The following is a 57671-nucleotide window of genomic DNA, read 5'->3' on the forward strand; positions in this document are numbered from 1 at the left end:
CTATCTTACCATTTAAATAGCATTAATCATACTATTAACATTTGAATTGTTTCAATATTTTTTTATATTGACAAAATATCATGAGAAACAAAAAAAGAAGAACAAATGCTCTTCTTTTTTTATTTGTGATTTAATAAAGTTCATTTTTGAAGGGGATTTTTAAACTTTTGAAAAGACTATTTTCTTGAAAAGCTAAAAAACATAATAAATTTCATTCTTTAGATCAATTTACGCCAATCTTCATCAATTCTATTATTTGTTGCTGTCCAAGTAGAAGCAAGGTTAAAAATGGTGAATTCTTTATGTTTATCGTTTGTATCATAATATGAGAGTCTTACTTCATCAAAAGTTTCACCGTTGAAATCTTTCTGTAGCAAAATAAATTCTAAATCAAATCTTTTGATTTCACTACCACTTAGTAAGAAAGAATATGAACCATTATTCCCAAAATATTCTTTCCCCTCTTTAGTGTCATGATGAGTTACCTGTATCATATTACCCACATGTTTATTCTGAGAATAAAGTGACAGATTTACATTTCTTATAATCTGTTTAGTTGACTTTGTATTGTGCAATTCGATCCATAAAGGAACATCAAATACCATCCCATTTAATGATTTACTAAAGCCCCACGCCTCATTTGTTGACTTATTGTAAACGGATTTAATGTAAATATGAACCTTTCCCCTATTTGATAGTACATACATAAAAAAAGTTTGAGCAAAAAATCCAATTAGAGTGGAGACTAAGGATATTAAAGCACCAATTATGAGCAAAACAATTTCTTTATCTTTAAAAATTTCCATTAAAAAACTGCCTCACTTCTCCCATCAAAATACACTCTTTTTGCAATTTCATCATTAACTTTGTTTAACTCATCTTCACTTTTGTTAGAAGTGTCAATATCAAGATTATCTAGAGAACCAAATTCTCTCTCTAAATCTAATAATAACTGAATCAATTTTGTCTTAACGCTACTTAAAATTCGTAAGAAAGTTGTTTTACTAATAACTTGCTCTAATCTTATACATCTTATCATACCACCACTATTATTGCTTATAATTCCAGCGCAATCAATTAAATTAAAAGTAACCTCATTCTCACTCTTTATCGTATCTTCTATAATATTTATTCCCTCTTTTATCACCCTTGTTTTTAAAACTTCTTGTAATTCATTACTAAAATATGATTCTGATAGTGGCTGCCTCGTTACTAAATTATTTGCATTAAAACCAGTGTACCTAATCATATAAGTTACCTTTTTACGATAATCAGGTACGATACTGTCGCTAGTATATCCATTTAACTCATTTTCTATCCATTGTTGAAGTTTTGGATTATTCAACGTATATGAAATAACTAATAACCTTTGAAGAGCATTTTCAACTGTTATATTATCCTGAGCAATATCTTTAATTATCTGACTTCTTGTCATTTTCTAATTTCCTTCTCTAATTAGCCTTATTCAATTCAAGTATATCATACTATTAACTTAAATCATTATTTTAGTTCTATATTCAATATATTTACCCCCCTAATGTTTTTATCGTTATATTCTAAAACTACTTAAAATCGAAAATAGTGACCTCATACTTTTATTGATTCCACTCTCCCCTCACCCCACCAACTCACTGATATCATTAATCACTTTGGCATTCATGGTGTTAAGTTTTTGAATGTCTTCTTGGCTGTATGGGAAGGTGTTTAACAAAATACCATCCATGCCTGCTGCTTGTGCGATTGCCATATCACTGGTAAAGTCGTTGCCGACCATGACGCTTTCTTTTGGATCAAGCTGATTTTCTTCTAAAACAAGATTCATAAAATCGACTTGTGGTTTCTTCATTTTGTGGTCAGATGAGATATAAATCTTGTCTAAAAACTCTCTGCAGCCTGTCATTTCAATCTCTGCTTGGGTGAATGCTCGCTGGGCATTTGATAGTAAGATAACTTTGGCGCCTGCTTCTTTTAATGTTTTTAAAGTTGCTAATGTATGCTCATAGGCTTGCAATTTCTTACGTGACAGCATTCTAAAAGTCTGAGCAATCAGATTTCCCCAAGTTTCTAAATCTAGGATAATGCTATCCGTCGCATGTTTTTGCGGTGCTTCTAACATGAGTTCGATAAAGACATGAACCAAATCAACTTCGACATGTTCTAGTTTGAGTCGCTTACGCAACTGCTCTTCTTGGCGTTTAATCAAAGCATCATAGTGTGCCTTTAGAGCTGGTCCAGTATAATCAGCCCCATAAGCCCGATAAAGTTCTGCCATTTGCGCCCATAATTGGGGATTTTCCTCATCGGTTTCAATATCAACCAAGGTACCGTAAAAATCAAAAATATAGTTTTTATACTGCAAATTTGCCATTTATCCTCACCTAAAAATCTTATGATTACGTTTACAAGGGCTATTATAGAGGAAAATATGGCATTTGACCAGCCTTAATCACAAAAAAATAGCCAACCATTTTTGAAAAATGATTAGCTGACTTTTTTTATCATGAACGAAAAGCATCCAAAATGATTTTAAACTCATCGTTTGTAAGTGTCACACCTTTACCCATCTTGCTGTGGTCTGGGCTCCAAGAGCGAATATCAAATTTTGGCTCGGCACCATTAAAGCTGACACGGTTCAATTCTTTTGTCCATCCTTTATCGCTTTCTGATAGGGTAAGCAAGTGTTCAACAATTTCAAATTTAAATTCTGACATATTTATCTCCTCCTACTTAATATATTCGTAAAAAATTTCTAAACTTTTGATTATTTATTTTTTTTCTTAAAAGGTGTATAATCATTTTATCAATTTTTAGGATAAATGACTATGAAAAATATTATTAAGCAGTTTAAAAAGCAAGCGCAAGCTTATATTGACTTTCGAGCGCCACAGACAAGTGAGATTAATTTAAAAGCTAATAAAATCATTACCATCATCAAGGAAGCCCAAGACAAGCATCTTGCCCTTCATGCCATTTATGAGGATGATAGTTTTACAGGAGATTTGGTCAAATACGATGCTAAAAACGGTAAGCTCATTTTGAAGAACTTCCAAAAGAACATTTCAACCATTATTCCTATTGATGATATCAAACGTTTAAGCCTTGTGCCGCCGACAGTTAGAAAATCTCAGTTGCAAAATCTCAACAAAAAATGAACGACCTAAACACAAATGTTTATCAGTCGTTCATTTTTTTATTATTACTGCATTAATTATGCGCGAACAGTTTTGCTTGAACCGTCGTTTTTGTAGAGGTTAACAAGACCTTCTTTACAAGCACGAATCATGTCACCAGGCTGAACCGCTTGTGGGACAGTGATTGTTAGTAATTCCATTGGGTTTGGAGCGCGGTCGATTTTATTGCCATCAGCATCGTGCAAATCTTTGATAGTTGTTTCAAAGTGACGAAGACCTGGACCGTAAAATTCGACCTTATCTCCTTCGAGGATAACGTTACGTTGACGGATTGTTGCTGTCATTGTGCTTTCATCAAAGGCAACAACTTCTCCGACAAATTTATATTGTGGTATTTTACGACGAGCGCCAAAGAGTTGCTCGTTTTCTGTTGGTGTTTGGTAGTAGAAACCAGTTGCCAATTCACGTTGAGCTACTTTCCAAAGCTCATCAAGCAATTCGCCTTTGATGGCTTCAAATTTTTCTGGGCTTTCTAGGTAAGCATCAACAGCTGCGCGGTAGCAGTTTGTAACTGTTGACACGTAGTGAATTGATTTCATACGACCTTCAATCTTGAAGCTATCCACACCATTGTCAATCAAATCTGGCAAGTGTTCAATCATACACATGTCAACTGATGACATTGAAAATGGTTCTGGAATTTCACCTTCAAGACTTTTACGTTCCTGACCAAATGGCATATCGTAAAGGTCATATTTCCAACGGCAAGATTGTGAGCATCCACCGCGGTTAGCATCACGGTGACTCATGTGGTTTGAAAGGACACAACGTCCTGAATAACCGATACACATTGCCCCGTGAACGAAGGCTTCAATTTCAAGTGATGTGTGTTTGCGGATTTCTGCAATTTCAGCAACCCCAACTTCACGCGCCAAAACAACACGTGATACACCAACTTCTTCCCAGAAAGCGAAAGCTTCATAGTTAGTTGTAGAAGCTTGTGTAGACACATGGACTTCTAAACCTGGTGCTTCTGTTAAACAAATCATAATCATGGCTGGGTCTGATACGATAACTGCATCTAATCCCATATCACGAAGTTGACGGAACCACTCTCCTGCACCGACTTCGTTTCCTTCGTGAGTAACCATGTTAGCTGCGACGTGCACACGAGCACCGCGAGCATGGGCATAGTTAATCCCTTCTTGCAATTCTTCCATAGAGAAGTTACCAGCACGGCTACGAAGACCGTATTGTTGACCACCTACGAAGACTGCATCTGCTCCGTAATCGACAGCGACTTTTAATTTTTCAAGAGTTCCAGCAGGTGCTAAAACCTCTGGACGTTTAAAATTATTTTTTGACATTATAATCTTCCTATTTTCAAGATAGTAAAAATGATTTTTGATAAACGCTAAGCTTTATCCATTTAACTGTGTAATCCTGCTTATCATGCCCTGAAATAGTAACTCAATCATGATAAACAGATATTTGCGTGAGCCTTATTTGACTTCTTCTGGATCAAATTCGTAGAATCCAGTTCCAAGTGTACGACCTTTTGGATGCAATTTACGAATTTCTTCATCAAACAAGAAGGCTTGATCTGATGTAAATTCACCAGTTTCCATCAATTCTTTTGTTTTCACAAAGATTTTTGCGATTTCAACAAAATCATGACCTGGGCAATAAATACCATCTAATTTCCAATGAGTGTAGTTATGCTCTACCAATTCTGTTAATTTTGGCATCATATCAAGGTCGTCAGTATCAAAGATGTGTGTACCGTGTTTGTCTTCATAAATTGAATAGTGTGAGTCTTTGTTACTTGGTTCAGCAAGGAAAAGACCACGTTCACGTGTTTTTTCATCATCGATGTGTGTAAAATTATAATAATTTTGCAACAAAGGACGTTTTGAATGATGAATAACAGTTGCTCCGTAAACAAGTACTTCAGCTGGGTAGCGAAGATTTTCAGACATTTGGAACAACTCTGCTGATGGGATTTCACGCGCAAGAACTGTTTCACTTGCTCCGTGGTCACCCCAGAAGTTTACTTGACGACTTGATGTCACGAAAACTGAAGCATCGTAAATCATCTTGAAGTTGTAGCCTTCGTGTTTGTTGATGTGGAAAAGTCCAGCATCACAAGCTACCACGTAATCTGCTTTGATTTCTTTCAAGAAATCAAGGTATGGTCGAACGGCATTGATCATGTCTTGGTGGAGCAATGCATTACATGCAACACTCAATTCTTTACCAGCGGCATGAACCATATCAGCAATCTCACGAAGTTCATCATACGTGAAATTGTGCGGCAAACGCAAACCATAATTTTCTTCACCCACATAAATGCGGTCAACACCTGCATCTAAGAGCTCTTTGACCTGCTCGATAGATTCAGCTGTCGCAGTAATAATTATTTTTTCCATAACGTTTTAATTATACCACTCCTATAACAATTCGTCACTCAGATCTCCTCAGAATCCTTTTGTTATAGCTTTCTAAAGTATTTTTATATAGCTTCAGAATGAGCAAAACTTTATGAGAGGAGAGACTCAAAAAGAAATCCTCATTTTGAAACAAAAAAGAGGAACAACTATTTTAAACATATTTTTGACAAAGAGTCAAGAGCTTTTTTTAAAAAAAGGTGACAAATATATTAATTTATGGTATGATATCAGTTGAAATAGAGGAGAGGGATTATGCCAACACCGTTAAAGCAACATAAAGACCTTGAAGAACAAGAACAACATCTTCAGGTAGATGATACCCCTAAATTTTACGAATTTCAGGAAATTAATCACAGAAGCGCTAAGCTCAAGGAACTCATGTTCTTTGCCCGTATCGCTTTATTTGCTATTTCCACTGTTGTGGTATCTTTCTTTTTACTTGTCTTGAATCTGGCGCCAATCTGGGCTTTCTTGTTTGCCTCTCTTATCAGCCTAGCCATTACGTCAGCTGTTTCAAGCATTATTTGGTCATTAAGACATTGATAAACCAAACTCCCATTGCTGGGAGTTTTTTAATACGAAAAAAGCGGCCCTTTGGACCGCCTTTTTATTATGCTTTAGTATCTTCTTCTGATTTTTCAGCTTCAGCTTTTGGTTCTTCAGAAGGTGTTTCATCTTCTTTTGCTGTGTAGTCAATGATAATATCATCAACTTCAGCTTCCACATCTTCTTTGACATCACCTGCTTTATCAGCAACATCGTCAACGACATCAGATACTTTTGATGTTAATTCTGATACTTTTTCAGTCGCATAGTCAGCTGCTGCTTGACCTTTTTCTTTAACGACTTCAAGAAATTCATCAGTTGTTAATTCGCCTGATTCAAATTTTTCTTTGTAATCGTTAAAAGTGTCTACTGCTAAGTCAGTGTATTCTGTTGCCTTATCTTTAGCTTTTTGATGGTATTCAGAAGGATTTTCTTTGTAAGCTTGATATGCTTTACTTGCTTTTTTCTGTAATTCTTTACCTTTTTCAGTAGATAGGAAATAAGCTGCGGCTGCACCTGAGGCAACACCAATAATCACATTTCTCAATAATTTACTCATGCTCTTTCTCCTTTTTTAATAGTTTTGAGGCAACTTTACCGACAGCATAAGCTGCACTAGCTTTACCAACATTTGATGTTGCTTGAGTTGCTTTTTGAGAAAGACGACGCGCTTGCGCATTCAAATCAGAAACTGATTCTGAAAGGTCTGCTACTGCGACAAACAAAGGATCAATTGTTGACACTTTGCCATTGACATCTTCTACTAAAACATTAGCTTTAGCGAGGATTTCATTGGCTTGGTGAAGGGATACATTCACATCACTTGTCAACACTTTAATCGTTTCTTTTGACTCCTCAATAGTCTCATTAACAACATCAACTGTTTTATATAGTTTAACACCAATTGGTATAAAAACGCCAACCATAACTGCAAAAGCGATGGCAAAAATTAACAAAGCTACTTCTAACATCTTATCTCCTATCTCCTAAGCACTTATTCCTGATAATAAGGAATATCTTTTTGGTTTCTTCTCCACACGACCAAGACAATTCCAAGAAGAATTAGTACAGCTGACAACCACTGTGATACTCGCATGCCTAAGAACATCAAACTATCTGTTCGCATGCCTTCAATCACAAAGCGTCCGCAACCATACCAAATCAAATAAAAGAATGTCACTTCTCCTTGTTTTAGAAAACGTGAACGGTGTCTCACACTCATGATAATGATAAAACCAAGCAAGTTCCACATTGACTCGTATAAAAAGGTCGGAACGCGGTAACTACCGTCGATATACATTTGATTTTTAATGAAATCTGGCAAGTAGTTAAGACTCTTAACGGCTTTACCATAAGCTTCTTGATTGATAAAGTTTCCCCAGCGCCCAATTGCTTGCGCAATCATCACACCAGGAGCTGCAATATCCAAGAAATCAAGTGGATTAATGGCACGATAATATGAAAAGACAAAGAGAACAATGGCTCCCGTCAACAAGCCACCATAAATGGCTAGACCACCATGCCATACCGCAAAAATCTCAGTCCAAGGCTGACTAGCGTAATAGTCAAAATCAAATATCACATAATAAAGACGAGCCCCGATAATTGCTATTGGAAAAGCAATTAAAATAAAATCTAAAATATCATCTGGAATAATCTTACGTCGTGGTGCTTCTTTCATAGCTAAATAAACTGCTAGAAGCATACCTGAAACAATGAAAAGCGCATACCAACGAATGGCAAAGGGACCAAATTGAATCGCGATTGGATTAATCATTGGTTCCCCTCATTCTTTGTAATGAGTTGGGTCAAGCGTTCTTCAAAAGTCTTCGTCGCATCAAATCCCATTTGTTTGGCACGATAGTTCATGGCAGCTGCCTCAATAACAACTGACATGTTTCGACCAGTTTGAACTGGGATACGTAGACGTGGAATTTTGACTCCTGACAACTCAAGCTCTTCATTACCATTTCCAAGACGGTCAAAGACTTTTCCTGACTCATAATTTTCAAGGTAAATGGCTAATTGAACTTGTGATGAATCCTTAACAGCACTTGCACCGTATAGGCTCATAACGTCGATTATCCCAACTCCGCGAATTTCTAGCAAATGACGAAGAATCTCAGCTGGTTCACCCCAAAGGGTTTCTTCATCTTTAGCAAAAACATCCACACGGTCATCAGCTACCAAACGGTGACCACGTTTAACCAACTCAAGACCTGTTTCACTTTTACCAATACCAGAGTCTCCTTGAATCAAGACACCCATGCCGTAGATATCCATCAAGACACCATGAACACTTGTGCGCTCTGCCAAGCAAGAATCAAGATACCATGACATTTCACCAGATAAACGACTGGTTGGCACGTGACTTTGCAAAATCGCAATGCCTTTTTCCTTAGCAGCGCTAATCATTTCCTCTGGAATAGCCAAATTACGCGCCACGATAATGGCTGGTGTTTCTGGCTTAATCATTTCTCTTAGGACATGACGACGGTTGTGTGAGGTCATTTTTGTTAGATATGACCATTCTTTCATCCCTAAAAGCTGCAAACGCTCTGGTGAATAATAATCAAAATAGCCAGTCATTTCAAGCCCTGGACGTGAAATATCTGACGTTGTAATCTCTTTTGATAATAAGTCATCATCACCGTAGATAACATCAAGTTTTACCTTGTCGACTAACATTTTTACAGTAACTGACATGTCTCATACCATGAACTTTTTACAAAAAATGTAAAATGAATTGAAAACGATAAAAATAGGCTTTTCTTATAACAAGTCCATTTTCACTAAAGTAACAATTCTGTTCAATCCTTTTCCTCTTTTTTCATTATTATATCACAATCAGCCTAAAAAGTAAGCGCTCACGCAAGCTTTTGAAAATTAATTATTAGCTTTTCCAAGTACACGTAAAAAGGCTTGAGACTTTTCCCAAACCTTTTCTTGTTTCATAGACTAGGATAAGTTCCTGTTATACTTATCTAGACTTTTTTGACTGCAACATTAAAAACTCAATTTGTCAGTGTTTACCAGAACCAGCCGTCATTGTCGTCATCATCGTCGACAACTTCAGCATCCTTTCTTCTACGTGGCCCTGTACCATATTGGTCACGAGTGATATCTTCTTTGTAAGGAAGAAAAATTGCTAAGAGGATGTAAAGCAAAATGCCAAAGCCATAAAAGTACATTAGCAATGCTGCTAGGACACGTGTCAAAGGCAAGTCCCAGCCAAACTTATCAGCAATTCCGGCGCAAACACCACAAACCAGTTTATTCTTTCGCTGTTTATAAAGAGCTGATTTCATCTTTATCCCTTCCTTCATTTCTCACTATAATGATTATACCTAATTTCTTTACAAATAAAATCAGCCTTACGACTGATTTTATAATTAATTTGATACTTCTCTATGTTTTTTGCTTGTTGATTTCTAAGAGTTTGCCATGGCAGCGGCCGCAGCGGTATTTTTTGGTATTGACACGGCGTTTTCTACGATACTCTTGCCCGCACTTTTGACAACGATAGCAATGATAAGCCGTCTCACTTGGCATAGTCGGTGCGTAGCGAAGGCCATCAACCTTTTGAAGTAATTCTTTAAAATCTGCGTCAGCGTGTTTGTAACCTTTTCCTTCAAAATAAAGATGATAATGGCAAAGCTCATGACGAACAATCTTTCGAAAGGTCTCCAGTCCAAACACCTCAAGGATTTTTGAATTAAAATCTAGATGCCCATCAGCTGGGAAAAATCGGCCGCCAGTTGTCCTGAGACGAGTGTTCCAGATAGCTGTATGTCGAAAGGCTTTTCCAAAATCTTCTTGTGAAACTTCTTTGATGTAATTAGTTAAGTTCACGTAAATCTACCAAAGAAAGGTTAATTTTGCCACGCTCTTTATCGATTTTTGAAACCCACACTGTGACCACATCACCAACAGAAACCACTTGGCTAGGATGTTTGACAAAAGATTTGCTCATTTGTGAAATGTGAATCAAGCCATCATCGTGAAGACCGATATCAACAAAGGCACCAAAATCGACCACATTTCGAACAGTCCCTTCTAATTTTTGTCCGATTTCAAGGTCAGAAATATCAAGCACATCTTGGCGAAGGACAGGTGCTTCAAAATCATCACGCAAATCACGACCTGGTTTTAAGAGATCAGCAATGATATCTTTCAGCGTTTCTTGACCAAGTCCGATTGTTTCAGCCATATCTTTTACAGACACCGCTTGAAGTTTTGCCTTAGCCGAATCATCCAAATCAGTGATGTCCAGCTCTTTCAGCAAGCGCTCAACTGCCTTGTATGACTCAGGGTGAACACCTGTGTTATCAAGAATATTTTTAGCACCAGGAATGCGCAAGAAACCTGCTGCTTGTTCAAAGGCTTTAGCCCCCAGACGTGGCACTTTCTTAATCTCTTCACGCGAACTGATACGACCGTGTTCATCGCGGTATTTAACGATATTTTCTGAAATGGTTTTATTTAGTCCTGATACATGTGACAAGAGTGCTGGACTTGCTGTGTTAATATTCACCCCGACTTGGTTAACCACGGTATCAACAACGAAATCTAGGTTTTCAGCCAATTTTTTCTGGCTTACATCGTGCTGGTATTGACCGACACCAATTGATTTTGGATCGATTTTAACCAATTCTGCCAAAGGGTCTTGAAGACGACGAGCAATAGAAATGGCAGAACGTTTTTCAACCGTCAAGTCTGGGAACTCATGACGAGCAAGCTCAGAAGCAGAGTAGACAGAAGCTCCGCTTTCATTGACAATAACATAAGAAACGTCTGGAAAATCTTTCAAGACTTGCGCTACGAATGCTTCACTTTCACGGCTGGCTGTTCCATTTCCGATAGCGATAATTTCAATGCCGTAGCTAGAAATGAGCTCAGCTAAATCTTTTTTAGACTGTTCGATTTTGGCTTGGCTAGCAGGTGCAACTGGGTAAATCACTTGCGTTGTCATGAGTTTACCCGTTTGGTCAACCACGGCTAGCTTGGCTCCTGTACGAAAGGCAGGGTCAAAACCAAGAACCATTTTCCCTTTTAGCGGTGATACCAAAAGAAGGTTGCGAAGATTTTCTGAGAAAAGCTCGATAGCCCCATCTTCAGCACTTTCTGTCAACTCACTGTGAATACGACGTTCCATAGCGGGAACGATTTTTTTCTTGATGGTTTTTGAGATGACATCGTCGATGTAAGCATTTCTGTTTTTAAAACGTGACGCCATGAAACGAATCATCTTGTCAGTATTGTGGTCAAAACCAACTTTTAAAATGCCTAATTTTTCACCACGATTAAGAGCTAAAATGCGGTAGCCTTGCATTTTAGAAACTTTTTCTGAGAAATCATAATAGATTTGGAACGTTTTTTTATCATCAGCAGTTTCATCTTTAACGCTCGAAACAACAGAACTATATGACCAGATTTCATTGTAAACCCATGAGCGAAGGCGATTGTCTTCTGAGAAAGATTCAATCAAGATTTCACAAGCTCCTGCGATAGCTTTATCAGCTGTTTCAAAACCATCACAAATAAAAGCTTGAGCTTCTTTTTCAAGCGAAGCTTTATTTTGTAAAATCAGGCGTGCTAGGGGAAATAGCCCTGCTTCTCTGGCAATAGTTGCCTTGGTACGACGTTTTTCTTTGTAAGGAAGGTAAAGTTCCTCAACGTCAGCCAATTTTTCAGCTGCCTCAATTGCTTTTTTGAGCTCAGCTGTTAATTTTCCTTGTTCTTCAATTTTACTTAATACCGTTGCTTTGCGTTCAGCTAAAGCTGTCATGCTTTTATCCAAATCAATGATAGCTTTAATTTGAACTTCATCCAAATTACCAGTCATTTCTTTACGATAACGAGCGATGAAAGGAATGGTATTTCCTTCGCTTGTCAACTCGAGAACTTTGGCAATTTGGTTCTCTTTAATTGTTAATTCTTGAGCAATTTTATGTATATTTTCATTTTTCATAGCCTTTCTATTATATCAAAAAAACTCTTAAAGCTGGGATTTTTACTGATTCTTTTGATGATTTTTAACTTAACTTTTACCGAATTTTATCAAATCCTATCTTATAAATATCCGCTTAGCTTTTGCTGATTTTTTCAAATGATAGTATAATAACTGGTGACTATATTTAGAAAAGAGGTGTCCATCTTATGGCAATCACTCACAAACGTCAGGACGATTTAGAGTCAATGTTTGCAAACTTTGCAAGTTTTCCAAAAGTCTCTAGTGACCCTGAAAAAGAAAAGGAAAGTAAGGATAAAAACGATAAGAAAGCGACTCATTAAGTTTTATGGACATTTTTTCTCACTTACCAGCAAGTGTCTTACAGTGGTTTGCGATTTTTATCTCAATTATCATTGAGGCCTTGCCTTTTGTTTTGCTTGGAACGATTTTATCTGGTTTCATCGAGGTTTACGTGACACCTGATTTGGTGCAACGTTACCTCCCTAAGAATAAATTCCTACGAATTCTCTTTGGAACCTTCGTTGGTTTTATTTTCCCTTCCTGTGAATGTGGGATTATTCCCATCATCACGCGCTTTCTAGAGAAAAAAGTTCCTAGCTACACTGCTGTTCCCTTTCTAGCCACAGCACCGATTATCAACCCTATCGTGCTTTTTGCAACCTACTCAGCCTTTGGAAATAGCTGGCGCTTCTTGTGGTTGCGACTCCTTGGTGCCATTGTAGTTGCTATCACGCTTGGAATTATGCTTGGTTTTGTGGTCGATGACAATATCTTAAAAGAAGATATTGCACCGTGTCATTTTCACAATTACTCTGGTGAGCCTTGGTATCGCAAGATTTTCCTCGTTTTAGCACATGCTATCGATGAATTATTCGACACTGGGCGTTATCTGGTCTTTGGGTCTTTGGTAGCTTCGGCTATGCAGATTTATCTACCGACCCATATCCTAACCAAAATCGGTGGAAATGCCTTAACAGCCATTCTAGTGATGATGCTGTTAGCCTTCATCTTGTCACTTTGTAGTGAAGCCGACGCCTTTATTGGTGCTTCACTTCTCTCAAGTTTTGGGACTGCACCAGTCCTTGCCTTTCTTTTGATTGGTCCAATGGTGGATATCAAAAACCTCATGATGATGCTCAATTCCTTTAAGAAACGTTTTATCGTGCAATTTATTAGCGTTTCTGCTGGGATGATTATCCTTTACTGTCTACTTGTGGGGGTGATTGGATGATTCGATTTTTAATTCTTGCTGGTTATTTTGAATTAACTATGTACTTACAAATTTCAGGAAAATTAAATCAGTACATCAATAACCACTACGCTTATCTAGCATACATTTCCATGGTGCTGTCATTTGTTTTAGCTATCGTGCAATTAATTATCTGGGTTAAAGATTTGAAAATGCACAGCCATTTACATGGAAAATTAGCGAAAATCACTAGTCCAATGATTCTGGTCATTCCAGTACTTATCGGACTTTTAGTTCCAACAGTAACCTTGGATTCTACAACGGTTTCTGCCAAGGGTTACCACTTCCCGCTTGCAGCAGGCTCAACTGGAACAGTCAGCGAAGATGGCACACGTGTCCAATACCTAAAACCAGATACCAGTCTTTATTTCACTTCTGCTGCTTATGATAAGGAAATGCGAAAAGAAATGAAAAAATACAAAGGTTCTGGTGATTTGACCATTACAACGGATAATTACATGGAAATCATGGAGCTCATCTACCTTTATCCTGATGAATTTTCTGGACGTAATATCACTTATACTGGCTTCGTTTACAATGAACCAGGTCACGATGGTTATCAATTTCTTTTCCGTTTTGGTATTATTCACTGTATTGCCGATTCAGGTGTCTACGGCCTTTTAACAACTGGCAATGCTACTAGCTATCCTAACAACACATGGATTACGGCAACTGGTACTATTAGTCTTGAATACGATAAGACTTTGGAACAAAACTTACCAGTTCTACACATTTCTAAGATTAAAGAAACAGATGCCCCTGATAATCCTTACGTTTATCGCGTCTTTTAGATAATAAAACGCCCACCAGCCTAATAAACTGGTGGGTATTTTTTAATTATTTTTCTTGTAAGCAAAAGCTAGTCTAACTATGTTAAACAAGGTAAAGATTCCCCAAACCGCCATGATTTGCCACTTAGCTTCTGCAAAATAAATCAGCGTTAAAACAAGTGTCGATGAGGTCAAGAGAATTGTCGATAAATGTGCTTTTACAAAATCAAGCATTTCCTTAAATAATCCCTTCTAGGAGACCACGGATAAAGTCTTCAGAGTCGAATTCACCGATATCATCAATTTTTTCACCAAATCCAATGAATTTAACTGGGATATCAAGTTCTTGGCGGATAGCTAGAACAACACCACCTTTGGCAGTTCCATCGATTTTAGTCAAGATGAGTCCTGTTAATGGTGTAATTTTTGAGAATTCTTTTGCTTGGCTAAGAGCATTTTGACCTGTTGAGGCATCAAGGGCAAGAAGGGTTTCGTGCGGAGCATCTGGCACCACACGCTTGATGATTCGACCAATTTTTTCAAGCTCTGCCATCAAATTATCTTTGTTTTGCAAACGGCCTGCTGTATCAATCAACAGAACGTCAACATTTTCAGCAACAGCTCTTTCCATACCATCAAAGACCACTGAAGCTGGGTCAGCTTTTTCTGGTCCAGTCACAACTGGGACATCAACACGTCGTCCCCATTCCGCAAGCTGAGCAACGGCACCAGCACGGAAAGTATCAGCCGCAACAAGCATGACTTTCTTGCCTTCATTTTTGTATTTGTAAGCAAGTTTACCGATTGACGTTGTTTTACCAACGCCGTTAACTCCGACAAAAAGCATGACAGTCAAGCCATCTTGGAAATTGATTTGTTCGTTAAAGACACCGTCTTTTTCATAGATTTCAACCAATTTTTCAATGATGACACGTTTTAAATCGTCAGCTTTTTTAGCATTTTCAAGTTTAGCTTCATAACGCAAGTCTTCTGTCAATTGTGTTGCCACGTTAACACCGACATCGGACAAAATAAGCATTTCTTCAAGTTCTTCAAAGAAGTCTTCATCCACACGACGGAAGTTTGCTAGAAAAGCATTCAAGCGTGCGCTAAACCCTGTACGTGTCTTTTTAAGACTGCGATTGTATTTTTCTTCTTCAGTCTCAACAGGTGCACTAACTGGCTCTGCTGGTTCTTCTTTTACGTCTTCTTGTTTTGTTTCAACAGCTTCAAATTCAACTATTTCGCCACGGTCTAAAGCTTCTTTGGCAGCTTCTTTTTTAGCATAATAATCTGCCATAACTCCTGAAAAATCAGCTTCTGCTGGTTCCTTAGCTTCATCAAGCTGGCTAGCTTCTTCAGACTGACTGACTGCTTCAGCATCTGGAGTTGCTTCACTTTCGACTACTTCTTCTGCTTGAGTTTCAACGGCAGCTGTTTCTTCTTTTTTTTCTACTTCTTTAGTCTCATCAACAGAAGTTTCTTCAAGTACTTGAGCAATTTCTTGTTCTTCAATCTGCTCTTTTGTATCCTTTTTCTTTCCAAATAAACGATCAAATAATCCCATATTAAGCTACCAAGAGAACATACTGCCCTCTTATCCTTTCTACTTAGCTTCTAAAATGTATTTTTTAACAGCTTCTGCAACACCCGACTCATCGTTAGTGCGACTCGTTACAGCATCTGCTGTTTCTTTTGCAATAGCAACGCCATTTGCCATGGCGACACCCAAACCAGCCCATTTTAACATGGAAAGGTCATTTTCTTCATCACCCATAGCCATGACATTTTCTGATGATAAGCCTAAGTGTCTTACCAATTGATTTAATCCAGCAGCTTTATGAACACCTTTAGGCATCATTTCTACTATAATATCACGTGATTTAAAAATTTCAAAATGTTGATGTAACTCTTTTGGTAATTTTAAGAGTTGTTGATTCAAAAATTCTGGTTTTGTGACACTAACCACCTTGTTGTAAATCACATTTTCAGGAATGTCAGCAAAGCTATCAACCGTTACAAATTCAAGGGTTGGATTTGCCTGCGGGTAATGCGAAACATTGCCACGACAGGAAAGACTGTAGACAATACCGTCACTAAGCACATCAAATGGTAATGCTAAGGGTTCTAGATGATTGTACAAGAGTTTTAACTGTGAGCGAGTCAACTCACTTTTATCCAAAATCTCCCCATTTGTCTTTTGAACCAAGCCACCATTAAAAGTAATCAGATAGTCCTCATCAGAAATTAAGTCTAATTCTTCAAGCAAACCACTGATAGCTTTTAGTGGTCGTCCTGTCGTGATAACCACTTTGACGCCCATATCACGCGCGGCTCTAAGAGCCAATTTATTTTCTCGTGTGACAACTTTTTGGCTGTTAAAGAGTGTGCCGTCTAGGTCCAAGGCTAATAACTTGATATCTGCCATTAATCAACTAATCCTTCCATATAAGTCATCACAGACTCTTCGTCACAATGTCCGATAATTTCACTAGAAATCTCTTTGATTTCTTGACGAGCATTTTGGGTTGCGACTGCTCTTCCAGCAAATTCAAGCATTTCATAGTCATTGAGGTTATCTCCAAATGCGACAACTTCAGCAGCTGATAAACCATAAGACTCACAAAGTGCCTCAAGACCTGTTCTTTTGTTGACATCAGAAAGAATGATGTCAATTGATTTAAAACCTGTTGTCACTGCTTTAACAAAATCAATGCGCTGGTTGAACCAAGCTTCACCTTTTCGAACCGTATCTTCTGCAAAGTTAGCTGTCACTTTCAAGATATTATCAGTAACATTTGCTAGATTGTCAACACGTTGCACATTTTCATAGTAATGACTGATAAATTCAAGGTATTCATCACTGGCTTTAGGATGCAAATAAGCTCCATTTTCACCAGATAGTAAAAAATCATAACCAGTCATATAAGGACTTTCAATTAAGGTATCAGTGATCTCTAAAAATTGTGGTTTCGTTAAGCAAGATTCAAAGACTGTCTTTTCACCAACTTTAACAAGTGTTCCGTTTTCAGCAATAAAAGCCATTTTATCAGCATGTGGTGCAAACATTTTTTCCAAAGCAAGCATTGAACGCCCACTAGCTGCCACAAATAACATATCGTTCTTTTCAAATTTTTCGAGGACATTATGGAGGCGTTGATTATCGTAATAACCTTTACTAGTCAAGAAAGTGCCATCCATATCTGTCGCAACAAGTTTTACCATTTTTCTCTCCCTCAATATTACATAATTCTATTCTAGCAAAAAACGCCAACTTTTTCCTGCTAATAATCTATTCTTTTCGACTTGTCGCTAGCAAAAATTTTTTAAAATTTTTTTGAAAAAAGCTAAGTTTTAAAAATTTTTTTCGAATAGATTATTTAGAAGAATATTTAAAGGGGTAAACAATGATGAAAAAAACAAATCGCGCTTTCTGGATTTCTGGCTTATTGGTACTGACTGTGTGTGGAGGGGCTTTGGCTCTCAATCAGCATTCGCAACACAAGCATACAAGTGTAACAGCCAGTCAACACCTTCACCGAGGCACTAATGGCAAAAGCACTTCATCTTCTGCTAAGAAAAAAGAAGGCGACAAGCGCCATGATTTATTTCAACTGCCAAATGAAAAAAAGATTACGAACAATTTAGTCAAAGACGGGAAAACTATCGTTGATTCTAGACAAGTTAGCAAAGAAGCTAGTCACTTTGATTTTGCTGCGCTAGCTCAGGGCGATTTTTCAAGTCTTGCTGGAACTTGGCAGGATGCTAACGGCTTTACTTTCGAATTTTCTCCAGAGGGCATTGTCTCAGAAAATGGTAGATTAACTTTGTCAGCTCTCGCTTACGGTGATAAAGGCGAAGCTATTTCTCAAGTATCTTCTCAAAGAGGTGGTGGTTTCATCTTGTACTACTATGCTGCTGGTAATCAAATTCCAAATTGGCATTTTGATATCACTGACTCTGACCCATCAGACTATGGGCGTGATCGTCTTTTTGCCACACAACTCAGCCGTTTCGACTACGAATCAACGCAACAATTCGTAAACAGCGTCTTTTACAAAGTTTCTAACAACTACAGCAAAGTCTCACAAACTGAATCTGAGTCAGCAGAAACACCAGAAGAAAACACTAATCAAAACTTGCAAAATGGCGAAACTACAACAGATGAGCAAGCTTCTGACACACAAGAAAATACTCAAAATGATGTAAAAACTGATGAATAACAAACAAAAAGCCCAGCTATTGCTAGGCTTTTAAAATCTGAATTACTATTCATTTTTCAGAATATCTACCAGATATGGAACAATTTTTTCTCCATCCAAATCATTCAAAACACTTATCCAACGATAATCAATATGTTCTTCGGGATTTAATGTGACATTTATTTCCTTATTCTTAGGAAGATGAGCAGCATAAACTAATCTAGTGTATACAACACCATTATCTAAATTACTATCTTCATGAATAATATCATCTATTTTGATCTGAAGTCCTACTTCTTCAAGACACTCTCTGATAGCAGCACCTTTCGGCAACTCCTCACTCTCAACACTACCCCCAGGAATATCCCAATAAGACGGATAAACATTATTTCTACCATAGCTTGTTGCAACTCGTTTTATCACTAAGTATTTTTCGTGATATTTTATTAAACTGTGCACAATTAGTTTATTTACCATTTTTTATCCTTTAATGATTATTCCACAAGATTTTCAGCATCTTTCAGCTTAACGGATACGATGCGTGAAATTCCTGATTCTTGCATGGTTACCCCGTAAATGCTATCAGCTGCTGCCATAGTTCCCTTACGGTGAGTGACAACGATGAACTGACTTGATTTATCAAAGCGATTGAGGTAGTCCCCAAAGCGTTTGACATTTGCCTCATCAAGCGCTGCTTCCACCTCATCAAGAATAACAAATGGGATGGTTTTGACGCGAATAATGGCAAATAGCAGAGCTAAAGCTGATAGAGCTTTTTCCCCACCCGACATCAAGTTCAAGGATTGAATTTTCTTACCTGGTGGTTGGACAGAAATCTCAACCCCTGCTGTCAGCAAATCACCTTCTGTTAATGACAAATCGGCAGAACCACCACCAAACATTTGCGTGAAGGTTTGCTTGAAGGATTCTCGAATAGCGTTGAATGTCACTTGGAAGCGTGATTTCACTTCATCATCCATCTCGTTAATGGTATCAAGTAGAAGATTCTTAGAATGAACCAAATCTTCTTTTTGACCATTTAAGAAAGTCAAACGATTATTGACTTCATCGTATTGAGCAATAGCATCCAAGTTGATTGGGCCTAATGCCTTGATACGGCGGCGCAAATCTTGCAGGCGTTCGCGAGCAATAGCCATATCTTCCACAACCTGACTAGCTTCTTTGGCTTCAGCCAAGGTCATGTGATAATCTTCTGTCAAATCATGTGTGAAGCCACGCAAACGTTCTGAGACTTGAGCAACTTGGGCTTCAACTTGGGCTTGTTTGCGGATTAATTCTTCATTTTTTTGATTTTCTTTGGTAACTTGTTCTTCGAGTTCTTCAAGATTAGCTTCACAATCTTCCAGTTCAAAACGAAGGCTAACCAAACGTTCTTCTTCGCTTGCTTTTCTTGTCACAGCTTCGTCATGTTGTTTTTTCAGAAGTGGCAAGTTTTCAATTTCTTGATCACTCGCATGAAAGGCAAGTAAATCTTCACATTTTGCCATTTCTACTTTATTTTCGGCTAAACTGATATCAAGACGTGTCTTGTTGGCAGATTCAAATTTGCGTTCGCTGAGAAGTTCACGCTCTTGAAGTTTTGCTTGTGACAAGTCTTGACGAAGTTGTTCAACTTTTTGCGTAATGGCATTTTTATTTTCTTTGATTTGGTCAATCTGGCTTGTCAACTCTTGCTTACGTTCAGCAACTTTTGTTAACTCAGCTTCAAAGTGAGCTTTTTGAGATTCTAAATCATTTGAACTGTTATCAGTCTCACTTTCTTGAAGTTGTTTGCAGAGTTGCTTAACATCGTTCAAGCGTTCAGCCAATTGTTGGTATTCCAATTCAGCTTTTTGTTCCGCAAAACGAGCTTCTTCACCTTGAGCTTTCAAGCTAGCTAATTCTTCTTTGTTAGCTAGTAAGGTTTCGTGAAGATTTTGAACCAATTTTTCTTGTGCGACTTGTTTTTCTTGAAGGTCATTTAATTCAGCCACAAGATTGTCTAACTCTGGTTTTATAAATGTGGTGTTATTTTGACGATTAGCACCACCTGAGAATGACCCACCAGGGCGAATCTCAGTACCATCTAAAGCGACCAAACGCACTTGATAATGCAACGCACGCGCAGCTTTATTAGCATTATCAACCGTATCAAAAACAGCTGTCACTCCAAGAAGATTTTGGAAAATATTGTCCAAGCGTTTATCAAATGATACCAAGTCGCTTGCCACACCAAGGAAGCCTTGACTAGAAGACAAAATAGCTTGATTTTGTTGTGATAAATGACGCGCTTTGATAGTCGTCAGTGGCAAGAAAGTGGCACGTCCTTGACGATTTTTCTTCAAGAAAGCAATTGAGCGTTTAGCAGCTGCCTCATCTTCAACAATCACATGTTGGCTTGAGCCGCCAAGAGCGATTTCAAGGGCCGTTTGATATTTACGGTCAAAGCTTAAATGCTCACTCACAGCACCAATGATACCACAAAGTTGGCTAGAAGCTTGCAAGACAGATTTGACACCTGCGTAGAAATTACTGTGGTTTCTAAGGATAGATTCAAGACTAGACTTACGAGCTTGCTTAGATTTAATGATATCTAATTGGTCAAACATTTTCGTCTGCTCAGCTTGATAATCTTTTTCAAGTTGACTTGTCTTAGCAAACAACTCCTGATAAGCGTCAAGTAGGTCTTTAACCTGTTTTTGGGCGGCTTCAAAGCTTTCAAGAGCATCTTTAGCATCCGCTTTTAACGCTTCCAAGTTAGCCTGTGTCTGTGCTAATTCTTCAGATTTTGATTCTGATAATTGTTTTTGATTATCAATATCAGCCTGTGTCATGGTTAGCTTGTTAGACAAATCAGCTTCTTTTTGCATCAAGCTAACAAATTCTTCACGAAGTTTTTCGATGATTTGATCGGGATCAGTTGAAAAGCGATCCAATTCAGCTTGTAATTTTTGAATCGTTGCTGTAGTTTCGGTCAATTCGTCATCTAATTTTGCGAGCTGACCTTCTTTTTGCACTAATTCTTCTCGTAAACTTTCCTGACTAGCCTTAAGCTCAGCCAATTGGCTAGTAGCCGCTTGTTTTTTCTCTTCTTTTTGACTTGATTCTAAGGCAATCAAATCCATTTGGCGTTCAAGGTCAGAAATAGCTTTTGTAATATCCACCAAGCCAGCCTGTTTTGTCGCCATTTCTTCAGACAATTGGTGGCGTTTTTCTTTTAAGGCTTGATTTTGTTTTTCAAATTGCTGGCGCTGTTCATAATAAGCTGACAAATCTGACTTGATACTAGCCAAGTCTTCTTTCAAGCTATCCAAACGGACTTTATCAGTTTGAATATCTTCTACCAAGACATTCAAATGAAGTTGCTTGCGCTCATCTTCCAAGCCAATAAACTCTTTAGCGACTTTCGCTTGGCGTTCCAAAGGCTTCACTTGAGCTTCCAGTTCGTAGATAATATCATCTAGACGGTCCAAGTTATCTTGCGTTTGATTGAGCTTAGTTTGTGTTTCTTTTTTTCGTGTCTTGTATTTTAAAACACCAGCCGCTTCTTCAAAAATCGCACGACGTTCTTCTGGTTTACTGTTGAAAATCTCTTCAACGCGACCTTGCGAAATCACTGAGAAAGAATCGCGCCCAAGACCTGTATCCATAAACAAATCATGAATATCACGCAAACGCACCTTGCGACCATCAATCAAGTACTCGCTATCGCCATTTCGGTAAATATGGCGTTCTACTCGAATCGTCTCCTTAGCATCTTTGATAAAGCCATCTGAATTATCTAAGCTAACAACAACTTGAGCGTAGTTCAATGGTTTGCGGTTTTCAGCTCCAGCAAAAATGACATCTGGCATCTTGCCACCACGTAAATTTTTAGCAGAAGATTCCCCAAGCGCCCAACGCAAACTTTCGGTAATGTTAGATTTACCAGAACCATTTGGACCTACAACGGCTGTAACTCCCTTATCAAATTCAATTGTTGTCTTGTCTGCAAAGGACTTAAAGCCCTGCATTTCAATTTCTTTTAAATACATAAAATGAGAGATGAAAAGGCAAAGACCTTCCCGAGCTAACAACTAAGAAGAGCTTAACAGACCTTCTTATCGTCTTCTAGGCTACGTCAAACACGTATCATATGACCTAGGCAGGTTGGACATTTGCCTTTACGAATTCCTTTCAAACGTCTTATTGAAGAGTGGCAAGCGCATTTTTAGCAGCATCTTGCTCAGCTAATTTCTTAGATTTTCCGATTCCTTTACTTTTAGCTTCGTCATTGACATACACAGTCACTTCAAAGACCTTGGCATGTGCAGGACCAGATTCATTTGACACACGATAGTCAATAGTGACATCACCGTGGCCTTGCAATAATTCTTGCAATGTTGTTTTGTAATCTTTGACACGTTCAAAGTTACCTTTTTCAACTTGCGGAATCATGACTTGATTCAAAAATTTATTAACCGCTTCAACCCCTTGGTCCATCAAAAGCGCACCAAGAAAAGCTTCAAATAAGTCACCTAAGATAGTGTCGCGGTTTCGTCCACCAGATTTTTCTTCACCATTACCAAGTTTGATGAATTCATCAAAACCACAGTAGCGTGAAAAACCTGCTAATGATTCTTCACGAACAATAACAGAACGCATCTTAGACAAATCACCTTCTGGTTTCTTCGGATATTTTTTAAACAAATACTGAGAAATCAAAAGTTGAAGAACCGCGTCTCCTAAAAATTCCAAGCGTTCATTGTGTGAAATGTTTAGGAGGCGATGTTCATTAGCGTAAGATGTGTGAGTAAATGCAGTTTCAAGCAATGTTTTATCTTCAAATGCGATACCAAAGTCTCGCTGAAGTTTTGTATCTAAAGCTTGCATAAATAAATCTCCCTTCAAGAATTGGTCTATTCTTAATCAATTAAGCCTTTTCCAGACTAGCTTATTTAAAACAATAATTTTCTTTTTATAGACTATTTTATTATACCAGAAAGTTAGAAAAAATGGGAATTCTCCCTAAAATCCCTGTAATTCTTTTCTATTATAGGGACGTTTTTTAGGGTAACAAGAAAACCTAGCTCTTTCGAGCTAGGTTTTTGTTCTTATAGACCTGCTAAAGGGGTTGCTTCATCAGGTGATGTATCAAAAACAGTCATGTCATGACCAACAGCAAAATCTGCTTGCATCAAGTTATTTTCCATAGTCATGTGTGCCAATTCTTTGATATTATTTTCCTTACTTAAGTGTCCAAGGTAAATTTTCTTTGTGCGATTGCCGATAGTGCGAATCATAGTATCAGCACCATCTTCATTTGACAAGTGACCACGATCAGATAGAATACGTTGTTTCAAGCTCCAAGGGTAAGAACCCGCACGCAAAATCTCAACGTCATGGTTTGACTCAATCAGATAACCATCAGCATTTTCAATCACACCCGCCATTCGGTCACTAACGTAACCCGTATCTGTCAGAACGACAAATGACTTATTATCTTTCATCAAACGGTAAAATTGCGGATCGACAGCATCGTGACTGACTCCAAAACTTTCAATATCAATATCACCAAAAGTCAATGTTTTACCACGTTCAAAAATATGTTTTTGCCCAGCGTCAAGTTTTCCAATCATGTTGCGCTCATCAATCATTTGCCAAGTTTTGGCATTGGCATATACATCAAGATTGTATCTGCGAGCCAGCACTCCTACTCCTTTAATATGGTCAGAGTGTTCGTGCGTAATCAAAATAGCATCCAAATCTTCTGGTTTTCGGTCAATTTCAGCAAGAAGACTGGTAATTTTCTTACCAGTCAAACCTGCATCTATCAAAAGACGTTTCTGTGGCGTTTCCACATAAAATGAATTTCCAGTTGAACCGGAGGCTAAGACACTGTATTTAAAAGCATTCTCAGACATCTAGTCCTCGTCATCCTCCCATTCATCATAAATATCAGAATCCTTCTCATACGGAAGAACAATTGTAAATGTTGAGCCCTTACCATAGGTACTTTGAGCCCAAATAAATCCTTTATGTTGTTTGACAATTTCTTTAGCAATGGCAAGTCCCAGCCCTGAACCACCTTGGGCACGACTTCTAGCCTTATCAACACGGTAGAAACGGTCAAAGATTAACGGCAAGTCTTTCTTCGGAATACCAAGTCCTTCATCAGAAATCGAAATAATCAACTGAGTTTCAGTTGTCTTCATGCTAACAGTGATTTTACCACCGTCTGGTGAATACTTAATGGCATTATTTAGGATATTATCCAAGACTTGCGTCATCTTATCTGGGTCAATTTCAACCCAGATTGACTTGATTGGATAGTCTCTGACAATTTCGTATTGCTTACCAGCAACCGTGTGTTGACTTTTAATCTGGTCAAAACGATTCAAAATAGACGTCATAAAGGCTGTGAAGTTAGTCATTTCAACTTCTAGTTGCACCGTTTGATTGTCGATTCGAGACAGATTAAGTAAATCAGAAATCATTCGAATCATACGATTGGTTTCATCCAAAGAAACTTTAATGAAACTTGGTGCGATATCTTCTTTCAAAGCTCCCTCATCCAATGCCTCAAGGTAAGATTTAACCGAAGTCAGTGGTGTACGCAACTCGTGACTAACGTTAGAAACGAACAAGCGACGTTCACGGTCTTCTTTTTCTTGTTCCGTTGTATCGTGCAAGACGGCAATCAGACCAGAAATAAATCCACTATCTCTACGATTTAAGGCAAATCGAATACGCAAAGTGATAAATTCCCCCGTCTCATCACGACGGTTTAGCACAATTTCTGGCGTCTTAGACACCAAATCATGGTAAGAATAATCGCTATCATCACCAAGAATGTCAACGATATTCATCCCAAGAGCTTCTTCACGCTCAAGATTTAGTTGCTTTTGAGCGGTCTGGTTAATCATGGTGATATTTCCAGAACGGTCAGTCGCTAGCACCCCATCAGTCATGTAAGACAAAATGCTTGCTAAACGATTCTTTTCTTGGGCTAGATTTTCTTGAGCTAAACGAAAGACAGTTGACAAATCATTTAACTGACCAGCTAACTCTGCTAAATCTCTGTCTTTTTCAATGATAATATCTTCTGTGTATTTTCCTGTAATCAGTTCACGAACCTTACCACTCAATCGACGAATATTAACAGACGTTCTATAGTCTCTGATAGCCAAATGAATAAAATAAATGGCTACAAAAGCTAGCAAGAAGAGAATGGCTTGTTCAAACAGATATTGATTCTGTGCCATTGTATCATTCATAAGACTTCATGTAGTATCCAACACCGCGACGTGTCAAAATATATTCTGGACGGCTCGGAGTGTCTTCGATTTTTTCACGCAAACGACGAATGGTAACGTCAACTGTGCGGACATCACCAAAGTAATCATAACCCCAAACAGTTTCCAAAAGGTATTCACGCGTCATCACTTGTCCCATGTGGGTAGCTAAGTGATGAAGCAATTCAAATTCACGGTGTGTTAATTCGATGTCTTCGCCACGTTTTTGAGCAACAAAGGCATCAGGCAAAATCTTCAAATCGCCGATGGTAATTTCAGAATTTGATGAAGAAGCATTTTCCTCAGCGACGGCTGATTCGATGTTCTCAGTACGACGAAGGTGTGCTTTGACACGTGCTAACAATTCACGATTTGAGAAAGGTTTTGTAACGTAGTCATCTGCACCGATTTCAAGGCCGATAACTTTATCGAACTCGCTATCTTTAGCAGAAAGCATAATAATCGGAATATGACTTGTTTTACGAACTTCTTTTGCAACTTCAAGTCCATCCAATTCTGGCAACATCAAATCCAAGATAATCAAATCAGGATTTTCTTCTTCAAATTTAGCAATAGCTTCACGGCCATCAAAAGCCGTAACAGTTTCATAGCCTTCTTTAGTTAAATTAAATTTAATAATATCTGAAATTGGTTTTTCATCATCAACAATAAGAATTTTTTTCATATGTCACCTCTTCAATTCTATGTCAGTAGAATAAAAAATTCTCAAACAACAATTTCTATGTCATTTTATTTACAAAAATGACCTCTACCCCTAATTATATCAAAATTCAAGATTAATTGGAAACCTTGGATACTTTTGAAACCAGAACGTAACAATTGACCTTAAAATTCAATCTATTTTCCCTTATTACTTATTTAAATTTTCTGAAATATTTGACAGTTAACAAAGCAATGTGGTAAGATAAACTAACCCATCTTGTTAGATGTTAGAAAACCTGACAAGAAATTCTTATCTTTGAAAAGGAGACAAGTGTGGCACTTATTGAATTTAAAAACGTTGAAAAATACTATGGCGACTATCACGCCCTCAGAAATATTAACCTAGAAATCGAGAAAGGGCAGGTTGTTGTTCTTCTTGGCCCATCAGGTTCTGGTAAATCAACTCTTATCCGAACAATGAACGCACTCGAATCAATCGAAACAGGTAGCTTAAAGGTTAATGGACACGAATTAGCTAACGCTTCTGCCAAAGATTTGGTGCAACTTCGTAAAGAAGTCGGCATGGTTTTCCAACATTTCAACCTCTATCCACATAAAACCGTGTTAGAAAATGTAACCTTAGCACCTATTAAAGTACTCGGAAAATCAAAAGAAGAGGCAGAACAAATTGCGGAAAAATTCTTAACTTACGTTAATATGTGGGACCGCAAAGATTCTTACCCAGGTATGCTGTCTGGTGGTCAAAAACAACGTGTAGCAATCGCTCGTGGTCTAGCAATGCAACCTGAACTTCTACTTTTTGACGAACCAACATCAGCTCTTGACCCAGAAACTATCGGTGATGTACTTGCTGTCATGCAAAATCTCGCTAAAGAAGGCATGAATATGGTAGTCGTTACTCACGAAATGGGCTTTGCTCGTGAAGTTGCTGACCGTATTATTTTCATGGCTGAAGGACAAATCCTCGTTGATACAACAGACGTTCAAGGTTTCTTTGATAATCCTACAGAGCCACGCGCTAAACAATTCTTGAGTAAAGTCATTAACCACACTAGTGATAATGTCTCTCAGAAATAAGGAGTCTCTTATGAAGAAAAAAATTTGTTTAGCCGTTCTAGCTAGTCTCTCATTGCTCTTTATGAGCTTTTTCACTGCTTCAAAAACTTTTGCTGATACAACATCTGAGCAGATTAAAAAAATCCAAGATGCTGGCGTTCTTAAAGTCGGTGTCAAGCAAGACGTCCCAAACTTCGGCTATTATTCAGCTGAGAGCGGCAAATATGAAGGAATGGAAATTGATTTAGCGAAAAAAATCGCTAAGACACTTGGTGTTAAAGTTGCTTACACAGCTGTTACAACTCAAACTCGTGAAGCCCTTCTTGATAACGGACAAATCGATCTTTTGATTGCTACTTATACAATTACTGATGAGCGTAAAGCTTCCTATGCTATTTCAAATCCTTACTATTATGACGAGATTGGCTTTTTAGTTAATACAGGTAAAGGTTTAAAAACAATCTCTGACCTCGATGGTAAAACTATCGGAGTAGCTCAAGGTTCAACAACTAAACTGACAATTGAAGAATACGGAAAAGCACATAACTTAAAATTCAAATTTGTTCAACTTGGTTCTTTCCCAGAACTCGCTATTTCACTTCACGCGAAACGTATCGATGCTTTCTCCGTTGATAAGTCAATCTTGACTGGTTATGTCAGCAAAAAAACTGCCATTATCGATGAAGGTTTCAATACTCAAGAATACGGTATCGCAGCTAAAAAATCTAACCAAGCAACCATTGATTATGTCAACGACTTGCTAGCCAAGTGGAAATCTGATGGTAGCCTGCAAAAACTTTATGATAAATATGATTTAAAACCTGCAAAAGCAGAAAATAATTAAGAGAGGAGAATTGACATGTTTTTATTAACAACCGCAGCCGCGAGTCCATTTGCCCTCTCACGTTGGGCAGATTTCTTTGCCAACTTTGGTGAATTTGCTAAGGGCTTTCTATATACTTTAGGGATGTCTTTCTGTGCTTTGCTTTTAGCCTTTGTACTCGGAGTTATTTTCGGAGCTATGTCATCATCAAAAAGCAAAGTCTTAAAAGCCATCGCTCGTGTTTATGTAGAAGTCTTTCAAAATACCCCACTTTTGGTACAATTTGTTTTCGTTTATTATGGTCTTGCCATTATGACTAATGGGCTTGTCATGATTTCGACATTCTTTACAGCAGTCCTTTGTGTGGGTGTTTATCACGGGGCTTACATCGCCGAAGTTATTCGTTCAGGTATCGAAGCAGTTCCAAAAGGGCAAACAGAAGCCGCGCTATCACAAGGATTCACTTATAGTCAAACCATGAGTTTGATTATCCTGCCACAAGCTGTGCGAACTATCTTGCCACCACTGACTAACCAAGTGGTTAACTTGATTAAAAATACTTCTACTGTTGCCATCATTTCTGGAGCAGATATCATGTTCACAGCCAAAGCTTGGGCTTACGAAACAACCAACTATGTTCCTGCATTTGCTGGTGCGGCACTCCTTTACTTCATCATGTGCTTCCCACTAGCAACTTGGGCACGCCACAAAGAAGAAGAAAATAAAAAATCATATTCACTTTAGGAGGAGAATTAAATGTCAGTATTAACACCGACCAACCTTAGCTTCATCCTCCAAGGATTGTGGCTAACCATTTATATTTCATTTATTTCCATTGTACTCTCAACGCTTATCGGAACAGTTCTTGCTGTCATGCGAAATGGGAAAAATCCTGTGCTTCATTTGATTTCAAGTATCTATATTGAATTTGTCCGCAACGTACCAAACTTGCTTTGGATTTTCATTATTTTTCTTGTTTTCCAAATGAAGTCAACACCTGCTGGTATCACAGCCTTCACTGTCTTTACCTCTGCTGCTCTTGCAGAAATCATTCGTGGTGGTTTAAATGGTGTTGACCATGGGCAAACAGAAGCTGGTCTAGCTCAAGGAATGACAAACTTCCAGATTTTTATCTACATTGTCTTCCCACAAGCTTTTCGTAAAATGTTGCCAGCTATCATTTCACAATTTGTAACAGTGATTAAAGATACTTCACTTCTTTACTCTGTTATCGCTATTCAAGAATTATTCGGTAAAAGCCAAATCTTGATGGGGCGCTATTTCGAAGCCAGTCAAGTCTTTACCCTTTATGCTCTTATCGCAGCTATTTACTTCGTGATTAACTTTAGCATTTCGACTATTTCACGTCGTTTAGCTAAAAAATGGGAAAAAGCAGCCGAATAAAACAACAAAAAAACTCCAGCTTTAAAGCTGGAGCTTTTTTTATTGGAATAAAGTAAGCAAATAGCTAAGTCCTTTGTAACCAATAATCGTATAGAGATAGAGTGTGACAGGTTTTGTAATCAGGAAAATCGTAACGAATTTCTTAAACGACATTTTCGATAGCCCAGAAACCATGCAAAGAAAGTCATCTGGGAAACCAGGTAGAGCAAAAGCAGCTCCAAGAATCATCGCATAAGATTTCCCGTTATTCTTGTCAAGATAACCAATATACTTATCGTAAGTCTCTTGGGAAACAAAAGCCTTCACAAATGTTTCTCCGTAACGTCTCGCTAAAGCAAAGGCGATAAGAGAACCAATAAAGATACCGGTGAAATTATAGACGAATCCCCAAATCGGACCAAAAGCAATATAACCAATCACACTGGTCATCCCACCAGGAACAATCGGATAAATCACCTGAACCACTTGCAAAGCCATAAAAATCAGCGGTGCAAAGAGACCCAAACTTCCTAAATAACTTTGGAAAAGCCCGCCAACTTGGAAGTAAGCTGGGTGTTGTTTGAAGAAAACAAACAAAGCAATGGAGATAATAAATCCAATTCCAGTTAAAATCTGAATGTATTTTCTCTGTGATCCTGTTTCTGTCATCGCATCCCCTCCCTTAATTGTCGTAGTCTTATCGTCGCCAACTGATGAGTTTTAACCCAAATACTTCTAAAAGGTAACTAATCAAAGCAAGTGGCAAAACGATTAATAGCAATACATATATAATCTTCTTTTTCATTTTGATATTACATTCAATTCAGCAATAAGTTTGAATTCCTCTTTCATTTCATTCTTTACCAATACCAAGCCAAGGCTTATTTTTTCTTGTAGTGTCGTTCGATGATAGAACCTGAGGAAGCATTGATAGTATAGGCATATGATTTTGAATTTGTTTCTAGTTTAACCACATAAGTTGCTGCTAAACCAGTTCTACTTTTTACAAATTCTTGTGATTTTATATCCTTACTCTTAATTCCTGCGTTTTGGTAAGCAATTTGTTTGATCTCATTTGTCGTTAACTTATAGCCAAATTGATGATAAGCATAAGTTCCTAAAAGCCCCAAAGCAAGTGAACCAAGTAAGACAAGAATAGCCCAATACTTCTTAATTCCTTTCATCTTTTCCTCGCTTCAATATTGTAACCATATTATAACGAAGATTACTTGAGAAAGCTTGGATAAAGTCTCGAAAAGCTGTGGCAAAAGTGTGGCAAGTTTTGGCCTCAATTTAGTTTATCTTATTTTAAGGAATCTCCCGCTTACAAAAGTGTAAGAAAAGAAAAACACCCATCTAGATACTTAATCTAAATGGGGATTTCTCTAATATTGTCGCAGTGGAAGTCTAATGATAAAACATGTTTCTTGGTCATCTGAAGTCACTTGAATCTCACCGTGATGGCGATCAATGATGTCCTTAGTGATGGCAAGTCCAATACCAAAATGGCCTCCCTCACCTTTATAAAAGCGTTCAAAAAGATGAGCTTTATCCTTATCAGAAATAGCTTTTCCATCATTTGATAAGCGAATTTCAAGCATTTGATTTTCTAACAATTCACAAGAAATGCTAACTGTCTTTTTAGCGTAACGAACCGCATTTGATAAGATATTAGCAATAGCTCGCTCGATAAGCTTTTCATCAGCTTCAATATCTAGATAGTCAGAAGCAAATCGATGTTCAAAGACAAGACCACGCGCATCTGCTTTAGCTTTTAAGTGCCAACTCACATCGTAAAGTAAATCAACCATATTGAAGTTTTCTAGTTTCAAAGGTTGCTGAGCGGATTCCATTTTGGACAAAGTCAAAATATCATCAACCAGCTCTGCCATTTTCCTGCTTTCGTCTAAAATCACACTAGCAGCTTCTTGGTCATCCGCAGCCACTCCTTCTTTAATAGCCTCTGCATAACCTTGAATGGACATGAGCGGAGTGCGCAACTCGTGAGAAGAATTTTGGAAAAAGAGTTGCTGACTGCGCTGGTTAGCATCAATCATGTCATTCATCTTCTCAACAGTCTGACCAACTTCGTTAAATTCACGGTAAGCAAAATTTTCTGGCTGCAAATCACCCTCACGGTTACCGACGCGTAAAATGTAAGATTTCAAAGCACCAAAATGCTTATCTAATTTCCGTGAGGTTAAGAAGATAGTTATGATAGCAATCAAACCAACAATCACCATCAGCGAAAGCAGAAGATAATTGATATAGGTTTCAAAGTCCGCAATCGGAGTGACATTGGCAAAGACAAAGACATAATAGTTTTGCGACTTACTGTCATCACTATCTTGCTTGATATAACTTTCTGAAAAGGTACCAGGGTATTCTTGCATCTTAACCATATAAGTCGAATCATAGACCTTAACCTTCTTAAAATGCTGCGAACTATTATCAAATTCATCATCAAACCAATCAATCGACTTGTTATCTGAAAAGTAATCAACGACTTTCTCAGAAATTTGCTTTTCAGACAAATCATAAGTTGATGCTGAAATATATTTGATGTCAAACTTTTCATCAACGATGGCATAAGTAGTTTCAAAGATGTTACCATCTGAAATTTTTGGCAAATCCTCACCGACATAAAGTGCATCTAAAGTATCGTATTGATTTTGAATCGCTGTAAAAGCTTCTTCAGCCAGAAACAACTTTAACAAACCATTAAAGACTAGCAAAATAATGGCGAAGGAAGTAATCAAAATCGTCAATGGCTGCAAAAACAGGGTCGTTCGAAAACGCGATTGCCATCTTTTTTTCTTCGTCAAGTGATTGTCTTTCTTAATCTTTTTTCGTGAGCTTGAACCCATAGCCCCAAACCGTTTCAATAAGGACATGACTCTCAACCCCTCTCAATTTTTTACGCAGGCGTTTGATGGTATCATCTGTCACACGTGTCTCGACGTCACTTTCATAGCCCCAAACCAGACGCAAAAGGTCATCACGTGAAACAGCCTCCTCGCTGTGCGACAACAATACTTTCAAGAGTTCAAATTCTGTGTTCGTTAGCTTAATCATTTTTCCTTGATAACTAGCTGAGCGTTCTTTGTCAGAAATCTCCAAGCCTTCATAAGTGAGTGGTTTAGCTTCCTCATTAACACCATCTTTTACGACTGGTTGGCGCGCTAAAATAGCTTTGACGCGCAAGCTTAATTTCAAGGGTGAAAATGGTTTGGTAAAATAATCATCAACCCCAGCTGAAAATCCCTTCACAAAATCATCATCACTATCACGCGCGGTTAAAAGAATAATAGGCACCTCAGAGCGTTTGCGCAACATAGCCGCAATATCAATACCACTTGTTCCTGGCATCATGACATCAAGAATAACCACATCCGCTTCTTCCTCCATAAAACGTAAGAGCAATTGGTCACCTGTTTCAAAGACCTCAACTTCTAAGCCTTGATCACGCAAAAATGAAGCAATCAAATCACGAATATTCTTCTCATCATCTGCTACATAAACCTTTGCCATAGAACACCTCGACTTGCTTAATTTCTTACCTTCATCATACCATAATTCCTCTCAAAAGCTCCAAAGCTAGCTAAACTTGCCACAAAAATCTTACAATTTGAGCCCCTATTTTTCCTTGATTTCCCTGAAAAAGTAAAGTAGAATTACCCTGACCTAGTAAGAATTATTAGATTTTTTAGTATTAGATTTCAGGAGATAGCAAAAATGGATGAAAAAATGATAGCAAATAAGATTTCTGGCTTATCAATCAAAGAGGTTGAAGAACGTCTAAAAAATGGTCAAAATAATAAAATGGTCGACGAAAATGCGGCAACAACAAGCTCTATCATTCGCCAAAATGTTTTCACCTACTTCAATTTAATCTTTGCCATTATCACCTTATTATTGATTATCGCTGGTTCTTTTAAAAGTTTAACTTTTTTACCTGTTATTATCATTAACATTATCATCGGAATCGCTCAACAACTGCGCTCTAAAAAAGTATTAGACCAGCTGAATGTCATTTCAAAATCATCCTATCAAGTTATCAGAGATGGAAAATACCAATCTGTCCCTATTGATGAATTGGTGCTTGATGACATCATTTTACTAGATGAAGGAAGACAAATCCCTGCCGATGCCACTTTAGTTGATGGGAAAGTATCCGTCAACGAATCTCTTCTAACAGGTGAAGAAGATGAAATCGAAAAAGTCATCGGTAGCAATTTAAAATCAGGTAGTTCTATTATCTCAGGAAAATGCCTCGCAAAACTAACCGCAGTCGGAAACGATTCGTATGCCGCCAAACTAACGCAAAAAGCTAAAGAAGTTAAACACAAAAAAACAGATATGATTCGTGCTATCGAAGGCATCATCAAATTTGCTGGGATTATCATTATTCCCATTGGTATCACCTTATTTAGCCAATCATTGTTTTTAAATCACAAAACATTTAGTGACAGTATTGTCTCAACAGTCGGTGCTTTGATTGGGATGATTCCTGAAGGGCTTTATTTACTGGTAACTGTTGCTCTTGCCATCAGTGCAATGAAATTGGCTAGGAAAAAAGTTCTGTTACACGATATGAAAAGTATTGAATCTTTAGCTCGTGTTGACATTTTATGCGTGGATAAGACAGGAACCATCACAGCCAATAAAATGACTGTAACGGATCTTGTCTTACCCGAGCATGTCGCTCAAAAAGATTTAGCCACTAACCAAGAAATCCTCTCTAAATACATCAACACCATTTCTGATTCTAACATCACAATGCTAGCTCTGCGAGAATATTTCACCTCGAAAGAAGCTTTTAAAAATGCTGAAGCAACCCCATTCTCATCCAAAGTCAAATATTCTCAAATCAAAACAGAAAATGCCACTTATCGTTTAGGAGCTCCAGATATCTTACTAAATCAGGACATGCTAGAAGTCAATCAAGCCAAACTCACTCAATATGCCTCAGACGGTAAACGCATCTTAGCTTTAGTTGAAATGACCAAAGATCATGCTGTACCACTTCTATTTGTAGCTATCCAAAATGATATTCGAGCAAATGCTAAAGAAATTTTTTCATTCTTCAATGAAAACGACGTTGCCATTAAAGTCATCTCTGGTGATAACCCTCTAACCGTTTCAAGAATTGCTAACCAAGCAGGAATTTTAGATTCAGAAAACTACATCGATGCCAGTACTTTAAAAACTAAGGAAGACATTGAAAAAGCTGCGCTAAGTCATACCATTTTTGGGCGAGTGACTCCTGAACAAAAGAAAGATTTAGTGCTTGCCTTCAAAAAGAACAAATACAAAGTCGCAATGACTGGAGACGGTGTCAATGATATCTTAGCGATGAAAGAAGCTGATTGCTCAATTGCAATGGGAAGTGGTAGCGAAGCAGCTCGTCAAGCAGCCCAAGTGGTCTTGCTTGACTCAGATTTTTCAAGAATGAAAGATATTGTCTCTCAAGGTCGCCAAATTATTAATAACATCACTCGTTCAGCAACCTTATTCTTATACAAGAATATCTTTTCAATGTTGCTAGCTATCTTTTCAATCATTACGATTTTTACTTATCCCCTTGCTCCTACTCAAGTCTCTCTCATTTCAATGTTCAATATCGGGATTCCAGCATTCTTACTGTCATTAGAAACAAACACTATCAAGAAAAATCAGAACTTCCTAAAAGAAACTATTCTGACAGCTCTTCCAGCTTCGCTTACTTCTTTTTCAGCCATTGCTTGCTTGGTTGTATTCGGTCAATTGTTTGACATTCCGCAAAGCGATATTGGTATTGCTAGTACTTATCTACTTGCTGTTGTCGGTTTCTTGATTTTGAGAAATGTTTCAAGACCTCTCAACAAGTATAAGATTTCTATTTTTATCACTTGCTTTGCTGGTTTCATTATTTGTAGTCTTATTCCTTCGCTACGCTCACTATTCATGCTAAATGAATTCAGCAACGAAAGCATGGTGCTTTGCCTTATTTTTGCTCTTGCTGAAGTAACCGTGATGAGAAGCTTGACTTTCTTATTTGAAAATATCCCGAGCGCTCTTTCGAAATGCCGTTTGGCTATTCAAAAACTGTTCGCAGATTAATCCTACGAACAGTTGTGTAAATCTTTTCGAAATCTTTGAATCAATTGTTTTACCATTTGATAGCTGCTACGCCCTTGTCTGGCGTAGTGGCCTTTTTTATTAAAATAGCTGCGCTCCCAATCTGCGTGACGACGGCGCTTAATCCAGAGCGGGGCTAGAAAAGCATTGCCTTGATTGGCTAAAATGCGCTTACGAAAAAGTGGGTCATGACGTTTTATCGCTGCAACGTCAAGTTCATAGTGTCTCTGGTCGTTATGATTGGCATAGTTAAAACTAGCTCCGTTAATAATACCATTATGAGTCTGACCTTGCGGGTCAATTTCATTAGCAAAATGTCCCCTGCTATCTAAGATAAATTCTGTGTGAAAAGCCAGCAAAATTTTTAGATTAATTGGCAGCTCAAATCCTAAAATGACACGTTTGGATGCTTTATTATGGAGCCTAGATGATTCTGTCAAATCAAAATCAAATCGCCTCCGCCAAAAGCGTCGCTCTTTTTTATCTTTTAAGTAAGCTAACATCGATTGCCAATCTGACTTAGCAGGAAATTCTTCTCTAATCCACTGAGCTTGGTAGGCTGAAATCACATAGCGAAATTGATGAACTTGGTGCGCTAATAAATTATCCTCAGCCATGCTCTCTCCTGGGTAAGCTACTTGAACTAGTCTTGCTAACTCACTCCAAAAAAGGTGATTTGGCGAAAGGTTATCCGAAAATTGATTTAAAAGCTTACGAGTCTGGGCAATCTCGCCAGATAATTCTTCGGGCATTTCTAAGATGTCCATTAATTCTTGTAATACAAGTCGTGCTTTGTCACTTGTGCTTGCAGCTTTGCTATTTTCCCAAAAGTAGAAAAAGTCTTTATCTCCGATTTTCATAGGTCAATTATAGCACATTACAGCGCTAACACCTTTTTTAAAGGGGCTTATGATAAAATAGTTATAGATGAAGGGGAATTTATGAAGACATTAACTGAAGAGGCCTTTGCCCGCACTTTAAAAGACATTATGCAGGAAAAATCCTTTGACAAAGTAACTGTGACAGAGTTGGTTCAGCGCATGCATGTCAATCGTCAAACCTTTTACTATCATTTCAATGATTTGTATGACCTGCTTGAAAAGATATATATTTCAGATGGTGAGCAAATGATTGGTGATAACCGAACAGACGATTCTTGGGAAAAAGGCATGCTTGCGATTTTTCAATACATTTTAGCCAACAAAGCGTTTGTCTGCAACACCTATTATTCTATCAATCGTAATTATTTGGAGCATTTTTTATATGACCGAGCTTATGACTTAATCAAACCAGTCCTAAAAGCCAAGAATCCTGACTTAAGTGCCAGTGAACTTGATTTTAGGGTTCATTTTTGCAAATATGGCTTGGTTGGTTTTATCCTTGATTGGATTGATTCAGGATTGCAAGAAAATCCTGATACCTTAGCCAAGCGTATTTATCAACTTTTGAATCACTAGACAAAGTCAGCTAAGTGTCAAAAATTTAGACAGGAAAGATTTCCTGTCTATTTTATTTTCTAAAAGAAAGCGTTTTAATAAAAGTGATTTTAACAAAGGAGTTGACATGTATGTATTATTCAAATGGTAATTATGAAGCATTTGCTCGTCCTAAAAAACCTGAAAACGTCGATGGCAAATCAGCCTATATTGTCGGAAGTGGCTTAGCAGCTCTTTCTACAGCAGTCTTTCTTGTCCGTGATGCCCAAATGCCTGGCGATCACATTCATATTCTAGAAGAATTGAGTCTTCCCGGTGGTAGCATGGACGGTATCAAAAACGATCGCTTAGGCTATATTATTCGTGGCGGTCGTGAAATGGAACCTCACTTTGAAGTGCTCTGGGACTTATTCCGCTCCATTCCCTCCCTTGAAAATCCAGACCATTCAATCTTGGATGAATTCTACTGGCTCAACAAAGAAGACCCTTGTTATGCCAAGACGCGTATCATTTGCAATCGTGGTAAAGCTCTTCCTAACGACGGTCAACTAACCCTTTCTGAAAAAGCTATCAAGGAAATTATTGATTTGATTTTGATGCCTGAAAGCAAACTGGAAAATGTTCAAATCGACCAAGTTTTTGATGACGAATTTTTCAATTCTAATTTCTGGCTCTACTGGTGTACAATGTTTGCCTTTGAACCTTGGTCAAGTGCCATGGAAATGCGTCGTTATCTCATGCGCTTTATTCAACACGTTGGTTGCCTAAAAAATCTTTCTTCTCTTCGCTTTACCAAATACAACCAATACGAATCTTTGATTTTACCAATCGTCCACTACTTATCTGAACATGGTGTTGATTTTAGTTATGATACTACCGTGACAAATATTTTAGTTAACCGCAAAGGCAATAAAAAAGTAGTAAGCAAGCTTGAATTTACAAAAGCAGGTCAAGCAAAAGAACTCTTTTTAAGTGAAAATGATTTGGTCTTTGTCACAAATGGTTCAATCACCGAAAGCACAACTTATGGTGACAACGACCACCCAGCACCTGTTAAACACGAATTAGGTGCTAGCTGGGAACTCTGGCAAAAATTGGCTGCCCAAGATGAAAGCTTTGGTCACCCAGAAAAATTCTGCCAAAACATTCCAGATGCTAACTGGACCATTTCAGCTACTATCACTTTCAAGGACAAACATATCGCACCTTACATCGAAGCCGTTAACCACAAAGACCCATACAGTGGCTCAATCGTAACCAGCGGTCCAACAAGCATTAAAGATTCTAACTGGCTCCTTGGCTATTCTATCAGCCGTCAACCGCATTTCAAAGTTCAAAAAGATAATGAACTGGTCGTTTGGCTTTACCCTCTTTACACAGATCGTAAGGGTAATTACATTGCAAAACGCCCTGATGAATGTACTGGTAAAGAACTTTGCCAAGAATGGCTCTACCACATGGGAGTCCCTGAAACTGAAATTGCAGAAATTGCTGATACTGCTTCAACTATTCCTTGCCACATGCCTTACATCACTACTTACTTCATGCCACGTGGCTTAAATGACCGTCCATTGGTAGTGCCAAAAGATAGTCAAAACTTAGCCTTTATTGGTAACTATGCTGAAACACCTCGTGACACTGTCTTTACTACAGAATACTCTGTCAGAACCGCTATGGAAGCCGTCTACACACTACTTGATGTTGACCGCGGTGTTCCTGAAGTCTTCGCATCCGCCTTTGATGTTCGCATGCTACTCAATGCCCTTTACTATCTAAATGACCAAAAATCACTAACAGAAATTGATATTCCTTGGGCAGAAAAAGCCGTCCTCAAAGAAGCTCTTAAAAAAGTGCACGGTACTTATATCGAAGAATTACTCAAAGAATACCACTTGCTGTAATCATCCATAACAAAGTTTTTATCACTAAAATAGCCCCTCGATTGAGGAGCTATTTTTTTAGATTTTCACAGTGCTATGCCAGATTAATAAATATTAAAGTCGACTTTGCCAGGAATTTTATTGGCTTGGCAACTAGCAATAATTGAGTTTTTAGTATTTTCAACTGACTTGCGAATAGCTGATTGACTGCCAGATGATGGTGTTGTGACAGAACGTCCATTTGGTAATTTATCACCACTCTTACCAGCAAAGCCTTGAACAGCAGACCATGCTTTAATGGTCAATGGTTGAATGTAATAGTTATAACCATTATCAAATGCCACACAGTGGTCTAAATAAGCTGTAACGGAACTGTTGTTATTATCAAAGCCTTTTTTAGCTTCATCAAAAGCAAGACAGTATGACAATTTACGTGTCACACTTGATTTTGAATTGACAGAACCAAGTTTAAAGCCATTTGGATTACCGTCAAATGAATTGCCAGTCCAAGCTGAAAGACTAACCGTACCAGCATCAGTCTTGATGAAGTTTCCAGATGGCAAAGCAAATTTACCTTTTGCATAATTTGAAGCAAATGAGCCATCCTTAGCTTTGATGAGTTGAACCAGATGAAGATTTTCATCTAAAGCTTTTTTGTGGTCAAAATCATATTTTCCAGTAAAGACATCAGGGTTACCGTTATTCCAAACTGCACAATTCGTGTAAGTAATATCTGGTGTCACATCCCCTGCTTTATCAAAGGAATCCCAACCATCGTCAGAATTATCCCAAGCATAACAGTAAGTAAAGGTATTGCCGCTACCTGCACCGAGTTTTGGTGCAAAGCCGTCAGCATTTCCCCCGCGAGTGTAAACATCACAGTTACGGTAGCTGTAAACCGCTTCAATCGTATTACGATAAGCACCAGCCGTTACTTGCAAACCAGCATCGTTATTATATCTAACAATACAATTTGAAACCTTGTTATTACCAGCAGTTTTTCCTTTGATTTGGATACCGTTATCTGGTGCATGCTCGATAATCAGATTTTGAAGAGTGTAGTTTGAGCCAGAAATCCTGACACCAACTGCCGCATCTGATGAAGCTTTACCGATGTATTTTGCCATAAAGTTTGAAAAATCAAGCTCTGGGTAAGAGCCATCCGCATTTTGCACACCGATGATTTGAACATTAGCATTTGCTTTAGACAAAGCAATTTGCCCGTCACAAGCAATCTTGTTTCCCTTCACATAAACCTTTCCGCCACCAGCTTTTTCAGCTTTTGAAATAGCAGAGCGAAGATCGTTATAAGTTGATACTGTCGCACCATTTGAAGCTGCTAATGAAGAGGAGATTAAGCTTTCATCAGCACTTTCTGTTTGGGACAAATCAACTTCAGTTGTCTCACTTGAATTGCTAGTAACATCACTTGATTGGCTTTCTGAAACGGCATCATCAGATGACGTTGATTCCACCTGAATACTAAATAAATCAAGGTCAGCATCTTTAGCATATAAATAAAGCTCACCAGCTTCACCTGAATAAGTGTAAGTTACTTCACTGGCTTGCACACCTGCAGTCAGATTGGTTAGGTCTTGACCTTGGCTATCAGCTAAAACGAGATGCCCCTCATTAGTCTGTGAAGTACTTTTCAAAACGACTTTAATCACATCGTTATCTGATACTGAAAATTTCAACGAAGCTTTATCCTTACTACCTGTAGCATTTAACTGCAAGGCAGATGTATAATTACTTTCTGAAACATTAGCTTCTTCTGCTTTAATGGACAATGATGACTCTTCATTTGCTAATAAAGTCAACCCATCAATCGTTTTTTCAGACTTTAGCTGACCCAAATCTTTAAATGAAGAATCACTAAAATTCCAAGCTACCGAAGAATCGGCTTTAACAATCACTGGACCAGGTCCTAAATGAGACAAAAGCGTAGCTAATGCTATTAAAAGACCAAAGCCAAGCGACAAAAAATGTTGCTTAAAGTTTCGCATATTTTAACTCCCCCTTTTTTTGCGAACGCTTTCTTTATTTTAACATTTCATTTTAGCATTCTTAGTTTTTTGCAAATCTGGAAAAATCATCCGTTAAAAAGACACAAAAAGAAGCCCCGCAGGACTTCTTTTTTACCGAATTTATTATGCAAATATAAGGAATTATTCAGCGTCTGGACGTGATTTACGATCGATGTCAGCAAGGATATTTTCTACAAACTCATCGATTGATTCAGTGTGAGTTTGTTTGCTTCCGTAACGACGAACGTTAACAGTCTTATCAGCCATTTCTTTATCACCAACGATTAATTGGTAAGGAATTTTCTTAGTTTGGCTTTGACGAATCTTAAGTTGCATTTTTTCGTTACGTTCATCGACGTCAACACGAACACCTTTGTCGCGAAGAACTTTAGCAACTTCCCAAGCGTAGTCAACGTGAGCTTCGTTAGAAACTGGGATAACAGTTACTTGGTGAGGAGCAAGCCATGTTGGGAATGCACCTTTGTAGTTTTCAATCAAGATAGCTGTGAAGCGTTCCATTGTTGAGATAACACCACGGTGAATCATAACTGGACGGTGTTCTTCACCATCAGCACCGATGTATGTCAAACCAAAACGTTCTGGAAGAAGGAAGTCAAGTTGGATTGTTGACAATGTTTCTTCATTACCAAGAGCAGTTTTCACTTGGATATCAAGTTTTGGACCGTAGAAGGCAGCTTCACCTTCAGCTTCGAAGTATTCAACGCCCATTTCATCCAAGGCAGCTTTCAACATTGATTGTGCATTTTCCCACATTTCATCGTCATCATAGTATTTGTGAGTATCTTTAGGGTCACGAAGTGATAGACGGAAACGATATTCAGTCAAGTTGAAATCTTCGTAAACGTCGATAATCAATTGAAGAGCTTTTTGGAATTCTTCTTGAATTTGTTCAGGAGTTACGAACAAGTGACCATCGTTAAGTGACATTTCACGAACACGTTGAAGACCTGACAAAGCACCAGATTTTTCGTAACGGTGCATCATACCGATTTCAGCGATACGGATTGGCAATTCACGGTATGAGTGTACATGGTGTTTGTAAACTTGGATGTGGTGTGGGCAGTTCATTGGACGAAGAACGAATTCTTCACCATCACCCATATCCATTGTTGGGAACATGTCTTCACGGTAGTGATCCCAGTGACCTGAAGTTTTGTAAAGGTCAACTGAAGCCAAAGGTGGAGTGTAAACGTGAAGGTATCCTGATTCTACTTCTTTATCAACGATGTAACGTTCCAAAGTACGACGGATTGTAGCACCATCTGGCAACCAGAATGGAAGACCTTGACCAACTTCTTGAGAAATCATGAACAAATCAAGTTCTTTACCAAGTTTACGGTGGTCACGTTCTTTAGCTTCTTGACGTTGTTTAAGGTAAGCTTTAAGGTCTTTTTTATCAAACCAAGCAGTACCGTAAACACGTTGCATCATAGCATTATCGCTGTTTCCGCGCCAGTAAGCACCAGCAACGTTCAATAGATGGAAGACTTGGATACGACCTGTTGAAGGAACGTGTGGGCCACGGCAAAGGTCTGTAAATTCACCTTGTGTGTAAACAGTAAGTCCGCCTTCATCTTCACCATGTTCTTCGATCAATTCAAGTTTGTAAGGATCGTTTTTGAACAATTCACGCGCTTCTTCGATAGAAATTTCTTTACGAACACATGGAAGGTTTTCTTTAACGATTTTTTTCATTTCTTCTTCGATACGAGGAAGGTCTTCATCAGTGATTTGACCTGATTTGTTATCAGTATCGTAGTAGAAACCATTTTCGATTGCAGGACCTACACCAAGGCAAAGGTCTGGGAAAAGACGTTTTGCGGCTTGAGCAAATAGGTGAGCTGCTGAGTGACGCAAGATACCAAGAGCATCTTCATGATCAGGTGTTACGACTTCGATGCTACCATCTTCAGTGATTGCACGAGTAGTATCGATCAATTCTCCGTTAAATTTACCAGCCAAAGCTTTTTTAGCTAGTGAATTACTAATACTTTGAGCAATTTCAAAAGTTGTTACTCCAGATTCGAATTCGCGCACAGCGCCATCTGGGAAAGTAATTTTAACCATACTATTCTCCTTTAAAAGATTTACATTGTTGAGAATTCCTTTTTGGGAACCGGGCAAAAGGAATTTGATGAGTTTACAAAAATTTTTCCCCGAGATAAAAGAAAAGCGACGTCCAAAAAGGACGTCGCAACGTGGTTCCACCTTCATTTATCTACGACAAAAAAGAGTCGTAAACCTCAAATCGGCTATATCGTAGCCACCGTTTTATGTTTGCATAAAAAGCAAAGGAAGTAGTATTGAATCAGTCAACCCTGCGCCCTTCTCACCAACCGGCACTCGCTCTAAAGGTTGAAACCTGTTCAACTTGTCTTCGATAGATATTATAACACGAATTTTTTATTTTTCAAGAATTTAATTAAGGAAATCTCGAATCGAATTAATCAAGCGTTTTGGAGCCTTGAAAACTTTCGCAGACGTCGCAACCGTTGCTTTGGCTGCTTCTGCTGGTAGTTTAATAGCAGAATGTGCTAGCTTCACAGACGTTTTTTCTTTTTGACCACGAACCGTTAAAGAGAATTTTTCTTTTTTCTTGTTCTTAGCTGAAATCAAGACATCAAGATAAAAAGCATAGACCGATTTTCCAAAATGCTCTGCAGAGATAGCATACATTTTTGCTTGATAAGCTTTGTCATCCATGGCAAGTGTGTTTTCAATCGCATCTAAAATAGCATTCGCCAAGTCCTCTTCTTGGTAGAACAATGTTCCAAACATCTTTTGGTCAATGATATCATCCAAATAAGGATTTCCATGTGCAATGACTGGTGTTCCGCTGGCAAGACTTTCTGTATAAGTCAAGCCTTGAGTTTCACTAGTTGAGGCTGAAATGAAGAAATCAGCCGCTTTATAATAAATTGCAGTTTCTTCGTGAGCAACCATTCCCGTGAAAATCACACTATCTTCAATGCCAAGGTCTTCAACCATTTTTTTCAAGTCTGATAAATATGGCCCATCACCAACAATAACCAATTTAACAGCTTTATTTTGAGCTAAAACATCTGGAAATTGTTGGACAATAGCTTGAATATTTTTTTCATAAGAGATACGAGACAGACTAAGTAACATTGTCTCATCCTCAGCAATTCCAAGTTTTTCACGAAGTGCTAGCGCATCTTCTCTTGTAATGTCCTTACGTTCATACTCTTCCACACGAATACCTGTCGGAATGACACGTTTTGGAATCTTGATATCATAACCATCAAGCAAATTTAACACAATACGAGATGGACAAATCACGCCGTCCAAGTCATTCATATAACCACGCATGACGTATTTGACCATACCTGGTTTGATGATTTTTCCTTTAGCAATATACCCTACATAGTCTTCATATTGTGTGTGATAAGTGTGGACTACTGGGATACGAAGAGCTGCAGCAATCATTTTTCCAAGCATTCCAACACTAAATTCCGTTTGGGTATGAATAATATCTAGTTTATATTGTTTGGCAATTTTATAAGACGAAATCAATCCACGATAAACAATGCGGCGATCTGTGAATGAAATAAAAGGCACACTAGGAAGTCGGATAATCGTTGGATCTTCATAGCGTTTCACCGCTTTATCTGTGGTTGTAAAAATATAGACCTCGTGTCCTTCTTTTTCCAACTCTTCCTTGAGGGTACAAATACTCGTTGCTACCCCAGAAACTTGAGGAAAATATGTGTCCGTAAAAAGACCAATTCTCATTTTACAACTCCATTACTTTGTGATAAACATCAATTAATTCATGAGCAACTTTATCAATGCTACGACTTTGAGCAATATGATAACCTGCCTCTTGTTTTTCGCTATTTCCTGATAAAACCTTGCGAAGGGCTTTAACAAAACCAGGAACATCTTGTGCTAACTCCGCACAGCTACTGTCAACCCAGCCGTGATAAACAGGAATATCTCGCAAAACCACATGTTGGTGACTAGCAAGTGCTTCAAGAACGACAATTCCTTCTGTTTCCTCACGACTCGGGAAGAAGAATGCATCTGCCCCACTCATAGCACCTTCAAAAACATCCCCTTTAATGTAACCAGCAAAAATCACATTATCGGGATGCTTACGTGTCACAATGTTTCGTACTTTATGAGGAATAACCCATTTATTAGTCTCACCGAACCAAATAAAACGCACATCAGGCATTTGCTCTGCTACTTTAACAAAGTCATCAATACCCTTTCGCATGAAATAAAGCCCAGCACAAATCACAACTTTTTCATCTGGTTTAATACCAAAATGACGTCTAAAAGCTTCTTCTTTAGCTGGATTTGGAACATAACGAGACAAATCAATCCCATTTGAAACGGCATAAATCGGCTTGTCAACGCCATAACCACTAATTAATGATTTTGAGTATTCAGTCGGTGTAATAATAGCATCCGCATTATTATAGAAATGACAAAGATACCATCTAAAAATTGGTGATACTAAATTAGAGCCGATAAAAGAGTCGCGAAAATCTTCCTCGGTAGAATGACCATGCATCAACACTTTTTTACCCGCTTTTTTGGATTTTTTCAATAATTTCCAACTCTTAATACCATAAGTATTGATATGAACCAAATCATAGTCATCGTTTGGATTTGTTGTATAATCTTGGCCAACCATGCTAAGAGCACGCTCTTGGTGCTTGATGGCACGACCAATTCCTGATTTTCTTAAATAATTTTCGGCTTCCAAATACAGTAAAACTTTCATAAATTCTATTATAGCTTATTTTGTAATTTTTTTCACTAAGACTAAAAAAAATCAGCCCAAAGGCTGATTTTGTCATAGTATCCTTTTTTGGAAATTATTGACGTGTAGTACCACGCAATTTAAGACCATGATTAAGAATAATTTCTTTTTCTTCAAGTTCTTCTTTGTTCATGATTTTAGTCAACATACGCATACTTACCGCACCAAGGTCATAAACCGGTTGGCTAATTGAGCTTAGGTTTGGACGAGTGTATGATGTGATTGGTGAATCATTACTTGTAAGAATTTCAAAGTCTTCAGGAACTTTTTTACCTGCGGCAAACAATCCATTCAAAAGACCTGCAGCTAGTTCGTCTTCAGCAACATATGCAGCTGTAGCACCTGAATTCATCACGCGTTGAGCTAGTTCATAACCATCTTTGTAGTTGTAGTTAGCTTCAAATACAAGTCCTTCTTTGAATGATAGGTTGTTCTTTTCAAGTCCTTCTTTGTATCCTGCAAGACGAACTTTACCGTTAATGTCATCAATAAGTGGTCCTGAAACAAAGGCAATATCTTTGTTATTTTTAGCCAAAATATCAACAACATCAGCCACGGCAGCTTTGTAATCAATATTAACACTTGGAAGTTGGTGTTCTAAATCAACTGTTCCTGCTAGAACCACTGGTGTGCGTGAGCGAGAGAACTCTGCACGAATTTTTTCAGTTAAATGGTGTCCCATGAAGATAATACCATCCACTTGTTTTGCAAACAAAGTGTTAACAACATTAACTTCTTTATCGTCATCTTCATCACTTGACGCAAGAACGATATTGTATTTGTACATTGCAGCAATATCGTCGATACCTTTCGCTAAAATTGAGAAATAGCTATTAGCGATATTTGGAATAACAACACCAACTGTCGTAGTTTTTTTACTTGCCAAACCACGAGCAACTGCATTTGGACGATAGTCTAAACGGTCAATAACTTCAAGGACTTTTTTACGAGTGTTTTCCTTTACATTTTTATTGCCATTTACAACACGACTAACTGTTGCCATTGAGACGCCTGCTTCTCGTGCAACATCATAAATTGTAATCGTATCATCAGTGTTCATTATTGGACTTCCTTTCTATTTGAAAATTTCGCTTTCACAAATATTTTAGCACCTTTTGGAAACACTTTCAAGTGCAAACTTAGAATTTTTGAAAACTTTTCATATTTTGAAAACGTTTAAAGAGTTATTTTTCTCATAAAAGGCTAAAAAAGTCAAAAAGTAGTTATTTTCAGAAAATTTTCTGCTAATTTTTTAGTAAACTTCTGAAACTCTTTCATCTTTTTAAACTTTTTTAGCATGATTTTATGAAAATTAAGCGCATTTAATTTTTTCGACTTCAACTCTTGATTTTTTGTGATTTTTTTGAAAAAATGGGGGTAATTAGAAAGAAGGTTTCTCATGTCTAAATTAGATCAAATCCGCTCATATTTGAATCAAGAAAAAGCAAATATCGCTGTTTTCTCTGATCCAGTAACTGTTAACTATTTGACTGGTTTCTTCTGCGATCCACACGAACGTCAAATGTTCTTGTTTGTTTACGCTGACCGTGAACCAGCACTTTTCGTCCCTGCGCTTGAAGTCGCACGCGCCAGCCAAATCGTCAATTTCCCTGTTTTTGGCTACGTTGATTCAGAAAATCCATGGGAAAAAATTAAAAACGGTCTTCCTTCAACAGATAGCGCCAAAATCTTTGCTGAATTTGATAATTTGAACGTTACTAAATTCCAAGGTTTGCAAACTGTTTTTGATGGACGTTTTGAAGATCTGACACCGTTTGTTCAAAAAATGCGTCTTATTAAATCTCAAGATGAAATTGATAAAATGATGGTAGCTGGTCAGTTCGCTGATAAAGCTGTTAAAGTTGGTTTCGATAACATCTCACTTAACAACACTGAAACTGACATTATCGCCATGATTGAATTTGAAATGAAAAAACAAGGTGTTGAAAAAATGAGTTTCGACACTATGGTCTTGACTGGTAATAATGCCGCTAACCCACACGGTATCCCAGGCACAAACAAAATCGAAAACAATGCTCTACTTTTGTTTGACCTTGGAACAGATATGCATGGTTACGCTAGTGATATGACTCGTACTGTTGCCGTTGGTAAACCTGACCAATTCAAAAAAGACATTTACAACTTATGTTTAGAAGCTCACATGGCAGCTCTAGAGTTCATCAAACCTGGTGTTCTTGCTAGTGAAGTGGATGCTGCTGCTCGTAAAGTCATTGAAAAAGCAGGTTACGGTGAATACTTCAACCACCGTCTTGGACACGGTATTGGAATGACTTGTCACGAATTCCCTTCAATCATGGAAGGTAATGATATGGAAATCCAAGAAGGTATGTGTTTCTCAGTTGAACCTGGTATCTACATTCCTGGAAAAGTTGGTGTCCGCATCGAAGATTGTGGTCATGTCACAAAATCTGGCTTTGAAGTCTTCACACACACACCAAAAGAATTGCTTTATTTTGAAGGATAATTCTCATAAACCTAAAAACTTCCTAGTAGCACTAGGAAGTTTTTATATTGCAGGAAACCTCAATTACTGCTAAAATGAGCCTAAGAAATCCAAAAAGAGGCTCTTATGTTTTATAAAACAATGACTTATTGTCCCGAATGTGGGCACCCTTTAGAAAAGAAATTTTTAAAAGACGAAGGTGACATTCCTTATTGTTCACAGTGTGATAGTTTTCGCTTTCCTGTCTTCAATACTGCTATCAGTGCCATTTTATTTAACGAAAGTCATGATAAAATTCTTTTAATCAAACAGTACAAGATGACTGAACACATTTTGCTAGCTGGTTATGTGTCACAAGGCGAAAATGCTGAGGCTACTGTCGCTAGAGAAATTGACGAGGAATTAGGCTTAAAAGTAAAATCCTTAACCTTTAACGCTACTAAATACTACGAGCGCAGTAACTCACTCATGATTAATTTTGCCGTAACGGTATCTGGAGCAGTTACTCCCAATCACGAGATTGATGACTGGGACTGGTTTTCAATCGAAGATGCCAAAAAAGCTATCAAAGACGGTTCTCTTGCCGAAAGTTTTTTACTAGAATTTTTAACTAAAATTGAAAAGGATTGAGAAAAACTCAATCCTTTTTTGCATACTTTTCTTGCATTTCCTGCCAAAATTGTTGAACAGCTTCTGATTTATTTGTTTTTAATTTCATCAAGACCATCAGAGACTCTGTCTCAATATCAAGCGGTCGCCAAACAATCTGCTTCCCCTCAAAAGGTCTAACCATCTTTTCCATCATAAGAGAAAGCCCTAAATCATTTTCGATAAAATCAATAATTAAGTTAATACGATTGCCTTTATAGGTAATCTTGGGATCAAACTGATAAGCATGACAAAGTTCTAATAGAGGCTGTAATAACTGCGTTTTCTCGCTAAGTTGTAAGAATTTTTCTCCTTCTAACTCTTTAAGATTGATGCTTTCTTTTCTTGCTAAAGGATGCTGACTTGGCAAAACAACCACCCAACGGTCTTGGTCAATGGTGAGCATTTCAACTTCTTTTGGCAATTTAGCATTAAATTGTCTCGCAAAAATAATATCGCACTTGTGTTTAAGGAGATTATCCAACAAGACATCCGCCTCTTCTTCTTCAACGCTAACCTCAAAATTCGTATGGCGTTTTTTAAAGCCTGCAATTTCAGAAATGATGGCATAAAAAGGCATACTTGGAATACCATGAAGTAAAAGCTTGTGCTCTTTTTCTTCCTGTAACTGCGAAAGCTCCACAGTCATCTGTTGGTAACTGTCTAAAATCTGTCTGGCATAAGTTTCAACCATTTGCCCTTCCTTGGTGATTCTGATATGACGACGGCTACGGTCAAATAACTGCACCCCGAGTTCTTTTTCTAAAGCCATGATTTGCTTTGACACATTTCCTTGGCTAATGTACAAGCGCTCAGCAGTTTCAGTATAATTAAGAGTCTCACACAAGGTTAAAAATACTTGTAATTTTTGAAGATTCATCAGCAGCCTCCTTTTTATTCCATTTTAGAATATCTCATCACCAAAAGCAAATTGATTTTTGGCTAAATCGTGTTACACTAGTTAATGACCTTATGGTTTCAAGTTAAGTCACTTTGCACAAGTGAGCTTATTTTTTTGTCTTATTTTTACTATCAAAAAGGAGGAATTTTATGCCAACTGGTGTCATCATCAATTCATTTGCCATTATTTTTGGCGGAATTCTCGGTGGAATTTTTGGCCATATCTTGTCCGAGGATTTTAAAAACCAATTAAATCTTATCTTTGGCGTTTGTTCAATGGGAATGGGGATTTCATCCATTGGACTCATGAAATACATGCCTGCTGTTATCTTTGCTATCGTTGTTGGTACAGCTATCGGACTTGCCATTAATCTTGGTGAATGGATTAATAAAGGTGGGGCTTTGATGCAAAAGGCTGTTTCAAAAATCTTGCCACAAAAGCACAGTCAACTGTCAAACGATGAATTTTTAGCAACTTTACTAACTGTTATCGTTCTTTTCTGCGCTAGCGGTACTGGTATCTATGGTAGTCTTGATTCTGGTATGACAGGCGACTCAACTATCCTGATTTCAAAATCAATTCTTGATTTCTTCACTGCAGCCATCTTTGCTTGTAACCTTGGTTTTGTGGTTTCTTTGATTGCTATTCCACAGTTCGTCATTTTTACGGCTCTTTTCTTACTTGCGGGGATCATCGTCCCATTAACAACGCCTGATATGATTGCAGATTTTAAAGCCTGTGGTGGTTTCTTGATGGTCGCAACAGGTTTTCGTATGATTCGTGTCAAAATGTTTCCAACCGCTGATATGATTCCAGCAATGGTCCTTGTTATGCCTTTATCTTGGTTCTGGGTCAACGTCATCATGCCATTATTATAAAATCTAATAATTTTAGAAAAATTAGAAAATGAGTTCCATATTTTTGGAGCTTATTTTTTTAATAAACGTTTTTACATCAACAATTATGAATACATTTTCTTAAGCATATTATTTGTCATTTTATTCTTAGTTTGCTAACATACTATACATAATTAAAATTAAAAGGAGAAATTTATGCCCCAGCCCTCATGCCCACAAGAAGCTTTGGACTCTAGCATCTTTTTCGCTGTCAAAAAATTAAATCGTGCTCTTAACAAAATTGCTGAAGATTTTTTTCACAAAGTTGACTTAAAACCATCTTATGTTCCCATTCTTCTGATTTTAAGTCATGAAAATGGTAAAATTCAAAAAGACTTGGCTAAAATGCTTTGTATCGCAGCTCCATCCATGACAAGACTTATTGAAAAGCTAGTCCACAAAGATTTAGTGAAAGTGGTTTGTGAAGGACGTACCAAACGTATCTACCTCACAGATAAGGGAAGAGAAATAATTCCGGAACTTTGTCAAGTTCATCTAGCGTTACACGAAGAAATTAACCAATTAGTCAAGACAGGCTTTTCTGACACACTCATTGCTGAACTAAACCAAATTACTAATCAATTACAATAAGTTTTTTTGAAGGTCTTGACCGCTTTGGTCAGAGCTTTTTTAAAATCCAAAATTATGACAGATTTGTCATCTATCTGCAACTGTGTTAAGATAGTCACTGTAAACTTATTTTCAAGGAGATCATCGTGTCCAATAATATTCAAGAGGTATTGGATGGTTGCCTATTCTTTTCGGTCAAAAGATTGGATCGTGCACTTGATAAATTTACAGAAGCCGCTTTTAGAAAAATCGGAATGTCACATTCTTACGCTTTAGTTCTTTATATTTTAAATCAAGAAAATGGTAAACGTTATAAAGACCTAGCTAATATCCTTTGTATTGCTCCGCCTTCTTTAACAAAAATCATCGATAAACTAGCCAATAGAGATTTTGTCGCTATCGCTCGTGATGGACGAACAAAACGTGTCTATATTACCGATAGAGGAAGAGAGATTGTCCCCATCATCGGAGAAGTCTTTCATAAAACGCGACAAGAATTTATGGAAATCTCTCAACCTTGCGATTTTAACAATCTGATTGACCAAATTAATCATCTGACAAATCAACTAAAATAAAAGAGCTTAAGCTCTTTTTCTTATGCCTGAAAACTGGCTAAAACTAGCTGAAAATGCTATGATAGAAAGAAAACTAGGAGGCTAGCATGAGTAAAGAAGCTATCAAAAAACAAGTTCTCGATGCCTTTGACCATCGAGTTGCCGTCCGTGTCTACAATGACCAAGACATTTCACGCGATGATATGGAATACATCCTTGATACAGCTTGGTTAAGCCCTTCTTCAATTGGTTTAGAGGCTTGGCGTTTTGTGGTTCTTAATCGTAAGCAAATCGCTAAACTTCGTGATGAACTTAAGGCAGTTGCTTGGGGAGCACAATCTCAACTTGATACAGCCAGTCATTTTGTTTTGTTACTTGCAGAAAAAAATGCACGCTATGATTCTGACTCTGTCAAAGATAGCCTCGTCCGACGTGGTCTCGGTGAAGGTGATGCTCTCAATAGTCGCCTAGCCACTTACGAATCATTCCAAAAAAATGATATGAAAACTACTGACAATCCTCGCGCCCTCTTTGATTGGACCGCTAAGCAAACTTACATCGCTCTTGGAAATATGATGACATCAGCCAGCATGATTGGTATTGATTCTTGCCCAATTGAAGGATTTAATTATGACAAAGTCAATGCTATTCTTGCTAAAGCAGGCATTATTAACCCTGATAAAGAAGGCATTGCAAGCATGGTGTCATTTGGTTATCGACTACGCGATCCAAAACACCCTCGCTCACGTAAACCTAAAAATGAAGTCATTACTTGGCTCGAATAAATAGATAAAGCTTGAACTTTCGTTCAAGCTTTTTTATTTACATTAATGACATTTTTACTGCGCTGAGTAATCCGCTAGTGGTACCTGGAAATGCAAAAATCATCTGACTAAGATCATTTGCTGTGACTTTTTGATTAATCATCAGAGTCAAAAGATTAATCATTTCACCAGCTTCATTACCTAAAAGGCTAGCGCCGACCAATTCTTTATTCTGATTAACAATCAGTGTCACGTGCGCTTCATCTTCTAATTTTGTCTGGAATTTCAATTGTTGTCCAAATGGAATCTCAACAATGCGGTAAGCATCATTCTCACGAGCCTCAGCAAGACTTACCCCAACTTGTGCAATACGAGGGAAAGTATAGACAAGATTTGGAATAGCTGGATACTGAATTGCTTCTTGATTTACTCCAAGAATGTAAGCAGCAATATAATCTGACTCAAAACTTGCTGTTGGCGTTAAACGTGGAATAGTTTTATCAATGACATCCCCACTAGCAAAAATATTTGGCACAGAAGTTTGCAGGTGATCATTAACAACGATTCCTGAACGATTGTAGGCAATGCCAAGTTCATCAAGACCAAGATTTTCAACATTTGGAATGCGTCCTGTTGCATCAAGAACGTAGTCAGTCTCTAATTCCAAACCTTGAGCCGTTGTGACACGTAAACCATCAGTAGTTTCTTCAACTGCTTGAACGGCTTGGTTGAAATGGAAGTGAACACCCTCTGTTGTCATTTTAGCAACCACACTATCAACATAATTTTCTTGATAAGCTGCTAAAGCTCTGTCGGCGTATTCAATAATATGCACTTCAGAACCTAGCTTAGCAGCCATGGTTGCAAATTCCATAGAAATGATTCCTGCACCGATAAAGGTGATGCGTTTTGGCATCTTATCCAAATCAAGGAAATCACGACTATCATGCAAGAATTCTTGTCCTTTAATTTGAAGACGTGCTGGACGTTGACCTGTTCCAAGAACGATGTAGTCTGCGCTGACTCTATCATCATCCACACTAACTGTATGAGCATCAACTAATTTTCCGTAGCCTTTTAGCAAATCAATCTGCATTTGTGCAAACATACCTTCCATGAGAGGAGCGTAAGTTGGAATTTCAGATTTTTTATAAGCCATAAGCTCTTGCCAGTTAACCTTAGTATTTCCAGTAATGCCAGCTTTTTCATAACGTGAAAGACCATCGATAAACTCAAATGGACTGTCTAATAAAAATTTGGCATTACAACCATAGTTGGTACAAGTACCAGCAGTAACATCTTTTTCAACAATGGCCACTTTTTTGCCGACTTGAGACAAAGTCACTGCTGCATGCCAATTAGCATGTCCTGAGCCAATAAAAATCACATCATAATCGTAAGTCATGTTTTCTCCTTAAAGCTGTTGTGTTAACCAGTTTTGGTAACCAACAGTATCAATTAAATCTAGTTGTTGTTGTGTCCACTGCAAATCATCATCTTCATCTTTATAATAATCTTTTAACAAATCGTAAGTCACCAAATCATTAGATGCAGCACCAACCAATGGCAATAATTCTTTCAGTCCTTCTTTTGAAACTTCCAAATCATGTCTTAGCCATTCCAAAGGACTAGCTGGCACTCCAAAGCTTACTTGATTTTGATAGCAAATTTTACCACCCAAATCTAAAATGCGATTAAAGAGTTTTTGTGAAAAGTCACGTTCTTCCAAAGCGTGGCTTTTGTATTTGTCACCAAGTTTTGAAAATCCTTGTGCCTCAAAGTTCAAAGCGACAAGATCATGAATATTTGCTTGATTTAAAATTTTGTTTCCGATTTTTTGTAATAATTCGATTGTATTTTCCATAATTTCAACCTCTTTTTATAATCAGTCGCGCGCGATTGATTATAGTTTACTACTCCATTTTCAAGTTGTCAACTTTTACATTTATTTTTTTCTATGTTATGATAAGAGCAAGTAAACACAAAGAAAGGGACGTTATGCCAGAACAACATCCTACTTTAACTAATCAACTATGTTTTGCGATTTATAATGCCAATAGGGTTTTCAATCAATTTTACAAACAAAAACTAGCTAAATTTGATTTAACCTATACACAATATATTGTTCTCTTAGCACTTTGGGAAACTGACAATCTTGCTTTGCGTGAATTAGGAAAACAATTAGACCTTGCTAGCAATACACTGACACCACTTCTCAAGCGTTTAGAAGACAAAGGTTATCTAACACGTATTCGCCCTAAAGAAGACCATCGTCAGCTGATTATTGCCCTTACAGAAGCTGGCAAAGCACTTCAAGCTGATGTTGAACAAGAATTACACACTTGCGTAGGAAGATTTACACCTGCTTTACAGGGAAAGATTGAAGAAATGATTGAAGACAATCACATCTTGATTGAAGAATTGAAAAAAATGCTTTAAAAAGAGTTTGGATTAAATCCAAACTCTTTTTGTTTTATTATCTGGCGTTGAAATTTTTCATTTGACGTTTGATGTCACGGTCTTGCTCACGGCGTTTGATGGTTTCACGTTTGTCGTAATCGTGTTTTCCTTTAGCCACACCAAGTAAGACCTTAGCAAAGCCATTTTTCAAATAAACTTTAAGAGGAATAAGAGTCATCCCTGTTCCTTTTAAGTCATTTGATAGTTTTTCAATTTCACGTTTTTTTAGCAATAATTTACGTGTACGCTCAGGCTCTTGGTTCCAAATGTTTCCTTGCTCAAATGGAGAAATGTGGACATTAATCAACCAAGCTTCACCATTTTTAATTTGAGCGTAACCGTCTTTTAGCTGAATACGTGCAGCACGAACACTCTTGATTTCAGTTCCTGTCAAGACGATTCCAGCTTCAATGGTATCAACTATATTATAGTCATGACGTGCCTTTTTATTTTGGGCAACGACATTTCCTTCACCTTTTGGCATATTAAGCTACCTCTCTTGTGTCAAAATTTTTGGGTTAGCAATGAGGCTTGTCACCTTTTATTTTTTAGCTTTACGAGTTTTTTTCTTAGCTACTTCTTTGTAGAAAGGTTTCTTGCCTGATTTTTTAGAAGATGATTTTGACGATTTATGATTGCGTTGTTTATTTGATTTGTGGTCTTTTTTATGGTCTTTGTGATTGTCAGATTTTGGACGACGTTTGTCTTTTCCAGAACGATCTTTTCGTGATTTCTTCACTTTTTCAATCACATCATAATCACTTGGAATGTATTCAAAGTCAATATCACCAGTTTCTTTGTCGGCACGTGTCAATTTAATCTTGATTTGTTGACCAACGCGGAAGACTTTACCTGATTTTTCACCTTGAAGGGTCAATGTACGCTCATTGTAGTTGTAGAATTCTGGAAGAGTTGTGATGTGGACAAGACCTTCAATAGTATTTGGTAATTCGATAAACATACCAAATTTCACGACACTAGCCACCACACCGTCAAATTCTTGACCAACGTATTCTTCCATGTATTCAGCTTTTTTCATCGCTTCAACCACACGTTCGGCATCAATAGCACGACGTTCGAGAGTTGAAGATGATGTTGCCAATTCTGGAATCACATTTCTGAAGTGTTCAATCTTCTCATCTGTCACTTGTGTGTATTCACGAATCATACGGTGAACGAGAAGGTCAGGATAACGACGGATTGGACTTGTAAAGTGTGTATAGTATTCAGCAGCCAAACCATAGTGACCATGATTATGTTCAGAATAACGCGCTTGTTGCATTGAACGTAGCAACATCATATTCAAAACTTCTGCACCTGGTTTACCTTCTACTCTTGCCATGAAATCTTGAAGGGCTTGTTGGCTAATTTTATTAGCTGTACCATGAATTTGTACTCCAAAAATACTTGCGTAATCAAGGAATTTCTGTAATTTTTCAGCTTTTGGATCTTCGTGGATACGGTAAATAAATGGTAATTTGCGTTTTGCGAAGTGTTCTGCCACTGTTTCGTTAGCTGCCAACATGAAGGATTCAATCATGCGCTCTGCAATACCACGCTCACGAATCACGATGTCAACTGGCATTCCTTTGTCATTGACAATGATTTTAGCTTCGCTAGTATCAAAATTAAGTGCCCCACGACGCACGCGCATCTTCTCTAAGATATTGTGAAGGGCAGCCATGTGGTGAATTGACTCAACGATTGGCTGGTATTTTTCAATCAACTCTTCATCGCCAGCAATGATGTCATTGACATCGCTATAAGTCATGCGGAACGTTGTATTGATGACTGATTGACAGATTTGGTGATTAACCACATGACCATTGCGGTCAATTTCCATCAAACATGATTGCGTCAAACGATCCACATTTGGATTCAATGAACAGATACCATTTGACAAACGCTCTGGTAGCATTGGCACCACGCGATCTGTTACATAAACAGATGTTCCACGAGCTACCGCTTCACGGTTAAGGGCAGAGCCTTCTGTGACATAGTAAGACACGTCAGCGATGTGAACACCTAACTCAAAGTTACCGTTATCTAAAAGTTTGATATGAACCGCATCATCCAAGTCCTTGGCATCAGCACCATCAATGGTAAAGGTGATTTCATTACGTAAATCAACACGACCAATCAAATCTTTTTCAGATGGCGCATCTGGAACAGCATTGGCTTCTGCTATAACATCTTCTGGAAATTCTGATTTAATATCCATTGATTCAAGGACTTCAAGAACATCAATTCCGACATCACCTTGGTGACCAACGATATCACGAACATGACCAACAAAGTAATCGTGACCACGCGTTGGGTATTTATCGATATCAACCTTGATGATTTCAGTTCCATCTAAAACAACAGGTTCTTTTTTGATGTAGATTTTTTGTTGGATTTTTTGATTTTTAGACTTGATGTAACCAGCGTATTTTGGTTTTTCATCGTCTAGGATAAATTTTCCAACGACAGTTTTTAAACTACGTTCAACGATTCCGACAATACGGACTTCAGCTGCTGTTCCTTTAAGACGGTTAGCAGGTTTCTTAATCACAGCTTCAACTGTATCGCCGTCAACAGCATGACCAACATCATT

At 37.9% G+C, this 57671-nt stretch carries 58 protein-coding genes (1 of these 58 running past the window's edge); 20 read left to right on the forward strand and 38 right to left on the reverse strand.

Annotated features, from left to right (window positions below; all coding sequences use genetic code 11):
- Positions 1-218: 218 nt before the first annotated feature.
- The 4 genes from E0E02_RS00005 to E0E02_RS00020 form a co-directional block, all read right to left on the reverse strand.
- Complete coding sequence (locus E0E02_RS00005; RefSeq protein WP_133017477.1) at positions 219-806, reverse strand: hypothetical protein; 588 nt, start codon at positions 804-806, stop codon at positions 219-221.
- Positions 806-1435, reverse strand: coding sequence for a hypothetical protein (locus E0E02_RS00010; protein WP_133017478.1), 630 nt, complete (start codon positions 1433-1435; stop codon positions 806-808). Before E0E02_RS00010 ends, E0E02_RS00005 begins: the two co-directional genes overlap by 1 nt.
- A 180-nt stretch (positions 1436-1615) precedes the next feature.
- Positions 1616-2368, reverse strand: a complete 753-nt coding sequence (locus E0E02_RS00015) for an HAD family hydrolase (RefSeq protein WP_133017479.1) — start codon at positions 2366-2368, stop codon at positions 1616-1618.
- A gap of 130 nt (positions 2369-2498) precedes the next feature.
- Positions 2499-2711 (reverse strand): YdbC family protein, encoded by a 213-nt coding sequence (locus E0E02_RS00020; protein ID WP_014335080.1) that lies wholly within the window; start codon positions 2709-2711, stop codon positions 2499-2501.
- A gap of 111 nt (positions 2712-2822) precedes the next feature.
- Between E0E02_RS00020 and E0E02_RS00025 the strand changes: the two genes are divergently transcribed.
- Positions 2823-3152 carry a hypothetical protein gene (locus tag E0E02_RS00025; protein ID WP_039696532.1) on the forward strand — a complete coding sequence of 110 codons (330 nt, stop codon included), beginning with the start codon at positions 2823-2825 and terminating at the stop codon, positions 3150-3152.
- Positions 3153-3208: 56 nt separating this feature from the next.
- Here the strand turns inward: E0E02_RS00025 and E0E02_RS00030 are convergent, their stop codons facing one another.
- Together E0E02_RS00030 and E0E02_RS00035 are read right to left on the reverse strand one after the other, a co-directional pair.
- Positions 3209-4498 (reverse strand): U32 family peptidase, encoded by a 1290-nt coding sequence (locus E0E02_RS00030; RefSeq protein WP_133017480.1) that lies wholly within the window; start codon positions 4496-4498, stop codon positions 3209-3211.
- Between the two features lie 135 nt (positions 4499-4633).
- Positions 4634-5560, reverse strand: coding sequence for a peptidase U32 family protein (locus E0E02_RS00035; RefSeq protein WP_133017481.1), 927 nt, complete (start codon positions 5558-5560; stop codon positions 4634-4636).
- 273 nt (positions 5561-5833) lie between these two features.
- Here E0E02_RS00035 and E0E02_RS00040 point away from each other — a divergent pair, with 273 nt between their 5' ends.
- Positions 5834-6124: a DUF3270 domain-containing protein gene (locus E0E02_RS00040; RefSeq protein WP_014335084.1), complete on the forward strand. Its 291-nt coding sequence runs from the start codon at positions 5834-5836 to the stop codon at positions 6122-6124.
- Between the two features lie 67 nt (positions 6125-6191).
- Here E0E02_RS00040 and E0E02_RS00045 read toward each other — a convergent pair whose 3' ends face one another.
- The 7 genes from E0E02_RS00045 to E0E02_RS00075 form a co-directional block, all read right to left on the reverse strand.
- A complete protein-coding gene (locus E0E02_RS00045; protein WP_133017482.1) occupies positions 6192-6686 on the reverse strand; it encodes a YtxH domain-containing protein in 495 nt (164 codons plus the stop codon).
- Positions 6679-7098, reverse strand: a complete 420-nt coding sequence (locus E0E02_RS00050; protein ID WP_014335086.1) for a DUF948 domain-containing protein — start codon at positions 7096-7098, stop codon at positions 6679-6681. Before E0E02_RS00050 ends, E0E02_RS00045 begins: the two co-directional genes overlap by 8 nt.
- Positions 7099-7121: 23 nt before the next feature.
- A complete protein-coding gene (lgt, locus tag E0E02_RS00055; RefSeq protein WP_133017483.1) occupies positions 7122-7904 on the reverse strand; it encodes a prolipoprotein diacylglyceryl transferase in 783 nt (260 codons plus the stop codon).
- On the reverse strand, positions 7901-8833 hold the full coding sequence (hprK, locus tag E0E02_RS00060; RefSeq protein ID WP_020917207.1) for an HPr(Ser) kinase/phosphatase: 933 nt from the start codon (positions 8831-8833) through the stop codon (positions 7901-7903). The genes lgt and hprK overlap by 4 nt, the downstream gene beginning before the upstream one ends.
- Before the next feature lie 323 nt (positions 8834-9156).
- Positions 9157-9435 carry a PspC domain-containing protein gene (locus tag E0E02_RS00065; protein WP_039696523.1) on the reverse strand — a complete coding sequence of 93 codons (279 nt, stop codon included), beginning with the start codon at positions 9433-9435 and terminating at the stop codon, positions 9157-9159.
- Positions 9436-9535: 100 nt separating this feature from the next.
- Positions 9536-9979 (reverse strand): SprT family protein, encoded by a 444-nt coding sequence (locus E0E02_RS00070; RefSeq protein ID WP_133017484.1) that lies wholly within the window; start codon positions 9977-9979, stop codon positions 9536-9538.
- The gene (locus tag E0E02_RS00075) at positions 9966-12098 is read right to left on the reverse strand and encodes a Tex family protein (RefSeq protein WP_133017485.1); all 2133 of its coding nucleotides are present in this window, start codon (positions 12096-12098) and stop codon (positions 9966-9968) included. Before E0E02_RS00075 ends, E0E02_RS00070 begins: the two co-directional genes overlap by 14 nt.
- Positions 12099-12286: 188 nt before the next feature.
- Here E0E02_RS00075 and E0E02_RS00080 point away from each other — a divergent pair, with 188 nt between their 5' ends.
- Genes E0E02_RS00080 through E0E02_RS00090 form a run of 3 tightly spaced genes read left to right on the forward strand, consistent with a single transcriptional unit; the run spans position 12287 to position 14141 of the window.
- The gene (locus E0E02_RS00080; protein WP_006532749.1) at positions 12287-12421 is read left to right on the forward strand and encodes an SPJ_0845 family protein; all 135 of its coding nucleotides are present in this window, start codon (positions 12287-12289) and stop codon (positions 12419-12421) included.
- A gap of 5 nt (positions 12422-12426) precedes the next feature.
- Positions 12427-13332 carry a permease gene (locus tag E0E02_RS00085; RefSeq protein ID WP_133017486.1) on the forward strand — a complete coding sequence of 302 codons (906 nt, stop codon included), beginning with the start codon at positions 12427-12429 and terminating at the stop codon, positions 13330-13332.
- A complete protein-coding gene (locus tag E0E02_RS00090; protein ID WP_074868126.1) occupies positions 13329-14141 on the forward strand; it encodes a TIGR03943 family protein in 813 nt (270 codons plus the stop codon). Before E0E02_RS00085 ends, E0E02_RS00090 begins: the two co-directional genes overlap by 4 nt.
- A 42-nt stretch (positions 14142-14183) precedes the next feature.
- On the opposite strand, the gene E0E02_RS00095 is transcribed toward E0E02_RS00090, so the two are convergent.
- Genes E0E02_RS00095 through E0E02_RS00110 form a run of 4 tightly spaced genes read right to left on the reverse strand, consistent with a single transcriptional unit; the run spans position 14184 to position 17345 of the window.
- Positions 14184-14354 carry a cytochrome O ubiquinol oxidase gene (locus tag E0E02_RS00095; protein WP_133017487.1) on the reverse strand — a complete coding sequence of 57 codons (171 nt, stop codon included), beginning with the start codon at positions 14352-14354 and terminating at the stop codon, positions 14184-14186.
- A gap of 4 nt (positions 14355-14358) precedes the next feature.
- Entirely contained in the window at positions 14359-15687 is a 1329-nt protein-coding gene (gene ftsY, locus E0E02_RS00100) for a signal recognition particle-docking protein FtsY (protein ID WP_133017488.1), read from the reverse strand.
- A gap of 39 nt (positions 15688-15726) precedes the next feature.
- A complete protein-coding gene (locus E0E02_RS00105) occupies positions 15727-16548 on the reverse strand; it encodes a Cof-type HAD-IIB family hydrolase (RefSeq protein WP_133017489.1) in 822 nt (273 codons plus the stop codon).
- The gene (locus E0E02_RS00110) at positions 16548-17345 is read right to left on the reverse strand and encodes a Cof-type HAD-IIB family hydrolase (RefSeq protein WP_133017490.1); all 798 of its coding nucleotides are present in this window, start codon (positions 17343-17345) and stop codon (positions 16548-16550) included. The genes E0E02_RS00105 and E0E02_RS00110 overlap by 1 nt, the downstream gene beginning before the upstream one ends.
- Positions 17346-17527: 182 nt before the next feature.
- Between E0E02_RS00110 and E0E02_RS00115 the strand changes: the two genes are divergently transcribed.
- Positions 17528-18343, forward strand: a complete 816-nt coding sequence (locus tag E0E02_RS00115; protein ID WP_240789000.1) for a DUF6287 domain-containing protein — start codon at positions 17528-17530, stop codon at positions 18341-18343.
- Positions 18344-18388: 45 nt separating this feature from the next.
- Here the strand turns inward: E0E02_RS00115 and E0E02_RS00120 are convergent, their stop codons facing one another.
- From E0E02_RS00120 to yycF, 6 genes are all read right to left on the reverse strand, one after another.
- Entirely contained in the window at positions 18389-18799 is a 411-nt protein-coding gene (locus tag E0E02_RS00120) for an NUDIX hydrolase (protein WP_133017491.1), read from the reverse strand.
- 17 nt (positions 18800-18816) lie between these two features.
- Entirely contained in the window at positions 18817-22356 is a 3540-nt protein-coding gene (gene smc / locus E0E02_RS00125; RefSeq protein WP_133017492.1) for a chromosome segregation protein SMC, read from the reverse strand.
- 151 nt (positions 22357-22507) lie between these two features.
- On the reverse strand, positions 22508-23194 hold the full coding sequence (gene rnc / locus E0E02_RS00130) for a ribonuclease III (protein WP_020917219.1): 687 nt from the start codon (positions 23192-23194) through the stop codon (positions 22508-22510).
- A 221-nt stretch (positions 23195-23415) separates the two neighbouring features.
- Complete coding sequence (locus tag E0E02_RS00135; protein ID WP_133017493.1) at positions 23416-24225, reverse strand: MBL fold metallo-hydrolase; 810 nt, start codon at positions 24223-24225, stop codon at positions 23416-23418.
- A complete protein-coding gene (vicK, locus tag E0E02_RS00140; protein ID WP_133017494.1) occupies positions 24226-25578 on the reverse strand; it encodes a cell wall metabolism sensor histidine kinase VicK in 1353 nt (450 codons plus the stop codon). It lies immediately after the preceding gene.
- Complete coding sequence (gene yycF / locus E0E02_RS00145; RefSeq protein WP_039696509.1) at positions 25571-26281, reverse strand: response regulator YycF; 711 nt, start codon at positions 26279-26281, stop codon at positions 25571-25573. Before yycF ends, vicK begins: the two co-directional genes overlap by 8 nt.
- A gap of 311 nt (positions 26282-26592) precedes the next feature.
- On the opposite strand from yycF, the gene E0E02_RS00150 reads away from it, so the two are divergent.
- The 4 genes from E0E02_RS00150 to E0E02_RS00165 are packed head-to-tail and all read left to right on the forward strand — an operon-like array spanning position 26593 to position 29563.
- Complete coding sequence (locus tag E0E02_RS00150) at positions 26593-27357, forward strand: amino acid ABC transporter ATP-binding protein (protein WP_039696508.1); 765 nt, start codon at positions 26593-26595, stop codon at positions 27355-27357.
- A 10-nt stretch (positions 27358-27367) separates the two neighbouring features.
- Complete coding sequence (locus E0E02_RS00155) at positions 27368-28180, forward strand: transporter substrate-binding domain-containing protein (RefSeq protein WP_133017495.1); 813 nt, start codon at positions 27368-27370, stop codon at positions 28178-28180.
- 15 nt (positions 28181-28195) lie between these two features.
- Positions 28196-28903: an amino acid ABC transporter permease gene (locus tag E0E02_RS00160; protein WP_133017496.1), complete on the forward strand. Its 708-nt coding sequence runs from the start codon at positions 28196-28198 to the stop codon at positions 28901-28903.
- A 12-nt stretch (positions 28904-28915) separates the two neighbouring features.
- Positions 28916-29563 (forward strand): amino acid ABC transporter permease, encoded by a 648-nt coding sequence (locus E0E02_RS00165; RefSeq protein WP_006532766.1) that lies wholly within the window; start codon positions 28916-28918, stop codon positions 29561-29563.
- Between the two features lie 39 nt (positions 29564-29602).
- Here E0E02_RS00165 and E0E02_RS00170 read toward each other — a convergent pair whose 3' ends face one another.
- The 4 genes from E0E02_RS00170 to E0E02_RS00185 form a co-directional block, all read right to left on the reverse strand.
- Complete coding sequence (locus tag E0E02_RS00170; protein WP_133017497.1) at positions 29603-30211, reverse strand: TVP38/TMEM64 family protein; 609 nt, start codon at positions 30209-30211, stop codon at positions 29603-29605.
- 212 nt (positions 30212-30423) lie between these two features.
- On the reverse strand, positions 30424-30726 hold the full coding sequence (locus tag E0E02_RS00175) for a hypothetical protein (RefSeq protein ID WP_074602537.1): 303 nt from the start codon (positions 30724-30726) through the stop codon (positions 30424-30426).
- Positions 30727-30927: 201 nt separating this feature from the next.
- The gene (locus E0E02_RS00180; RefSeq protein ID WP_133017598.1) at positions 30928-32409 is read right to left on the reverse strand and encodes a HAMP domain-containing sensor histidine kinase; all 1482 of its coding nucleotides are present in this window, start codon (positions 32407-32409) and stop codon (positions 30928-30930) included.
- On the reverse strand, positions 32381-33073 hold the full coding sequence (locus E0E02_RS00185; protein ID WP_074564159.1) for a response regulator transcription factor: 693 nt from the start codon (positions 33071-33073) through the stop codon (positions 32381-32383). The genes E0E02_RS00180 and E0E02_RS00185 overlap by 29 nt, the downstream gene beginning before the upstream one ends.
- Positions 33074-33277: 204 nt before the next feature.
- Between E0E02_RS00185 and E0E02_RS00190 the strand changes: the two genes are divergently transcribed.
- Positions 33278-35644 (forward strand): HAD-IC family P-type ATPase, encoded by a 2367-nt coding sequence (locus tag E0E02_RS00190; protein ID WP_133017498.1) that lies wholly within the window; start codon positions 33278-33280, stop codon positions 35642-35644.
- A gap of 2 nt (positions 35645-35646) precedes the next feature.
- Here E0E02_RS00190 and E0E02_RS00195 read toward each other — a convergent pair whose 3' ends face one another.
- Positions 35647-36522, reverse strand: a complete 876-nt coding sequence (locus E0E02_RS00195; protein ID WP_133017499.1) for a DUF3114 domain-containing protein — start codon at positions 36520-36522, stop codon at positions 35647-35649.
- An 81-nt stretch (positions 36523-36603) separates the two neighbouring features.
- Here E0E02_RS00195 and E0E02_RS00200 point away from each other — a divergent pair, with 81 nt between their 5' ends.
- Entirely contained in the window at positions 36604-37119 is a 516-nt protein-coding gene (locus E0E02_RS00200) for a TetR/AcrR family transcriptional regulator (protein WP_006532773.1), read from the forward strand.
- A 110-nt stretch (positions 37120-37229) separates the two neighbouring features.
- On the forward strand, positions 37230-38999 hold the full coding sequence (locus E0E02_RS00205; protein ID WP_133017500.1) for an oleate hydratase: 1770 nt from the start codon (positions 37230-37232) through the stop codon (positions 38997-38999).
- A gap of 83 nt (positions 39000-39082) precedes the next feature.
- Here E0E02_RS00205 and E0E02_RS00210 read toward each other — a convergent pair whose 3' ends face one another.
- From E0E02_RS00210 to ccpA, 5 genes are all read right to left on the reverse strand, one after another.
- A complete protein-coding gene (locus E0E02_RS00210) occupies positions 39083-40984 on the reverse strand; it encodes a right-handed parallel beta-helix repeat-containing protein (protein WP_133017501.1) in 1902 nt (633 codons plus the stop codon).
- A gap of 162 nt (positions 40985-41146) precedes the next feature.
- Positions 41147-43093: a threonine--tRNA ligase gene (gene thrS / locus E0E02_RS00215; protein ID WP_133017502.1), complete on the reverse strand. Its 1947-nt coding sequence runs from the start codon at positions 43091-43093 to the stop codon at positions 41147-41149.
- Between the two features lie 351 nt (positions 43094-43444).
- Positions 43445-44779 carry a glycosyltransferase family 4 protein gene (locus E0E02_RS00220; protein WP_133017503.1) on the reverse strand — a complete coding sequence of 445 codons (1335 nt, stop codon included), beginning with the start codon at positions 44777-44779 and terminating at the stop codon, positions 43445-43447.
- 1 nt (position 44780) lies between these two features.
- Entirely contained in the window at positions 44781-45779 is a 999-nt protein-coding gene (locus E0E02_RS00225; RefSeq protein WP_133017504.1) for a glycosyltransferase, read from the reverse strand.
- Positions 45780-45873: 94 nt separating this feature from the next.
- Positions 45874-46878 (reverse strand): catabolite control protein A, encoded by a 1005-nt coding sequence (gene ccpA / locus E0E02_RS00230; RefSeq protein WP_074481405.1) that lies wholly within the window; start codon positions 46876-46878, stop codon positions 45874-45876.
- 339 nt (positions 46879-47217) lie between these two features.
- Between ccpA and E0E02_RS00240 the strand changes: the two genes are divergently transcribed.
- Positions 47218-48303, forward strand: coding sequence for a Xaa-Pro peptidase family protein (locus E0E02_RS00240; RefSeq protein WP_074965118.1), 1086 nt, complete (start codon positions 47218-47220; stop codon positions 48301-48303).
- Between the two features lie 105 nt (positions 48304-48408).
- The gene (locus E0E02_RS00245; RefSeq protein ID WP_133017505.1) at positions 48409-48912 is read left to right on the forward strand and encodes an NUDIX domain-containing protein; all 504 of its coding nucleotides are present in this window, start codon (positions 48409-48411) and stop codon (positions 48910-48912) included.
- Positions 48913-48919: 7 nt separating this feature from the next.
- Here the strand turns inward: E0E02_RS00245 and E0E02_RS00250 are convergent, their stop codons facing one another.
- The gene (locus tag E0E02_RS00250; RefSeq protein WP_133017506.1) at positions 48920-49810 is read right to left on the reverse strand and encodes a LysR family transcriptional regulator; all 891 of its coding nucleotides are present in this window, start codon (positions 49808-49810) and stop codon (positions 48920-48922) included.
- Positions 49811-49980: 170 nt separating this feature from the next.
- Here E0E02_RS00250 and E0E02_RS00255 point away from each other — a divergent pair, with 170 nt between their 5' ends.
- From E0E02_RS00255 to E0E02_RS00270, 4 genes are all read left to right on the forward strand, one after another.
- Entirely contained in the window at positions 49981-50709 is a 729-nt protein-coding gene (locus E0E02_RS00255; protein WP_074564177.1) for a DUF554 domain-containing protein, read from the forward strand.
- Positions 50710-50883: 174 nt separating this feature from the next.
- Complete coding sequence (locus E0E02_RS00260) at positions 50884-51318, forward strand: MarR family transcriptional regulator (RefSeq protein ID WP_133017507.1); 435 nt, start codon at positions 50884-50886, stop codon at positions 51316-51318.
- A gap of 125 nt (positions 51319-51443) precedes the next feature.
- Positions 51444-51872, forward strand: coding sequence for a MarR family transcriptional regulator (locus tag E0E02_RS00265; RefSeq protein ID WP_133017508.1), 429 nt, complete (start codon positions 51444-51446; stop codon positions 51870-51872).
- Between the two features lie 86 nt (positions 51873-51958).
- On the forward strand, positions 51959-52636 hold the full coding sequence (locus tag E0E02_RS00270) for an NAD(P)H-dependent oxidoreductase (RefSeq protein ID WP_133017509.1): 678 nt from the start codon (positions 51959-51961) through the stop codon (positions 52634-52636).
- 37 nt (positions 52637-52673) lie between these two features.
- Here E0E02_RS00270 and E0E02_RS00275 read toward each other — a convergent pair whose 3' ends face one another.
- Both E0E02_RS00275 and E0E02_RS00280 read right to left on the reverse strand, forming a co-directional pair.
- Positions 52674-54020 (reverse strand): NAD(P)/FAD-dependent oxidoreductase, encoded by a 1347-nt coding sequence (locus E0E02_RS00275; RefSeq protein WP_133017510.1) that lies wholly within the window; start codon positions 54018-54020, stop codon positions 52674-52676.
- Between the two features lie 9 nt (positions 54021-54029).
- Positions 54030-54479, reverse strand: coding sequence for a ferritin-like domain-containing protein (locus tag E0E02_RS00280; protein ID WP_074560720.1), 450 nt, complete (start codon positions 54477-54479; stop codon positions 54030-54032).
- 134 nt (positions 54480-54613) lie between these two features.
- Between E0E02_RS00280 and E0E02_RS00285 the strand changes: the two genes are divergently transcribed.
- Positions 54614-55054: a MarR family transcriptional regulator gene (locus E0E02_RS00285; RefSeq protein ID WP_133017511.1), complete on the forward strand. Its 441-nt coding sequence runs from the start codon at positions 54614-54616 to the stop codon at positions 55052-55054.
- Positions 55055-55091: 37 nt separating this feature from the next.
- Here E0E02_RS00285 and smpB read toward each other — a convergent pair whose 3' ends face one another.
- Both smpB and rnr read right to left on the reverse strand, forming a co-directional pair.
- Positions 55092-55559, reverse strand: coding sequence for an SsrA-binding protein SmpB (gene smpB, locus E0E02_RS00290; protein WP_006532795.1), 468 nt, complete (start codon positions 55557-55559; stop codon positions 55092-55094).
- Positions 55560-55616: 57 nt separating this feature from the next.
- Positions 55617-57671, reverse strand: partial view of a ribonuclease R gene (gene rnr, locus E0E02_RS00295; RefSeq protein ID WP_133017512.1) — the 3' portion only. Its footprint extends 291 nt past the window's final position; only the last 2055 of its 2346 coding nucleotides appear in the window; its start codon lies off the right edge, out of view — the gene reads right to left on this strand; its stop codon occupies positions 55617-55619.

It is taken from the genome of Streptococcus sp. KCJ4932, assembly GCF_004352745.1.
Lineage (GTDB): Bacteria > Bacillota > Bacilli > Lactobacillales > Streptococcaceae > Streptococcus > Streptococcus ruminicola.

What these genes read in the sequence shown, in the direction of transcription:
- E0E02_RS00285 (WP_133017511.1), top strand. Translation starts at nt 54,614, where the DNA reads ATGCCAGAACAACATCCTACTTTAACTAATCAACTATGTTTTGCGATT.
- E0E02_RS00220 (WP_133017503.1), bottom strand. Translation starts at nt 44,779, where the DNA reads ATGAGAATTGGTCTTTTTACGGACACATATTTTCCTCAAGTTTCTGGG.
- E0E02_RS00020 (WP_014335080.1), bottom strand. Translation starts at nt 2,711, where the DNA reads ATGTCAGAATTTAAATTTGAAATTGTTGAACACTTGCTTACCCTATCA.
- E0E02_RS00185 (WP_074564159.1), bottom strand. Translation starts at nt 33,073, where the DNA reads ATGGCAAAGGTTTATGTAGCAGATGATGAGAAGAATATTCGTGATTTG.
- smc (WP_133017492.1), bottom strand. Translation starts at nt 22,356, where the DNA reads ATGTATTTAAAAGAAATTGAAATGCAGGGCTTTAAGTCCTTTGCAGAC.
- E0E02_RS00050 (WP_014335086.1), bottom strand. Translation starts at nt 7,098, where the DNA reads ATGTTAGAAGTAGCTTTGTTAATTTTTGCCATCGCTTTTGCAGTTATG.
- E0E02_RS00105 (WP_133017489.1), bottom strand. Translation starts at nt 16,548, where the DNA reads ATGGCAGATATCAAGTTATTAGCCTTGGACCTAGACGGCACACTCTTT.
- rnc (WP_020917219.1), bottom strand. Translation starts at nt 23,194, where the DNA reads ATGCAAGCTTTAGATACAAAACTTCAGCGAGACTTTGGTATCGCATTT.
- E0E02_RS00015 (WP_133017479.1), bottom strand. Translation starts at nt 2,368, where the DNA reads ATGGCAAATTTGCAGTATAAAAACTATATTTTTGATTTTTACGGTACC.
- E0E02_RS00080 (WP_006532749.1), top strand. Translation starts at nt 12,287, where the DNA reads ATGGCAATCACTCACAAACGTCAGGACGATTTAGAGTCAATGTTTGCA.
- E0E02_RS00155 (WP_133017495.1), top strand. Translation starts at nt 27,368, where the DNA reads ATGAAGAAAAAAATTTGTTTAGCCGTTCTAGCTAGTCTCTCATTGCTC.
- E0E02_RS00115 (WP_240789000.1), top strand. Translation starts at nt 17,528, where the DNA reads ATGATGAAAAAAACAAATCGCGCTTTCTGGATTTCTGGCTTATTGGTA.
- E0E02_RS00005 (WP_133017477.1), bottom strand. Translation starts at nt 806, where the DNA reads ATGGAAATTTTTAAAGATAAAGAAATTGTTTTGCTCATAATTGGTGCT.
- E0E02_RS00030 (WP_133017480.1), bottom strand. Translation starts at nt 4,498, where the DNA reads ATGTCAAAAAATAATTTTAAACGTCCAGAGGTTTTAGCACCTGCTGGA.
- E0E02_RS00175 (WP_074602537.1), bottom strand. Translation starts at nt 30,726, where the DNA reads ATGAAAGGAATTAAGAAGTATTGGGCTATTCTTGTCTTACTTGGTTCA.
- E0E02_RS00200 (WP_006532773.1), top strand. Translation starts at nt 36,604, where the DNA reads ATGAAGACATTAACTGAAGAGGCCTTTGCCCGCACTTTAAAAGACATT.
- E0E02_RS00010 (WP_133017478.1), bottom strand. Translation starts at nt 1,435, where the DNA reads ATGACAAGAAGTCAGATAATTAAAGATATTGCTCAGGATAATATAACA.
- E0E02_RS00250 (WP_133017506.1), bottom strand. Translation starts at nt 49,810, where the DNA reads ATGAATCTTCAAAAATTACAAGTATTTTTAACCTTGTGTGAGACTCTT.
- E0E02_RS00245 (WP_133017505.1), top strand. Translation starts at nt 48,409, where the DNA reads ATGTTTTATAAAACAATGACTTATTGTCCCGAATGTGGGCACCCTTTA.
- E0E02_RS00135 (WP_133017493.1), bottom strand. Translation starts at nt 24,225, where the DNA reads ATGTCTGAGAATGCTTTTAAATACAGTGTCTTAGCCTCCGGTTCAACT.
- E0E02_RS00205 (WP_133017500.1), top strand. Translation starts at nt 37,230, where the DNA reads ATGTATTATTCAAATGGTAATTATGAAGCATTTGCTCGTCCTAAAAAA.
- E0E02_RS00165 (WP_006532766.1), top strand. Translation starts at nt 28,916, where the DNA reads ATGTCAGTATTAACACCGACCAACCTTAGCTTCATCCTCCAAGGATTG.
- E0E02_RS00095 (WP_133017487.1), bottom strand. Translation starts at nt 14,354, where the DNA reads ATGCTTGATTTTGTAAAAGCACATTTATCGACAATTCTCTTGACCTCA.
- ccpA (WP_074481405.1), bottom strand. Translation starts at nt 46,878, where the DNA reads ATGAACACTGATGATACGATTACAATTTATGATGTTGCACGAGAAGCA.
- E0E02_RS00280 (WP_074560720.1), bottom strand. Translation starts at nt 54,479, where the DNA reads ATGGAAAATACAATCGAATTATTACAAAAAATCGGAAACAAAATTTTA.
- E0E02_RS00090 (WP_074868126.1), top strand. Translation starts at nt 13,329, where the DNA reads ATGATTCGATTTTTAATTCTTGCTGGTTATTTTGAATTAACTATGTAC.
- E0E02_RS00180 (WP_133017598.1), bottom strand. Translation starts at nt 32,409, where the DNA reads ATGGGTTCAAGCTCACGAAAAAAGATTAAGAAAGACAATCACTTGACG.
- E0E02_RS00110 (WP_133017490.1), bottom strand. Translation starts at nt 17,345, where the DNA reads ATGGTAAAACTTGTTGCGACAGATATGGATGGCACTTTCTTGACTAGT.
- hprK (WP_020917207.1), bottom strand. Translation starts at nt 8,833, where the DNA reads ATGTCAGTTACTGTAAAAATGTTAGTCGACAAGGTAAAACTTGATGTT.
- E0E02_RS00025 (WP_039696532.1), top strand. Translation starts at nt 2,823, where the DNA reads ATGAAAAATATTATTAAGCAGTTTAAAAAGCAAGCGCAAGCTTATATT.
- E0E02_RS00190 (WP_133017498.1), top strand. Translation starts at nt 33,278, where the DNA reads ATGGATGAAAAAATGATAGCAAATAAGATTTCTGGCTTATCAATCAAA.
- E0E02_RS00040 (WP_014335084.1), top strand. Translation starts at nt 5,834, where the DNA reads ATGCCAACACCGTTAAAGCAACATAAAGACCTTGAAGAACAAGAACAA.
- E0E02_RS00045 (WP_133017482.1), bottom strand. Translation starts at nt 6,686, where the DNA reads ATGAGTAAATTATTGAGAAATGTGATTATTGGTGTTGCCTCAGGTGCA.
- ftsY (WP_133017488.1), bottom strand. Translation starts at nt 15,687, where the DNA reads ATGGGATTATTTGATCGTTTATTTGGAAAGAAAAAGGATACAAAAGAG.
- E0E02_RS00065 (WP_039696523.1), bottom strand. Translation starts at nt 9,435, where the DNA reads ATGAAATCAGCTCTTTATAAACAGCGAAAGAATAAACTGGTTTGTGGT.
- E0E02_RS00170 (WP_133017497.1), bottom strand. Translation starts at nt 30,211, where the DNA reads ATGACAGAAACAGGATCACAGAGAAAATACATTCAGATTTTAACTGGA.
- yycF (WP_039696509.1), bottom strand. Translation starts at nt 26,281, where the DNA reads ATGAAAAAAATTCTTATTGTTGATGATGAAAAACCAATTTCAGATATT.
- smpB (WP_006532795.1), bottom strand. Translation starts at nt 55,559, where the DNA reads ATGCCAAAAGGTGAAGGAAATGTCGTTGCCCAAAATAAAAAGGCACGT.
- E0E02_RS00260 (WP_133017507.1), top strand. Translation starts at nt 50,884, where the DNA reads ATGCCCCAGCCCTCATGCCCACAAGAAGCTTTGGACTCTAGCATCTTT.
- vicK (WP_133017494.1), bottom strand. Translation starts at nt 25,578, where the DNA reads ATGAATGATACAATGGCACAGAATCAATATCTGTTTGAACAAGCCATT.
- E0E02_RS00270 (WP_133017509.1), top strand. Translation starts at nt 51,959, where the DNA reads ATGAGTAAAGAAGCTATCAAAAAACAAGTTCTCGATGCCTTTGACCAT.
- E0E02_RS00120 (WP_133017491.1), bottom strand. Translation starts at nt 18,799, where the DNA reads ATGGTAAATAAACTAATTGTGCACAGTTTAATAAAATATCACGAAAAA.
- E0E02_RS00160 (WP_133017496.1), top strand. Translation starts at nt 28,196, where the DNA reads ATGTTTTTATTAACAACCGCAGCCGCGAGTCCATTTGCCCTCTCACGT.
- E0E02_RS00035 (WP_133017481.1), bottom strand. Translation starts at nt 5,560, where the DNA reads ATGGAAAAAATAATTATTACTGCGACAGCTGAATCTATCGAGCAGGTC.
- E0E02_RS00240 (WP_074965118.1), top strand. Translation starts at nt 47,218, where the DNA reads ATGTCTAAATTAGATCAAATCCGCTCATATTTGAATCAAGAAAAAGCA.
- lgt (WP_133017483.1), bottom strand. Translation starts at nt 7,904, where the DNA reads ATGATTAATCCAATCGCGATTCAATTTGGTCCCTTTGCCATTCGTTGG.
- E0E02_RS00085 (WP_133017486.1), top strand. Translation starts at nt 12,427, where the DNA reads ATGGACATTTTTTCTCACTTACCAGCAAGTGTCTTACAGTGGTTTGCG.
- E0E02_RS00225 (WP_133017504.1), bottom strand. Translation starts at nt 45,779, where the DNA reads ATGAAAGTTTTACTGTATTTGGAAGCCGAAAATTATTTAAGAAAATCA.
- E0E02_RS00210 (WP_133017501.1), bottom strand. Translation starts at nt 40,984, where the DNA reads ATGCGAAACTTTAAGCAACATTTTTTGTCGCTTGGCTTTGGTCTTTTA.
- E0E02_RS00075 (WP_133017485.1), bottom strand. Translation starts at nt 12,098, where the DNA reads ATGAAAAATGAAAATATACATAAAATTGCTCAAGAATTAACAATTAAA.
- E0E02_RS00255 (WP_074564177.1), top strand. Translation starts at nt 49,981, where the DNA reads ATGCCAACTGGTGTCATCATCAATTCATTTGCCATTATTTTTGGCGGA.
- thrS (WP_133017502.1), bottom strand. Translation starts at nt 43,093, where the DNA reads ATGGTTAAAATTACTTTCCCAGATGGCGCTGTGCGCGAATTCGAATCT.
- E0E02_RS00275 (WP_133017510.1), bottom strand. Translation starts at nt 54,020, where the DNA reads ATGACTTACGATTATGATGTGATTTTTATTGGCTCAGGACATGCTAAT.
- E0E02_RS00195 (WP_133017499.1), bottom strand. Translation starts at nt 36,522, where the DNA reads ATGAAAATCGGAGATAAAGACTTTTTCTACTTTTGGGAAAATAGCAAA.